This is a genomic window from Vreelandella venusta, assembly GCF_015689495.1.
Taxonomy (GTDB): domain Bacteria; phylum Pseudomonadota; class Gammaproteobacteria; order Pseudomonadales; family Halomonadaceae; genus Vreelandella; species Vreelandella venusta.
In genome coordinates this window covers 1613400-1668870 of sequence record NZ_CP065135.1, presented here as the reverse complement: position 1 = coordinate 1668870, position 55471 = coordinate 1613400, and the positions used below count along the sequence as shown (strand labels likewise).

Sequence of the window (55471 nt, the reverse complement as noted above, 5' to 3'; positions counted from 1 at the left end):
CAGACGGGCTGCCTCTTGGTCAAACAGTACGTTTTTCGTGCCGGTAAAAACCACCAGCGGCGTTAACCCAGCTTGCTGACCGTAGACCTTGGCACACAAGGTTGCCAAACACGCATCACGCGGGGCGCTCTGGCTAATATGAACTACCTTCATTACGCTCTCTCATGAGAATTTAAAATCACAACAACGGGGAAACCTTAAAAGTTGGCCAGCCTAGAGCAACGCTCTCGATAGCACCACCTCTGCTTCCAAAGGAACTACACGCTAGTGGTAGAGTCGCACCCATCACCACCCGCTTATTTGTCGCTAAGGAAAGCCAATGCCACAGTATATCGACGATCCCACGTTACCCAAACCAAGTTTCCCTGGTAGTCACATGGTTATCGATGACCATTATGTGTTTATTTCAGGGCTGACGGTTACGGACCTCTCTAACGGCAAAGCCACCCGTGGAGATGTCAAAGAAGAAACCAGACTTGTCATGCGCGAGCTTGAACGCATGCTAAAACAAGAGGGTGGCAGTCTAGCGGATATTGTTAGAGTTGACATTCATCTCGCTGACATAAAGCAGATCAATGCATTAGACAGTATCTACGCGGAGTTTTTTGAACCAGGCCGCTACCCAGCCCGCACCTGCACCGAGTCACCAAATATTTGCGGGGGCAGCACCGTCGAAATCACTTTGATGGCAAAGCGCCCGCCGCAAGAATAAACACTCTGCATTCTGGGCGCTTAATGCGCCCTTACCATCGCCAACACCGCATCAATATCCAAGTGCGCTTCCAGCGTATCAGCCAGTCGCTCCAGCGCTTGCTCGCGGTGGGCGCGATAATCGACGGGTGCCGCACTTTCTAGCCCTAACGCAGTCAGCAACGCTTGGCAGGCTTCAGGATGGTCAAACAAGCCATGCAAGTAAGTGCCCATCACTTGGCCATCGATACTGATAGCGCCATCCACGTGGCTACCTAGATCAAACAGCGGCCGATTGAGTGCAGCTCCGTTGCTCACACCATTGTGAATTTCGTAGCCCGTCACTGCCGCTTCTTGCCCGACCATAACGCCGCTAACATTGCGCAACTGCTTGCCCGCGACCATTTTCGTGGATACCTGCAGCAGCCCCAAGCCTGCTACCTTCCCAGGCGCGCCTTCCAAGCCGTCCGGGTCATCTATCCACTCACCTAACATTTGAAAACCACCACAAATCCCCAGCACTTTTCCGCCGTAGCGCAAATGGCGAGCAATCGCGTCTCTCCAGCCTTGGCGCGTTAACCAGGCTAAATCGCTGGCGGTGCTTTTGCTCCCCGGCAGTATCATTACATCAGCAGGTGGAATCGGTTGGTCTGGCCCTACAAAGGTAAGCGATACCTGGGGATGTAAACGCAGCGGATCAAAATCCGTATGATTGCTGATACGCGGCAGCGCGGGAACAATCACTTTAAGAGTGTGATTGGCTTTCTCAGCGTGAACCCGACCAATGCTATCTTCAGCATCCAGCAGTAGGCCCTGCAAGTAGGGCAAGGTGCCAAGAACTGGCTTGCCAGTATAGGTCTCTAACCACTCAAGCCCTGGTTCCAGCAGCGCAATATCGCCCCGAAAACGGTTAATAATAAAGCCTTTCGTACGTGCCTGCTCGCTGTCGCTTAATAGCGCCAGCGTTCCTACTAGCTGGGCAAACACACCGCCGCGGTCAATATCGCCTACTAACAAAACCGGACAGTCGGCAGCTTCAGCAAAGCCCATATTAGCGATATCGCCTTTACGCAGATTGATTTCCGCCGGACTGCCCGCGCCTTCGGCAATGATCACATCAAAGCGGCTTTCCAAGGCCTGCCACGCCGCCATAACGCTCTCTTTCGCTGTGCGCTTAAACGCGTGGTAATCCAGTGCATCCATATGACCATGCACTTTACCGCGTAAAATTACTTGGGCTCCGCGATCCGTCTCCGGCTTTAATAGCACCGGGTTCATATCGCTATGGGGAGCCACACCTGCCGCCTGGGCCTGTAACGCAGTGGAGCGGCCAATCTCACCGCCATCACTGGTCACGGCGCTATTCAGTGCCATGTTCTGAGGCTTAAATGGCGCGACTGAAATACCACGGCGCTTTAACACGCGACAAAGCCCAGCAACCACCGTGCTTTTGCCTGCATCCGAGGTAGTTCCCTGAATCATTAATGTGGTCATGCCCGTCGGCCCTTGCTGAAAGTAGCCAAACTTTAGCCGCCGAACAGATAGTTAGCAACGAACAAGACTTTTCAAAAACGTGCATAGGCCATGGCATTTCGGTATCGACCGTTAGCAGACAAGCCTGCTAATTTCCGCTAGGGTAGCGCCCCACGCTGCCAAACGAACTCGTATGACATGCAAGAGTTACTCAATAAGATTGCCGCCGAGCTGACCCTTGAAACCGAGCGAGGCAAAGTTGCTGACTATATTCCTCAGCTTGCCCATGTGGACCCCAGCCAATTTGCCATCAGTTTAGCTACGGTAGACGGCCAACGCTTCTCTGCAGGCTGCGCCACCACACCGTTCTCAATCCAGAGCATTTCTAAAGTTTTTACGCTAACCATTGCGCTAGGAAAATGGGGTGATGGGCTGTGGTCGCGGGTGGGGCGTGAGCCTTCTGGCGACCCGTTCAACTCTATCGTGCAGCTTGAGCATGAAAGCGGTAAACCGCGCAATCCGTTTATTAATGCGGGGGCGATTGCGATTGTTGATGCCATCATGATGGGGCACGAGCCTAAAGAGACACTGGCGGAAATTCTGAGCTTTGTGCGCTATATCGCCGACGATAACAGTATCTGCTTTGACCATCAGGTAGCAGCTTCGGAAATGCAGCACAAAGACCGCAATGCTTCTCTGGCGCATTTTATGAAAGCCTTTGGTCGCCTACGCCACGATGTCGACAAAGTGCTTGGCACCTACTTTCACCAGTGCGCGATTGCCATGAGCTGCGAACAGCTGGCTCACGCCGGACTGTTTTTGGCATCGGACGGTGTCAACCGGCCAAGTGATTTACGTGTGGTATCGCCCCAACGAGCGCGACGGATTAATTCATTGATGATGATGTGCGGCCACTACGATGCGTCGGGGGAGTTTGCGTTCCGCGTTGGCCTGCCCGGAAAAAGTGGCGTTGGCGGTGGAATTTTGGCTATTGCACCTGGGCGCGGTTCGCTTGCCGTCTGGTCACCGGGGTTGGATAAATACGGCAATAGCCTACTGGGCACTCGTGCCCTGGAAATGTTTGCCCAACAAACCGGTTGGTCGGTCTTTGGACACTAAATCAGGACTAATGCGGCTCAAGCTGAGGGGAATGCTGCGCCGCTTCCCAAGCCTGGACCTGTTGTTTGGTTTCAATCCCCCAGCGATAACCGCCTAGCGCACCACTTTGCTGAATCACTCGATGGCAAGGAATCAACAGTGCAATAGGGTTAGCACCCACCGCATTGCCGACGGCTCGAGATGATTTCGGCATGCCAAGTGCCTGGGCAATTTGCGAGTAGCTCGCCAACTGTCCTTCAGGAATAGTGAGCAGCGCGCGCCATACCGCAATCTGGAAATTAGTACCACTCACGTGGAGCGATAGCGTGGCAGGTGTCGCTTTTGTGGTCGTTTCTGCAGACGTTGTAAACAGTGCCTCTACCGCATAACGGGTGGCATCAGGGCGATGGCATAGCGTGCTGCGTGGCCACTGCTTTACGAGTTCTGCCAGTAACGCTTCCTGGCTGGTAGACGCCACAAAGGCCATCCGACAAATTCCTCTCGGCGTTATCGCCACTAATATTTCGCCAAAAGGTGTGGGGTGCACACCATAGCCAATCTCAACCCCCTCCCCTTGGCGTTTAAACTCACCCGGCGTGACCGCTTCTAGCTGCACAAAGTGGTCATAAAGCCGCGAGCCACCACTTAGTCCTAGCGCATGCACGGTGTTGGTAAGACTTTCCGATGATGCGATCAGTTGTTTGCCACGTTCCAAGGTCAACGCCTGCAAAAAGCGCTTAGGGCTAATACCCGCATAACGACAAAACAGCCGCTGAAAATGGTAAGCACTTAAATGCACCTGAGCCGCCACCGTTTCCAAACTTGGCTGGCTAGCGGCATTGGCCACCATGTAGGACATCGCTTTTTCGATACGGGCATAGTCATTCATAAAGACGTTCTCACCGGAGCTAAACGAGGAAAGCACAGCGCTCTCTGAACATAGAACAAGCTTAACCAGACAGTGTCATCCGGCCTACCCGAATCTTGCGCAATATCGTGGCATCTCAATTTTGTTCAATACTCTTTGCTCGCGCCCTTGCAAGCTCTTGATTCTGTTTAGGAGGACAACAATGAGCGTTTCACTACTGTTACCGATGTCAGCATTTGCCCTTGCCGCGTCTATTTCTCCAGGTCCCGTCAACCTTGTTTGCCTGAGTAGCGGCACCCACTATCCTATTGCCAAAGGGCTTATTTTTGTCACGGGGGCGACCCTGGGGTTTCTAGTGCTTTTCCTGGCGATTGGCGCGGGGCTTTACTCACTGCTAAACGTAGTGCCACTACTAGAGGAAATATTACGCTGGGCAGGGCTACTTTTCTTACTCTACTTAAGCTATCAGCTTTTCCAACATGATGGCGCTGTTCGTGGTCAGAGTACAGATAAGCCACCGGGCTTTATGACCGGCGCGATGATGCAGTGGCTAAACCCCAAGGCGTGGCTGGCGTCTGCCGCCGGCATTGGGGCTTACACCAGCAGTAATGATCCCTACCAGTTATGGCTGTTCGCTGCTCTCTACCTACCCATTTGTTGGTTGTCATTGGCCAGCTGGGTTTATGCAGGTGCCTTTCTTAGACGCTATATTCACCGCCCGCTCATTCTACTTACCATTAACCGCACGCTGGCTGCCGGCCTAGCTGCCAGCGCTATTTTCCTGCTGTTTGAGTAGCGGATAGCGATACTGATTGGGTGTTGCCGCCACTAACCGCTTAAATGTTCTCTGGAAGTGGGGTTGGTCGTTAAAACCGGCTAATAAAGCCGCATTAACGATTGACTCCCCCTGCCTAAGCGCCCGCTGACCAAGCTGAACACGGCGATTAATCAGATAAGCATGGGGAGTCAGCCCATAGTGCTGCTTAAACGCACGGATAAGATGGCCAGCGCTATAGCCGGTTAACTGACATAGCGTTTCCAATGACACATCGAAAGCCGCATTCACGTCACAATAGGCAGCCGCAGCCTGCAAACCATCCGGCGGCTGCGGTCTTGAGACGGTTGTCTCGTGTGCTAATGCCAGCATCAATGCAGTAAGAAACCCGGTAACCGACGCGTGCTTCATAGAGAGAGTGCATTGCTTATCCAATAAACAAGCCGCCATTTCGCAATAGTGAGCATACAGCGCTGGCTGTGAAACCACCGCCGTATCGATATCACTCCAGTCCGGGGAGCCAAGCGTGCCTATTTGATAGCGCAAATCCGCTAGCCATTGCGCATCCACATAGAGCATCAAATATGCCCAGGGTTCGTTCTCAATGGGGTTGCAGGCATGCACCCAGTCGGGGTTCATCATAACCAAGTCACCGGCATTAATGGGGTAAGTCGATTCCCGATAGAAAAACGTACTGCTGCCTGACGTAATAGCCCCGACCGACCAGTGAACATGGCTATGAGGAGCATAGCACACTTGCCTCGCATCACTGATTTTACGCAGTTCGACATAAGGCAGCCGCGAGTCGCGCCAAAAAACAGGCGGCGGCCCAGCCTGTAGAGACTTAGCGCTTCGAGACTTAGTATCTAAAGACTTAGCACTTGGAGACTTAGTACTTAAAGACTCAGCACTTAAAGACTCAGCACCTGGAGACTTATAACTCATCTTCTGCTCGCATCATCAAAAAATAGCGAATAGCCTGATAACCTAGCTTACGCTAGACAATAGCACAGCACGGGCACAGTATGGGCCGCCAGACAAGCTCTACATAAGCCAGATTGCGTAGGAATTCGCAATGCCATAAACGTCAGGAGGACACCATGGCCAATCGAATGAATAACCCAGATCATCGTGATGCGATCACCCTTTTCGCCCGAATGGGCTACGCTTCTCGCGGCATCGTTTATGTATTAGTGGGAGGCCTAGCCACCCTGGCAGCCTTTGGACAAGGTGGCCAAACGGAAGGCAGCCGCGGTGCTCTAGAAAGAGTGCTAACGGCCCCCTTTGGTAACATCATGCTAGGTCTTATTGCTGTTGGTTTGGTCGGCTACGCTCTGTGGCGCACGATCCAAGCTGTCAAAGACACCGATCATCATGGTAATAGTACTAAAGGCTTAACTATTCGCACGAGTTTATTAGCGAGTGCCATTACGCATATTCTTCTGGCATTTTTTGCTGCAACGCTCATCTTCCAATTTGCAGGCTCTTCTGGGGATTCCAGAGGCGGCTCGCAAGGCGTAGCAGATTGGCTGATGCAGCAGCCATTCGGGCGATGGTTAGTTGGCGGGGTTGGTTTAATTTTGATGGGTGTTGGTATTGCCCATGCAATCAAAGGCTACAAAGCAAAATTCGATAAACACTTTGCGATGCCACCAAAAACTCAACAATGGGCCTATCCCATCTGTCGATTCGGCTTAGTGATTCGCGGTCTCGTCTTCGTGATCGTGGGCAGTTTTTTTATCATCGCAGCCTACCAAATTAACCCTAATCAAGCAGGTGGTATGGGAGAAGTATTCAGTACGCTACGCAGCCAACCTTTCGGTCAGTGGTTGCTTGCCTTTGTCGCACTTGGGCTCTTTGCGTTTGGTCTCTACAGCCTTTTAGCGGCCGTCTATCGTCACATTAATACTGAAATGTAGAGACATAAGATGCCTTCAACAACACGGACTAAACAGTGGTTTGAGCGTATTAATAGCTCGAAAAACATGCTGTGGCTACTCGGCACTCTGTCTTTTTTAGAAACCATTATTTTGCCAATTCCCATAGAGCTGGTATTGATCCCGCTCATGGCGATTAACAAGCAGCGTATTTGGGCGATCGCCATCGCGACAACTCTCGGCTGCCTGATAGCTTCGATTGTCGGCTACGCCGTTGGCATGGTGCTTTATCAATCCATAGGTACGTGGTTTATCGAATTTATGGGTATTGAACAAAGCTATCAATCTTTCCAAACCTTCTTTGGCCAGTACGGTTTTGCCGCAATTTTAGCCATAGGCATACTGCCGATCCCGTTTCAGGTGGCGATGATTACCGCCGGGCTTTCCGGCTATCCGATTATGTTATTTGTGCTGGCTGCCCTGATAGCCCGTGGGCTTCGCTATTTCGGCCTTGCTTGGCTGGTACACCGCTTTGGCAACCGCGTAGAACTTATGTGGAAACGTCACGCGCTTAAAACCAGCCTAGCGTTAGGCATTGTGGTTCTGGCGGTGGTCGTCGGATTACAGTCGCTGGCTGGGTTAGTAATGTAGCGTTAAACGCTATTATCTAATGGCAATGTGCCATACTCTTTCACTGGCTGAATAGCAAAGTTGCTGCGAATATCGCTCACTCCTGGTAAGCGCAGCAACGTTCCCGTTAAAAACGCCTCGTAAGCTGCCAAGCTAGGCACTACCACCTGTAGCAGAAAATCCGATTCACCAGACACCAAATGCGCAGTGACTACTTCCGGCAGTTTAACCACGGCTTCTCGGAAAGCATTGGCTTGCTCTTCATGATGTCGTTCTACCTTAATGCCCACAAACACCGTTAGCTCCAGCCCGACACTTCGACGATCAAGCTCTGCGTGGTAGCCACGAATAATGCCGCTTGCTTCCAAGCGCCGCACTCGGCGTAAACAGGGAGACGGCGACAAGTTTACTTTCTCTGCGAGTTCCACATTGGTTAAGCGAGCATCCCCCTGTAACAACGCAAGAATGCGTCGGTCGGTAGCATCTAATTGATCATTTGGCATAAACAAGCATTTCCTTACTCTTAATTGGCACAAAATATCAATAACCAATGCTACATGAGCGTAAATGGCAAGAAATCACTCATCACTTTAACGGTACCATGCCCTTTGTGAAGTCACTACGTGCAATCTTGAGGGAGCGGCCATGGAAATCGGTCTTTTTATTAGCGCATTAGCCATTGTTTACCTGATTCCGGGCCCGGATATGCTATTGGTGCTGCATACCAGTAGTACGCTGGGCCGCGGGCATGGGCTAGCCACCGCGCTAGGGTTAGCCATCGCCCGAGGACTGCATGTGGCGTTAGCCGGCTTGGGCTTGGCCGCCCTATTTGTCGCCGCTCCGTGGCTTTTTGATGCTGTTCGTTATCTCGGTGCGGCCTACTTGATTTGGGTGGGCTTACAGCTGATTCGTAGCAAACGGAGCACTGATACTAACCAGCCGCAAGCATCGCTCACCGGTAGCTATTACTTAGCCTGGAGACGGGGTCTGTTAACGAACCTGCTGAACCCAAAATCGCTGCTGTTTTGTTCGGTGTTATTACCCCAGTTCGTCCACACCCAACAGGGTGACGTTGCGCTCCAGTTTACGCTATTGGGGGCTGTGCTAGTGGGCGTCGGACTTCTCTACGATGCGCTATATGCCTGCTTGGGAGCGCAGATGCAACGCTGGTTTGAAAGTCATCAAACAAGGCAAACACTACAACGTTGGGTATTTGGAACGCTAATTATTGGCTTTGCCCTGAAGTTAGCCTCTTAAATTTAAGCAGCAAAAAGCCTGCCTATGCTGCGTTGATAGTTTAAATACCATAATCTCGTTCGACTTTGGCAATGCGCGTCTTAAAATGCCGGTACCACTGCTGATGGCCTAGACGCTGGGCTTCCAGATGCTCAGCGTGGGCCTTCCACGCTTTGATTGAGGCCAAATCAGCCCAGTATGACACCGTCACACCCACTTCATTTCGGGCAGACTCTACCCCCAAGAATCCCGGCTGCTGTGCTGCAAGTTCAACCATTCTGGCCGCCATTGCGTCATAGCCGTTATCAATCTCGGTGCGTTGCGAGGTAAAAATAACCGCGTAGTAAGGCGGCTCGGGGGTGTTAGCAATAGTAGGTATAACATCGCTATTTTGATACGTGCTGGGTGGGGCATCGGTCATTTACACATACCTATTACAAAGAGCTATTATAAAGCGCTATTACAAAGAGCTATTACAAAGAGCTATTTTAAAGAACTATTGCACATAATAACCACTAACTCGCCACTCACCATTTTCAAGATGAGGCGTTACGGTCTCTACTCCTCTCGCTTTATTTTCAAATCGAGTATGGAAGATAAAAACCATATAGTCACCATCTGGCGCACCCGGCATAGATCGATAGTGAGAGGCTTGCACTTGCCGACGTGATTCTACCGGCCCAAATTCATTACGTGCTAACTCAATAATGCGTCTAAGCATGCTAGGCGATAGCGGCGTTTTTAGTAACGGCGATGAGCTCTCCCAGGCTTGTTCAACCTCACCATTATCAATTGACTCTAACCAAGCGAGCGCCGCAGATTCTGCCGTATTAGCAGACGCCTGGGTATACGTGACTAGGCCAAGCAGGATCGCAGCAAGAAAGAAAGTAGGTGATTTTGGCATGGCTAACTCGTATGGGGCTTGGTGACTGTGGCCTGTTAAGTAATTATCGGACAATGACTGAATTTCTTTAGCACCGAACCACATAACAGCAAAACGAAGGGGGAAAATCCTTCTGGATTCTCCCCCAGTCACTACTGCGTCGAGCGTCAGTTAGCCGCCTAACGACAGTACTTAATAACCCACGTAATAGCCTAATACCAGCGCTGCCCAGCACATAACGTAAACCAGCACTAACAAAGGAGTAATAACACGCAGCCACTGTGCGTAGGAGACCCTACCTAGCGCCAGCATGGCAAGGGTGCCGCCAGACGTTGGAACAATCAGGTTAGTTAAACCATCTCCCACCTGGAAGGACGTGATCATTAACTGACGGCTCATACCAATTAGGTCCGCCAAAGGAATCAAAATCGGCATGGTAACCAATGCTTGACCCGACCCGCCCGGAATAAACAGGTTGATCACGCCTTGAATCACACTTGAAGCAACAGCCGCCACGGCGGTAGGCATATCCCCCACCAGAGAGCTAAGCGAGTTAACAATCGTATCGATAATCTGGGCATCTTTAAGGATGACCTGAATAGAGGCTGCAACGCCAATCACTAAGGCACCAGCGGTTACCGATGAGGCGCCTTCCATCATCTGTCTTACCAGTGCATTAGCTCCCAGGCCGTTAGCGAGTCCAATAACAATCGCCATCAGCAAGAACATGGCGGCAATCTCATTGATGTACCAACCGCGGGTAAACACACCGATTAGCATGATAATCAGACCAGCAATAAAAATAGCTAATGTAATGATGTTCTGGCGGGTCAACGTATAGTCTTCGAGACGCTTGGTTAGTTCGGCCGGGTTGTCATCGTGGTAGTCCATTTTGACAACGTAACGACAAATAAAAAGCGTCAAGGTAGCCAGACACGCAACCACCATCAACGTGCGTAACCACCAGCCTGAAAACGTAGGTAATTCACCAATACCCTGCGCAACGCCAACGGTGTATGGATTGATCGGCGACAAAGCGAAGCCAATGCCGATGCCACCCACGGCCATCACAACACCGACTAAACGAGAGCAGCCAATGGCAGAAGCTATCAGTACACCAATGGGTACGAGCGCAATATTATTTTCGAAACCAACCGCAACGCCAAAGAAGCCATAGATAAAGGTACCAGCAGCAATAATTAGGTTGCGGCTTTTAATGCTATTTTCAGCGCCGACGCGATGAACGGCGACACCAATGGCGTTTTCCAGCGCACCTGTCTTCTGCAGAATATGAAATAGGCCGCCAGCAATAAACACGATAAACAGATATTGCGACGCATTAATCAGACCTTGCGGTATGGCGACGAAAATCTTGAAAAAATGCAGATTTGCAACATCTGACAAGTACATGAAAGATTCAGGAATAACTGTCGTACGACCATCGACAGTCTGACGCTCAAACTCTCCTGCGGGCACAATAAACGTCATTAGGTAGGCGGCAACCAAAATGAAGAAAATTAGCACCATCGGGTCCGGTATTTGTTTGTACCACTTACCTGATGCAGGGGCTTTTGTGTCTGAAATTTGCTGTTGTTGGCTCATAATCAACCCTTATGATTTTTGTGGCTTTATGTTGAGCTAGTTGGACAAACGTTGCGATACAAGGCTGCCAGCTATTGCTGTTGGGCGAGTCGCTGACAGGTGTTTAAGAGAACCTCAATGGCAACGCCGAGATCCTCGGGCTTAATAGCTTCGCTAGGGTGGTGGCTAATACCGCCGCGACAACGAACAAACAGCATGCCGATGTCGCACAGGTCGGCCATGGCCAACCCATCATGGCCGGCACCACTGAACAGTACCCGTGGCTCAATTCGCGCATCCTTAAGCGCACTGCGCATGGTGTCGATAAGGTGCGGAGCACATTGAACCGCAGGTTGTTCATAGGTATGACGATGCTCAACGCCAAGATTCAAGGCCTTAAGAGACGCGTCAATTTGGCTTAACAGCTGAGTTCTTGCTTGGCGGCGAAGTGCATCATCCGGCGAGCGCAATTCAATGCTCAAGGTGGTGGTCTGAGGGATAACATTGACGCCGTTAGGTGCGTTCTCAATCTTACCCACGACACCGACGAGTTCATCGGTGCTTTTGCATAGCGTATCGACCAGCTGGATAACATGGGCAGCCCCCACCAGTGCATCCTGGCGCATGTGCATAGGCACAGTTCCGGCGTGACCTGCCATGCCCTTGATCGTTATCTCGTGGCGTTCGATCCCAGTAATTGCACTTACTACTCCCAGCGGCACATCAGCCTGCTCAAGCTGAGGCCCCTGCTCGATATGTGCTTCGATAAAAGCAATCACGTCTTCCGGTAGATAGCGATCTGCATCGATTCGTTGAGTGTCACAACCGAAGTCAGCCAGCGCCTGCCCAAGGGTTATGTCCTGACTATCGCGGGCTTTAAGCATCTCTGGTTTAAAGGTGCCTGCCAGCACTTTAGAGCCAAGCAAAGTAGAACTGAAGCGTGTCCCCTCTTCGTCGCTAAACGCCACCACATCAATGTGAAAGGGCATTTCGATCGCGTTTTCATACAAGTAGCTAACCAAGGCAAGCGGCAAAATAACGCCCATCATGCCATCGTACTTGCCTCCATTAGGAACTGTGTCCTGATGCGAGCCGAGCAACAGCGTACGGGCACCGGCTTGTGGACTGGCATAACGACCAATCAGGTTCGCGGCGTTATCCATGCGCACAGACATACCCGCGCTTTTCATCCACGTTGCAAGTTCATCGAGCACAGCGCGGTGTTCAGGAGTGGCGCAGCGGCGGGTAACGCCATCGCGTTCAATATTGTCGGTTTCACTGAACTTAGCGGCATCTTCGAGCCACTTCCACGCCTGTTCTCCGGCCTGGGTTAAAGAAAGCGTCATGGTTGCCTCAAGGGGTTATTGTTTGGTTAGCTGCTCAGCACGGCTATTTATCATGATAAATAGCCTATGAGAGCGTCAAACATGCTGTCAAACCCTTAAGGAGGTGGACGAGAAAGCATTCCAACTGGGAAAATAAAAAACTCAGTTAGAATAAAAGGTTAAATTTTTAGAGATTCTCGGATTTTAGACTTATGTCTAAATCACGTGGTGATGATTAATAACGATGCGGATTGTCAGCGGTGGGCAGACGAGCAAGAAATGACTGAAAATCGCCATGCTGCTCGATACGTAAATGGAGTTCGCTCAGTGCCGTAATCGCGTTGGGGGCATAATCGATACGCAAGTCGTAGGGCAAGCCGCCTGGGGCGCGTACTTTTAGAGCCGCTGAGAGCGTGCCACGATGATCCCCGCCCTGCTGCTGAGCAGCACTCAGTGCGGCTATCAAAGCGCTGGCCATGTCTTTACGCCGACGAGTATCAAGATAGGCCGCCTCCATGGCGGGAATAACCTCTCGATTGGCCAACATATTGCCTGCAATCAACAACCCATCGCTGATGCGCATCTCAGCAACCGGGACGTTTTCATCGCCTGTCCAGCCTGCGGCAACACCGTGCCGATCCATTAATGCCACCTGTCGCCACGCAGCGCCTTTGTCCTGCTGTTGCAGGCTGCTGATAATATCCGCCACCTTTTCGCCGTTGGCTAAGCGATACAGCCCTTGCTCCGCACTGAATACATTGGTGCTAAAGCCCTGGGTAATAGCGGCACCAATACCCGGTAGCAAATGGGGAACAAAACCGCCCAGTGCGGGGCCGCCCGTGGCACATGCGATACCGAAAGTGTCAGATTGTTTATCCAGTGCGATCAAACTGTAGGTCATGGTGGGTTACTCAATTAGCAAATTTAAGAAGCCTAAAATTTATCATTATAAATTATTCTCGCTGCTCTTCTAGCGGCTTAACGCAGCTCTATACGAGGCGACATTTGCTAGACATCACGCCACTTCAAGGGGATGATTCTCACTAAAACAGCCTCTTTCAATGTTAGCTGAGACAACCATGAAGCAAGCACGCCAACCTGCTAAACCTAAGCGTACCGACGTAATCAGTGAGGCGATAAAGGAATACATTGCGCAACATCAATTAAAGCCCGGCGATCGACTTCCGCAGGAACAAGAACTGATCCAGGCGCTAGATGCATCCAAAGGCACGGTGCGTGAAGCTCTCAAGGGGCTTGAAGCCCAAGGGCTGGTTCAAACGCGTACAGGCCCAGGTGGCGGTGCCTTTATTAGCGAAGTCAGCGATGATCGAGCAATGACGTTGCTGGGTAACTATTTTTTCTTTCACTCACCCACTATTCACGACATCTATGAAGCGCGTAAAGCGCTCTGGCCAGCCCTGGTAAAGAGTCTTGAAGGTGTGCTCGATACGGATGCTTTTGACCGGCTGGCATCAGTAATGACCTTTTATGACCATCAGCCAACATCGCTAGAAGAAGAGCGCGAGCAGCGATTGAAGGAGTTGGAGTTCCATTTAGTTCTGATTGATTATTGCCCTAATCCTCTGTTGGCCTTGATGTGCCGCTTTCCAGTACGCCTGCTGATGAATATGACCGTCTGTCAGCGAATCTATGCCCAGCCCAACCCTGAGTTACGCCGCCAAGGCTATGATTATCAACGCCAGTTACTAGAAGCGTTGCGTAAGGGAGACATTGAGCTCGGCTGCAAGATTGTCAGCGAACACATGCAGATGGCGCAAACACTTATGGAAGCCAGAGAGGCAATGCTGGAAAAAACTTTCTTTAAAGCTGGTAATGACGGCGCTATCGATAGCAATCGTGACTATCTAGCGCTAACAGGGTACACGCAAGCTAAGCAGCTAGCTGAGCAAAATGGCGACAGTAAACCCTGTTAAATAAACCCAATTAACCCGTATTTTCTCCCGCTTTTTGAAAAAAAGCGGGTGTCGCCTTGTCCTCGCTTCTAAAACCTTGCACGCTCGTTTACTATGCGCCACCCCAATATTTTAGCGCCCACCATTAGGCTACTATGTCCGCCAATCTGTCCGCCAACGCACTCTATACCGACCTATCTGGTTACTACGATTTGATGTGCGTCGATATCGACTACCAAGCGCAAAGCAATGCCATTCGTCGACTCCATCAGATTTTCGGCAACGGCGGGCATACGCATCTTGATTTAGCCTGTGGCACGGGGCCCCATGTCCGCCATTTTATTGATTTTGGTTATCTCAGCAGTGGTCTTGATATTAACCAACCCATGCTGGATATCGCCGCCAAGCGTTGCCCAGAAGCGCTTTTTTCACGGCAAGATATGAGTGCGTTCGAAGCCGGCGACGCACTCGATTTGATCACCTGCTTTTTGTACTCGATCCACTACAACGATGGAATTGCAAAGCTAAAAGGGTGCATTTCCAGCGCCCATCGCGCACTAACACAGGGCGGTGTTTTCTATTTTAACGTGGTCGATAAAAACAAAATCAATAACGACTTAGGCGTTAAACACAGCGCCAGACAAGATGATAATGTCTTCACCTTCCGCTCGGGTTGGCACTACGGCGGGCACGGCGAAAAGCAATCGCTTAGGCTGAGTATTGAAAAAACCAGCGCAGGCGCCACGCAGGTCTGGAACGACGAACATCCGATGGTAGCGGTCAGCTTTGCGGAATTAACCGCCCTACTGGCGCCTTATTTCGAGGTGCATGTATTCGAGCACAACTACCAGACCATTACCCCTTGGGATAATCTTTCAGGCAATGCGATTTTCGTCTGCGTGAAGCGTTAGCACCGATAAGGCAGAGAGGCCTTTTGCTACCCCTCCTACCGTTACCGTGTGGCATAAAGCGTGGTGTAAAGCACTGTACTTAAGACTCAGAACCTGCGTCGTTCGAGTCAGGCCGTAGCTGGCGCTGAATACCGAGTAAGAAATTACGCAGCATTTGATCTTTACACTCACGGTAATTTTTATGGCTTGGCTTACGGAAAAAGGCGCTGAGTTCATGCTGGCTCAGCGGTAAGCCCACCTGCTCAAACACTGCCAAGATATCGTCTGCTTTTAAATTCAGTGCAATGCGCAGCTTCTGGAATACCATATTATTGTTTAGTTGTGCTTCAGGCACCGGCTGCGGGCCTTCACGCTTGCCACGTTTAAAGCTGATAAAGCCATTCAGAAACGCCGCCAACTCTCTATTTTTCATCGTGACAAAAGCATCATCTTCGTCTTTTTTCAGCCACGCCGTCACCTGCGCCTGACTCACACTGACGTCAGCCAGTGAGAAGATATTCACGATGGTGCCGTCTTTTAAATCAAAGGTGTAGCGGATGCGGCGAAAAATATCATTATTGGTCAAAATAGGCTTCCTAGTGGGTCGTTAGCGTTTCAAGCAGCTGATCAATTTCTGTTTTCAGTTCGTCATCTTCAATGCCATCGGCGCTGGCTTTGGCATGTTGCAATCTTTCGATAGCGTCATCCGTTTGACCTAACTGTACTTGCAACGTTGCCATGGAAAAACCGATAGAGGCCATATGGTCTTTCGAGTTCTTAGCCATGGCTTTCTCAAGCGCTTTTTGGTAAATCGGCAGTGCATCCTCTAACTCTTCGGTAAAGTCAGCCAAGGTTTCCCACTGCTCCGGGTGATCTTTATCGGTGTTTTCGTTGTCGGTACAAATCGCCTGCAACTCAGCATAGAGCGAATCAAATGCCGCTCTGTCATCTTTAGCCGCGGCTTTCATTAGCCGCTCAGCTAGCTCATAAACCGCTTTATATATTTTGGTGTTAATCATTACCAGCCACCTTTTTTTCATTAAAAAACATCAAAATCAACCAACAAGCCGACCTATCTAGGTATCTTCGATAAAAAACTATGGATGCCAGCTCGATAGTTAAAAGTCACGGTAGCGGTATTCCACCATAATCACGCTATTATAGCCTTTGATAGCGCATCATCGGGTGATCATTTTGCCGTTTTCGATATCAGCAAGGTGGCTTTTTACTGCCTTGTGACGTTTTCCAAGAGATACACACCACGCCAGCATTTTACGATACCCTGCGGCTGCATTCGGCTAGCTACCTTCGGATGTGGGCTGGGTGCCCGCCTTGGGGAACCTATTCAGCCAGTTGGCTAGGCTGTCGAGCACACCGTCGGCAAAAATAGCGTCGCCAAGAAACCAGATTTTGAATAGTTTCAGCCAAGCATCCATGCCTTGATGGTCAGGTTTCAGCTGATCTGACTTCATCAGGCTGTGGTCAGCGTCGTCGACGCGGTGAACTTCGAAGAACGGTGTGGCTGAACGCTCCAGCAGTTGGCGATAGGCAGTCGCGCTGGAAACCGGGTCGACATAGGCATCATGGGAACCAAAGAGTGCCAACATAGGTACCTTGATAGCCTCCAGGTCGCTACGCACATCGGCTTGCCAGTTGCGTTTCGCGAAGCCCCAGAAAGCTTCGCTCATTGGCTCAACGTCTACCTCACCTTCGATATGCTCCAGATAAGTTGTATAGGGTGCATTGCGCTGTATTAATGCGTTGACCTGTTCAGCGGCATACTCTTCCGCCTTGATCTCCTGCTCTGTCAGGCCTTCAGCGATCATACGTTGACGTCCAGAATAACGCGATTGATCCAGCCAATTGACCGCACCCGACACCGAGATCAGGAAGGTAATATCATCGCGCAAGTTAGCAACCTTGGGCAGCACCCAGCCTGCCTGACTAAACCCAATCAAGCCAGTTTGCCTCTCCCCCAGGCCAACGTTTGTATGCAGAAACTCAATAGCCTCTGCAACTTCATCGGCCCGATCTGCCATTGACTGCAGTCTCCAATCGCCTTCGGACTCACCCACCCCGGGTTTGTCCCAGGACAGCGAGCACCACCCTTGCTCCGCAAACAGACGCCACAGGGGTTCGTAGTAGCCATAAGCATCGCGCGGCATATCACCAGAGCCGTGAACAAAAACTACGCATGAATCAGGCATAGCCGTCGAGCTTGGCAGTACCAATACGCCTTTCAGAGTATGACCAGCGTGAACGAAGCTGATCTCCCTACGCACCAAGGGATCATCATCAGCGATAATAAAAATTGCCCCTAAGCCCAGGCATAGCAGTAGCAAGACAACAGCAACACGCCTAGTACGTGCTCGCCTGGCACTTGTGTTCTTAGCACTTGTGTTCTTAGTGCTTGTGTTGTTAGTGCTTACTGAGAAGAGTGGCATTGGGGGTCCTTGGGCGGTTTGTTTGACGGAGCGACCTGGCGGGTTCGTTTCAGATCCTGGGTAATAGCCATTAGCACAGGCACCAGAAACAGCATTAGAACGGTGGAAAATAGCTCGCCAAAGGCTAGCGAGGCCGCAGCAGGCTTCAGGTATTGGGCTTGTTCAGAGCTTTCTGAGAGCAGCGGCAGCAAACCAATCACCGTAGTGGTTGTGGTGAGAAAAATCGCCCGAAACCGGCTCGTGGCCGCAGCCTGAATAGCGTCATAGGGAGCCATGCCGTCGGCCACAAGCTCGTTGTGGCGGCTCAGCATCACCAGACTATCGTTCACGACCACGCCGGCCAGGGCTAACATGCCGAACATCGATAGCAACGACAGGGCTAGGTCGAGATACAGGTGGCCGAGAATGGCGCCAACAAAACCGAACGGGATAATTGCCAGGATAATAAAGGGTTGCCAGTAGGACTTTAGCGGCACCGCCATGAGCACGTAGATCAGTACCATAGCGATTAATAGCGCTTTCTTTAGACCACCCTGCAGTTCACCCATTTCTTCCAGCTCGCCGCCAGGACGAACCGCCAAGTCCGGGTACTGCTGCTGGAGCTGTGGCACAAGTTGGCTCAACACGGCCCGTGCCACCTCCTCAGGGGCAACCACGTTACGATCGATGGTTGCCGAAACCAGATTGACCCAGTTGTTGTTTTCTCTGTAGAGCGCCTTGGGCTTGAGAACCCGCTCAACGTCGGCAATGTCAGCGAGCAAAAACCACTGGCCCTGGTGGTTGCGGACGTGGGATTGCAATAGGTCATCCATTGTATTGCGTTGCTCGATAACATATTGCACCAGGACCGTTAACTCAGTGTTATCACGCTGAACTTTCTGCACCTCAGCGCCGCCGAAAGCAGACCCCACCTGCATCGCGAGGGTCTGTTGATCAAATCCCAGGCTCTCGGCGGTGGGTTTAAGCGTGACCATAAGCTCGCTCTGTGCCCCAGCCATCGAGTCACGAGGGTTATGCACCCCATCAATACTACCCAGGTAATCCTTGAGCACGCTGCCAGCCGCAACCAACGTCGCCTGGTCGCCACTGGTCAATTTAATCTGAAAACCGCCACCCACCTCTTCAGAGCCCGTAAAGTGTAATTCAAGGCTTCCTTCAAGCAGTCCAACCTGCTCGCGCCAGCGTTGAATAACATCTTGGATATCGATCCCTGGACGCTCAGCCACCGGCGTTAGCTCCGCATAAATACTGGCGGATTCAGCACTGCTAATCGCTTCAAAGATAGTTCGCACAGGGGCTTGATCCAGACCATATTGCTGTTGCAATAGCGCATTGACAGCGTCCCCCTCGCGGCGGACACGCTCAACATTGGCGCGAGTCAGCTCAAACGGCGCACCAGGGTCCATCTCCAGCGTTATGCTGACAACCTGGCCGGGCACCTCTGGAAAGAACACACTTTTCACCAACCCTTTCATGGTTAGTCCCAAGACGAATACCGCGACGCTGATAAAAAGGATGAGCACGGCATAGCGGTGGCGGACAGCCAACGTGAGCAGAGGCACGTAGCAGCGGTCGCGCAGGAAAAACAACACAGTTTGGGCGCCCAGTTGCACCGGCAGCCAGAGACGAGCCAGTATCCACCGTGGGGGCTTGCCCATATCAATGCCGGCAAGATGAACAGGTAAAATGAACTTACTTTCCAACAGTGAAAACAGCAGCGCGAGAATGACCACCCCCGAAAAACTCGCTAGCACTTTACCTAAAGGATTATCGAGGATAAGCAGCGGGAAAAAAGCGGCAATGGTGGTTAGCACGCCGAAAACGGTGGCCACCGACACCCTGGCCACTCCAGCCTCAGTAGCGGCGATGGGATTATTATTGAGACGGCGTTGCTCGAATACGCTTTCCCCGACGACCACGGCGTCATCAACCAGGATACCCAACGCCAGAATGAAACCGAACGTGGTGATATCATTCAGCGAGTAATCCATCCAACCAGTACCAGACACGGCGATAGCACCCAATACCGAGACAGGAATGCCCATGGCCACCCAAAAGGCGAGTTTCACATCAAGAAACAGCGCTAGGATTAGCACAACCAGCACTAAACCTTGCAGACCATTTTTGGTTAACAGGGCCAGACGGTCGGCGATGTAGTCAGCGCTATCCCCCCACGCAACCACCTCAACTCCCTGGGGCAATTGGCGGCGAAAGTCATGCAGCACATCATGAGTAACGTCGGAAATACGCAGCAGATTTTCACGCTGACCCACTAATATTTCCATGCCCGAAGTGGGCTGACCATTAAACCGAAACCGATAGTCACCCTCGACTGTTGTATCCTGGATAGCGGCGATGTCCCGTAGTAATACTTGATCGCCGTTATGCTCCTTGACGATGGGAATGGCCCCGAATTCGGGCGCATACTCAGCGTCACCATCGGTTCTGATATAGATTCGACCCGCGCTAGTTCTCAGGGAACCAGCCTGAAATTCGAGCGAACTGGCACGAATACGTTCCATCACGTCGGGCACGGTCAGGTTTAGCTGGCGTAACTTCCGGCTGTCGACTTCAATGCGCAGCTCCTGTTTATGCAGTCCCCAGACATTCAATCTGGATAGTTCAGGCTGGGCCAGGAGCGCCCACCTTAACCGCTTGGCAAGCTCATGTAGGGTAGCCTGCTCAGCATCACCGTAAACGTTGATATAGAGCGCCGGATAGTCAAAGGCGCTGGCGTCGATTTGCGGCCTTTCGGCCCTGGCGGGTAACTCGATCCCGCTATCCATTCGCAACCGCACCTTATCCAGCAGCCTATCAAGGCTTTGCCCGCTGGCTCGTCTAAGCGTAATTGTAGAAAGGCCATCGCTGGAGACCGCTGAAAGGCTGCGAACCCCTTCCAAGCCCTCTAAAGCCGTTTCAATTTTCTGGCTGACCAGGGCATCGACCTTGTTGGGAGGTGCGCCAGGAAACACGGTAGTAATAGTAATGCTATCCGGCTCGACGCGGGGAAAGCCCTCTATACGCATGTTGTTCAGTGTGACTAGGCCCACTATCAGGATAAAGGCCATCAGTAGATTAGCGGCAACCGGATTACGGATAAACCAAGCGGTCAGTACGTGCATCACCAAGCCTCACCGATGGTTGTCCGTACACGCTGCCCCGGTAGATAGGAGGACAGCGGGACAGCAACGATTTGCCATTGATCGTTATCGGACGGCGCTCTTACCAGCACGCGGTCATCGCGGTGGGACAACACATCGACCACGCTACGAGCCAGGGTACTGCTGCCCTCTTCAACCCACCAGATCGAGCCATCGACCGTCAGTGCCGATGCAGGGATGCTGAGGGTGTTTTCCTCTATGCGGCCTTGAAAGCTAGCTTTAACGAAGTCGCCTGCCAGAACAGCAATCTCGGCACTTTGGAGATCGAGATGCACGATATAGTGGCGTGTTGTAGCATCAAGATAGCCACCGCCCTCACGTATGTCTGCCTCGCCAATGGGCTGGCCCAGGTCGTTGTAGAGCACTACTTTTTGTCCCTGGATAGGATGATCAAGCCGTTGCCAGTCGCTCTTACTGATACTGGCAGCCAGCTCATAGTGAGCATCACCTATCAGCCGAGCGACCGGATCACCTGCCATTAGCATTTGCCCGGGGCTGACATAGCGCTCGACAATAAAGCCGCTATAGGGCGCTCGTACCACCGTTTGGTCGAGTTCCCGCTGCGCCATATCAACACGGGCTCTGGCAGCTTCAACCGCAGCATCGGCAATATGGCGTTGAGGAAGGTGCAGAGCCAAATCATTGGGCGGTTGTTCTCTGGCGCTTGCAAACTGCCGCCTAGCCACCTGGGTAGCGTATCCCGCCCGCTCCTGCTCCAGCTGCGCCTCACGGAGCAAGCGCTCGGCATCAGCCCGTTCAGCCTGATAGCGGGTATCGTCAATGACCACCAGTGGCTCTCCCTCACTAACGCGACTGCCAGCCAAGGCGCGGTCATGCACCCTAACAACAGCACCACTGACTTGCGCTTTCAGTTCGACTGTCCAACGTGACGTCACCTCGGCATAGGCTTCAATCTGCACAGGCTGCTCACCACGGCTGACTTGCTCTACGCTGACGAGAGGCGGAAGCGGTGCCTGGTTGCGTTGCTCAACCCCACTAGGGCTCTCAACTTCCGCAAGCAGCCCAGTGACAGCTAACAGGATGCCTATTGCCAGAAACAAGGCCAGAACGCGGCTGTTGAGCAGCCTTCTAAAACGCATAGAGATAGCCTGCGCTGATAGACCACAGATGGTCATTATCGACGATAGGACTATCGTGAACCTCGTCGGAAAAACGGCGCTGGCTAAAGTCAATCAACAGCCGGTGAGATTTGCCAAACGAACGGGATAGGCTAATACCGGCCTGATATTGATAGGCACCTTCAGGACGATATGCAGGACGCCCTACCTTCGCATCATCAGCATCAACCCCAACGTAGTAGCGTGCTACCTGACTGCCCGCGTAGGTCAGTGAAACATGCGGCTCAATACGCCATTGCTGAAACTCAAGGGGATAACCGTAGCCAACTACGGCCGAGCCTCCCTTATGGTTGCCGGAGATATCCTGCCGGTAGCCTAATGTCAGGTAACCCAGTGAACCAAACCAGTCGACACTCACTGCGGCAGTGTAGATGTCGTCGAGTTTCTTCATATCCTTGAGCTCAGGACTGTTACCCCGCTCAACATCGCCGAAGGCGTCATAACTAATCGCCGCGGACAAGGCCCAATTGTCTCCTCCCGCTAGATAGCTACCCAGTGAATAGTCACGAAAGAACCAGTTGTCCGACTCCCACTCGATATAGGGCAGCAGACCTGCATTGTCCTTACCGCCCATGTAAAGGGACGGTTCCGTGTAGGCAATAAGCCCGATAGCAAAGGTGTCGGCGCTTTCTTGTTCCTGGCTGAAGGACCAGGGTGAATAGGTGGCCAGAATAGCCGTCGCCAGGGGAATGAGAGAACGAATCTTCATTGGATTGACTCCGTTTTGAATCAGTAACTCAAGGTGAAGTGAGAGGCTGATGTTTGCGGAGTCGATTGTCAGACAGAGGGTATTAAGCGGGTCTTAAGATAGTTAGGTGGTAATGGCGATAATTACCAGCGTAGGGTTACGCAAGCCCTCGGGTAGTCAAGTACGAACTCAAACTGCCAATCAAGCCGGTTGGCTATACGCTCAACCAACTGCAGGCCTAATCCGAAGCTGACCGTTTCAGATTTGCCAGCAGCATCTACGGGGTTTGAAATAACCAACGAGTTATCTGTAATCACTAGGGTAATCGTCCCACTACTGGTGTGCTGGAAAGCATTACGGATCAAGTTGGCTAGTACAATGCGAAACAGATCATGTTCAATGTTGATACTGCTGGCCTGATCGTTAAGCGACACCTGAATATTTTTATTCTCAACTAAGTACTGCATATCCACCAACAGTTCGCTACACAATGCGCCTGGCCAGACGATGGACTTTCCAATAGGTCTGGAGGATGGGCGTGCCAGCCACAAAAGGGCTTCCGACAACAAAATCATATTGGCGCAGGCGCGACTAGCCCGCAACAGAGAAGGGAAATTAGGATCCTCAGGGGCCGTTCTCACTCCTAACGTATCCAGGGAGGCCTGAATAATCGCGAGGGGGGTTCTCAACTCGTGGCTAGCATGGCGCAAAAACTGCTGCTCACGTTCGTTGTATTCTCTTACCTGTTGTAGTGTCGACAGCAGTTGATTGGCAATTTGGTTGAGCTCACTGATTGAGAACTGAACATCAATTTCACTGCCTGGATGCTGCTTGACCCGACTTGACCACTCCACGAGTAGCGCTAGAGGCTTCACGGCGCTCTTAAATAGCCAGGAGATAACCAAAAATAGCACCAGGCTAAATACTCCAGTCACCAGGCTAGCCTCGATCAATGCCTGCTTGAAAATAGCTTCGGCCAAGGCATCAATTTTGTCGGCCTCTTCAAACTCCAACAGGTAAAGGCCACCGGCCTGCTGTTCTTGAGACTGTTCTTGGGAACGCTCTTGAGACTGCTCTTGAGAACGCTCTTGAGACGGCTCTTGAGACCGCCCTTGTGACTGAACCTGCGAATAGAGCAAATAACCGTATTCACGAATACCCTGGTCATTAACCCGCTCTATTTCCAGCGGCTCCAGGGGTTGAGTTTTACTGCTAGAAAATAGCTGCCGAATCTCTAGGGGAATATCATCCCACTCCCGGTAGGCACTCACGTCACCTCGCTGCGGCAGTACAAAGTCGGGGTTATTATTGGCCGCCTGCTGCAGCTTAATCGCATCAAGATGCATATAATACTTAGCCGCCTGACCCACCTGATAAAAGCTGAAAATAGTGACCAGCGCAATCTGCCCAATAAAGATGGCAATGGCCAAATACAGCAAGTGCTGTCGAGACTGGGCGGCTAAACTACGAACCGGATTGGAAGACATCAGCGCGTCTCCACAAACAGCGACAGCCCAACCCCGACATGGGTATGAATGAGGAGCTGTTCAAAAGGTTTATCAACCACTTTACGCAGTTGGTGTAAGTGCACGTTGACGGTTCCCTCCTCCACCTCCTCACCTGGCCAGACATGCTCCACAATTTCGTTTCTCGAAACCACAGCGGGCGATCGACGGGCAAGCAATAACAGAATTTTCCAGCTGGTCGGCGTCAGTTTCAGCTCCTGATCAGCACGAATGGCCCGGTGCTCTTTTGGATAGATCCTGAGATCAGCAATCCGTATACATTCACGCTCGGGGTGGCGACGGCGGTACAGCGCATTCAGTCGAGCCAAGAGTAGCGGCATCGTGCAAGGCTTGATGACATAGTCATCGACACCGGCATTAAACCCCTCCATTTGATCGCCTTCCATATCGCAAGCGGTCAGCATTAGTATCGGCGTATCAACACCATTAGCCCTCAATTGCCGACAAACATCGATGCCCTGCACCTTCGGCAGCATGTTATCCAGGACCAAACCGTCATAATGCTGCTGGGATGCCAGAGTAATACCGCTGGCCCCAGTATAGGCAAAGTCGCATTCGACACGGTGCAATTCCAGGTACTCGGAAATAGCCAGTGCCAAGTCCCGGTCATCTTCAATGATTAATATTTTCATGGCGGCCGACTACGCGGAAAAAGAATAATTAGCTTAAATGGAAATGCCTTAATATTACATTAAGACTGCCGTTTTTTAGCCGTGCGCATAATCGTCGCTTCACCGCCTTAGTTTGCCGTCGCCCATGAATGCTATGTGGCCGAAATTGACCGCTTTTAGACCGCGCAAGGTATCGTTAGCTGAGATGGGAATAGCTAATCTGTAGCCTCACTTCAACACGATGAGATTAGCTATGACTCAGCCTAAAACCGCACTGCTATTAATTGACGTTCAAGCGTCCTTTCCCGCCCGCGACTATTGGGTAGAATCACTAGCGCAAGCATGGCGCCCCAAGCAGCGGGCGATGCTAGATGCGGCACAGTCAAATAACATACCTGTTGTGCGCGTTTTTCATGAAGAGCCTGGTAGCCAAGGCGCTTTTGACCCCGCTAATGGCCTAATTCGCCCGCTTGATGGTTTTGACGATGAAGCGGCGGTGACCTTCCATAAACGTGTTCATAATGCATTCAGCGATACTGAGCTTGAAAATTGGTTACGCGAACGCGGCATTACGCAACTTGCGATTAGCGGTATTCGTACAGAACAGTGCTGCGAGACAACCACCCGAATAGCGTCAGATTTAGGTTTTAGCGTTGATTTTGTCAGCGATGCAACGCTGACGTTCCCTATGACGCGTAACGGCATTACATGGTCAGCCGATGATATTAAGGCACGTACCGAACTGGTACTTGAAGACCGTTTTGCGCGTATTATCAGTACACAAGACTTGATCAATGAGTGGCAAAACACGCGTGAGTAAAGAGCAACAAAACAGTCAACCGCTCTCCCAAAGAGCCAACACCCTGCGGATTGCGGTATTGATGATGCCTGGCCAAGTGCCGCTTGACTTGGTCGGGCCTCTTCAAGTCTTACAATGTGCCGACCGGCTATCAATCGATGTTGAGGTTTGCTATGTCGGCCCAAAAACCGCTATGCCGTGGTTAGGGCCGCTGACGCTTAGTGGCATTGACCCGTTACCCGAACAGCTGCTGCCTCAACAGCTACTGCTAATTCCAGGACAGTATCGCAATAGCGTTGAGCCATTGGCGCAGCAAGAGTGTGTTAGTTGGCTTAAGGCAAACGCATGCTATGCGGACACACTGATGACGGTTTGCTCCGGCACGCTATTACTGGCTGACGCAGGCTTGCTGGAGGGGCGACGCTGCACGACGCATCACACATTAATCGAGCAGTTACAGGCCAAAGCGCCTAAGGCCAAGGTGCAAAGCGATTGTATTTTTATTGAAGATGGCCGCTATTTAACCAGCGCTGGGATTTCAACCGGTATAGATACCATGCTGTACTGGCTTACCCGCGCTTGCGGTCATTCATTGGCGCTAGCGGTAGCGCGAGAGATGGTGCTATACCTTCGCCGCAGCGGCCAGGAGCCTCAGCTGGGAGCTTGGCTTGAGGGCCGCAATCATGTGGATGAACGGCTGCATCGCGTTCAAGACGCAATATGTGCCGCCCCCTCGCAAACCTGGCGTATTGAAACATTAGCGACTCAAGCAGCTATGAGTGAGCGCCATTTCCGGCGCCGATTCAAAAGTCTCACCGGCATGCTGGTGGGAGACTACATTATCGGGTTGCGCCTGCAACGCGCTAAAACGTTAATGACCGAGACGCCATGGACGCTGGCAAGGGTGGCCGAAGCATCCGGTTTCGGTGATGAACGGCAGCTAAGGCGTATCTGGGCTCGCCATGAGAAAGTACCACCGAGTGTATGGCGACGCGCCAGTTCTCAAAAGCTGCTGGATTAAGCCAATACGAGCTACCATTAGGAAAACATATTGCGGGTTGACCCCATGACCGATCTTATCCTGCCAAGCCACGCTAACTACCTCAATTTTCGGCATCGCCTACCTGATAAGCGTTTAGCCCCGTGGGTACAGTGTCTTTGGTCAATGGGTGGCTCAGGGGATGTTACTGACCCCAGAACCGAAAAATTTTATCCCGATGCTGGCGCTAGTCTCAGTATCAAGCTAGCTAGCTCTCACCCCATCATTACGCTCTGTTTTAACAGGCGAACGCTAGTAGAAACACTCGACGCCCAAACTCCCTGTCTGGGGATTCGCTTTAAAGCAACAGGCGTTCACTGCCTGTTAGGCTTGCTACCCGAAGCATTTGCAGATAAACCGCAGCGCTTAGATAACGAGCTTGAAACACCGGCGTTACAAGGGTTAATGCCCGTGGCGGAGCACCTCTACCACCTGGACGCACAGCAGGGTTTACGCCTGTTAGAAACATGGTTGTTACACCGGCTAAAGAGCCAGTCACTGGTTAATAGCCGCACCCTCAGGATTGTTCAAGCGATTGGGGAACTAAAGCATCCCCCTCAACAGTTAGGTGCCACACTCGGGGTGACTAGGCGAACCCTGGAACGCAAATTAAAGCGCGAGGTGGGCGTTACGCCAGGCCAATTAGTCGCCTATGCCCGACTAGACCGCGCCCGTCATAGGCTACTTGAAACCACGCTGCCCCTAGCGGAAATAGCGCTGCAATGCGGCTACTATGACCAAGCTCACTTCACTCATGCCTTTCAATCACTCGCCTATGAAACGCCCGCCGCCTATCGCAAGCGTAAACTGTCGCAAATTTACAAGGCGTAAAAAAGCCTCGACGTTAAGCTGAGCCCTCAACTTACGCATTGAGGTCATCCATATGTCGACTCGTCTCTCTCAGCAGTCTGTGTATCGCCTTGTCCCACGCCTAGCTAAAAACCTGATTGCATTAGGCAACGTTGCGGAAGATTCAACGCTTAATCGCACCATCGTTCACTTAGTCAACCTGCGTGTTTCGCAAATAAACCACTGCTGCTTTTGCCAGCACATGCATTCTCAAGAGGCCAGAGACGACGGCGAGCATCAAGTTCGCCTAGACGTGTTACCGGCCTGGTGGGAAGCCTCCTGCTTTAGCACACAAGAACGTGCCGCACTCGCCTGGGCTGAAGCACTCACACTCATCAGCCAACAGCCCTCCATCAGCGACGACACCTATCAAAACGCATTAACTGCCTTTGGTGAGCAGGGGCTAGTTGATCTAACTGCGATTATTGTGCAAATCAACAGCTGGAATCGGATATCGGTGGGCTTTCAGTTTGCCCCGGACATTCGTATCTAAGCCATCTTAGATACCTGACAATAAAACTTGAGATGGGTGAATGGAATGAACAGTGTGACGAAACAGCGTCAACGACTTCCCAACTTTCTGGGTCTCTTATCCAGTCTATGTTTTTTCTTTGGCAGTCTTTTATTCCTACCGTCAGGCGCTATTTATGCAACCGTAGGCGTATGGTGTTTTGTGATGGGCTCACTCATCATGTTTATTATTTACGCAATGAGTATTAGAAATATGGGTAAAAAGCACGTCTAGTTGAGCCAACAGCTAAGCTTGATGTAGCCGCTGGGTTGTCAACTACCTAGCGGCTCTAGAAGGCAACGCCCTCTACGCAATATCAATGTCGCTAGCGCATTCGCTTTCAGCATCCAGTAGAGCCATCAAGCACTTGGCGAGTTCGCAATAGTGCAGTGTAACGAGCACCACTGCTGCAGCGTTAGTCGGTACAACCTCACTGGGCGAGCGTAGAATTCGATCGTATCAAACTGACTAAACCCTGCCTTCTCTGCGACTTTGAGTGATGCACCATTATCAGGCTCAATAACAGCTACCACGGAAGCAAGTTGCTTTTGACTGAATGCCACACTGAGTACCGCTTGCACTGCTTCAGTCGCCAAGCCCATGCCCCAGTATTGTTTAGCCAGCCGATAACCTAGCCCAATTTCTTCTACACCATTAACCTCTTCGGGGCTAACACCGCAAAAGCCAATAAGCTTATCGGTTCCCTTCTCAATCACAGCCCACGGCCCAATACGGTGAGATAAATAACGCTCCAAACACCAATCGATAAATCGCCGCGTTGCGGCTTCATCACAAACGCCTCGGATCGAGTGCTTCATGACGTCAGGATCACTGAGGATCTTGGTCAATTCGGGAACATCGTTTAAGGACAGCGTTCGTATAACCAGACGCTGCGTTTCACAAATTTGCACCATTTTCTCCTTGTGCACGATGCCCAAAGCCGCTGTTGCTGCGGTACTGCTTAGGCAGCGTTGAAAATCAGCTTACCCTGTACTTCGTTTGAATAAAATTGTTTGGGAATGCGATCGCTTCGGCCTCTTCAAGCCTAATCTGTTGGTTAAGGCTTCCAAACAGAGCGATACCGCCACCTAAAAGAATAGGTGCTTTTGTGATGGTCATTTCATCAATTAGCCCAAGATTGAGAAACGAAGTTATGGTTGAACCGCCATCTATATAGGCATGTTTAAATCCTTTACTTGCCAGCTCAGCCATTAAGTCTTGAATCTCACCAGCGTACATTTCCACTTTGCCTTGCAAGTTCTCAGGAGGTTCGCTGACTGAATGACTAAGCACGACAATATGAAGGTCACCATAGGGCCATTGGTCAGGCGCTAAATTCATCCCAGAGATAACGTCCATGCACTTACGCCCCATCACCATACAATCAACGGAGTCAATAAAGCTCTGAAAGCCCATATCAGGGTTCTCACGCATATCTGCCTCTAAGTTGCCAGCGGTATGAAGCCAGTCAACGCCACCGTCTGCGGTCGCAATATATCCGTCAGCACTTGTTGCTATATAAACAGAACACTTCATCAACATCTCCGTAATTTACAAACCATGACCAAGTGCCAACTTAATGTGCGTCGAGAACTTTTCGGGACTTTCTTGGGGTAACATATGCCCCTCGCCAGCAACTTCGTTAATCACAGAGTTGGCTAACAAATGAGCGGTTTGTTGAGCAATAAGTCTAAACATATCACGCGTTTCCGCCCCATAACCTATAACGACTGAAGCACTGATTTTGGAGACCAACTCAGCGTTTATGGCTGGCTGCTCTTGTTGATTCAGTTGATGGGTTAACGTGTACGCTTTAGATATCTGCAGCGCTTGGATACTTTCGTCCTGAGTAGAAAAATACCCTTCTCTATTGCCTGAACCGTCAATTAAGCGCTCAACCGCTAATTGCATATTTCCAGCATGAAAATTTTCAAAAACCGGACTAAACATGGCGCTGGCATCCGACTGCCAAACCTCCATTTGCTCTCCTTGTAAACAGCCTGGATAACCAGGCTCGTACAGGAGCACGTTGGACAACGCTAAATCATGTGTCACCAACATATTAATGATGACATCCGCCCCGTAAGACCAACCAACAATATTAATGGGTTTATCTTTAGGCAAGTTCGACAGCAGTTCAGCTAAATCATAGGCATGCGTATTTAGACCAAAACCACCTGAACAAGGCTCGCCAAAGTGCCTCAAAGTAACAGAAATCACCTCATAGTCAGCTTTCAGGTATTCAATATGAGGAAGCCACATAGCGCCATCGGTGAGCGCCCCATGAACCAGTACTAAGTAGTCACCGGTTCCCTCTTGAAAAGAGTCCATTACAGTCATTCCTAAATCGGTTACAAGCTTTTTCCATGCTCTAACTAGCACGGGATTGAGCAAAAAATAGCACCACCACAAGTTGCAATAATATCCTGGTGGCAATCACTGTGACCTGGCTGCAGAAAGCATAATCCTAACGATTCCAGCGATATTCCATTTGTCGCGCTGTTTTCTCCGCAAGCTCGGTGCTGCGTAACTTGGCGACCAAGTGTAAGCACATATCGATTCCCGCAGAGATGCCACCTGAACTAATGACACCGCCATCGTCTACCCAGCGCACGTCCTCCACCACATCAAGCTGCGGAAACTGAGCTTTTAAATCACCTTGGTCATCCCAGTGAGTAGTTACTCTGCCTTTCAGGCTAGGCTGTGCATTAGCAACTAAGAAGATGCCGGTACACACTGTGGCTACCTGCTGCACTATGGCTGCTTGATGTGCAATCCAGGCCTTTACCTTTTCGTTTGCCATCTCCCCCGTGTGCACACCACCGACAACAATCAATACATCAATGGGCGGGTGATTATCGATGGTGGCATTTGGCAGCACCTGGTAGCCCGCCCGGGCAGTTACTGGGCCGTCTTTTTCAGCAATTAAAAATACTGAAAACGGCTCGTCTTCATCACTAACGCGACTGGCCGTAGTAAAAACTTCAAAGGGACCCGAGAAGTCGAGTACTTCTGCTTGGTCATAGATATAGATGCCAATGTTCATTTGAGGACGTCCTTAGAATCTAAGCCTGCTATTTGCCAGCAGTTAACAATAAAGCCACTACTCCTCGCCATGCGTTACACCGCGCACAGTTCAACACTCATTAAATTAGCTGGTGTTAAACACTTACTACCAACTTTGGCCACGTTTGAAGCCACCGCTTATTGTATACCCGAGCGTCAAAGTCTGTTCGCTTTGGCCGTTTTGGATTTAATGTAATGGTATAGTTAAACAGAGGCTTAACGCCAAAAGGAGCCATAATTATTAGCTCTCCGCGATCATCCAACGCAGCGCCTACAGCAGTTTCTACTTCTATCCAGAAACTCATGGCATCTTCGGTTGACGTATACGGATAATCGCCATTGCGCGCGTGCATTCTTGCTTGGTTCTTTACTGACCAGGGTAAGGTTGAAACGCCCATTAACCTTCGCTCAATCTCACGATCACGAGAATCACCCACATCGTCCGAGTCGAAGTAAATTAAATCAATGTCGTTCAATGGCGTACTCGTTACAAAGCCATGCAGCTTGTCCCACACCAAGTTTCTAACGAACCCAGCAGCGAGACACCAACCCGGCAGCTTCTGCGCAGCTGCGGTAGTCAGCGCCGCCATGCGATCAGGATCACTCATTATCCATTGCTTGATCAGCGCTTCATGATCCATCGCAACCCCTTATCATGGCGTTTTATTCTAATTACCGGAAATAAAACTGTGTATTCATCAGCTTATGCGCTGTAATGCTGCGTGAAGCGACTTTAAGCTATCAGGGCCCTCACCTAACCGAACACTGCTGCATGACGCTAATTCCCATGTCGCCGATGAGTTCACATGTAGATGCACTGCGACGCATGATCCCGTCTCGTCATCGAGCAGTCCAGCGGGAATCCAGACAAGCTCAGTGTCTCTTAGTTTATTGGGCACTGAGCTGCCACAGGCGGCGCAAAAGTCATTCCGATAACCCGTTGGCTTTTGAAAAGAGCGAATATTGGCTTGTCCAGAAATCCACTCGAAGCACTCCTCGCTGACAAACGTAGCGGCATTCGCTGAAGAACCAGTCGTTTTCCGACACAAAGAGCAGTGGCATTGATAAAAATTTGGTAGTTCTCCTTTAACGCTGAACTTAACCTCTCCGCAGAGACACTCACCTTTCATTCAACACTCCTATAATACTCTGCATCCAGCGGCCCAGACCGACGCCACCGCGCTAGCAATAATATTCCATGACTAACTCTGGGTGGCCAGTTTGTTCATCAACTTGCTCACCTAATGAAATAAATCCCTGCTTTTTATAAAAGTTGATACTGGGAGTATTTTCCCGGTAAACCGTTAGTTGCAAGCACTCCCTTCGGCTCTTGGCATCATCAAGCATAGCGGCTCCCACACCTCGCCCCTGCAAGCTTGGCGACACAAAAACGGCAGCCAGTGTATTTCCGTATAAACTGTAGAAGCCAGCTATCTGGTTCTCAGATTCAAACACAAAAGTTTCCGAGGCAGGGATATAAACATCGCGCATTTCGGTAACCTTTGACGCCCAAAAATCCGCTTCAACAAAAGCGTGCGCTTTAATCGATGCTGAAAGCCAGATCTCCAAAATCTGGTCAATATCCGTTTCTCGGTATTTGCGAATCATCTAAACGTTCCTTATTGATGGTCAGATGAGCATACAATAGCTTGTTTTTATTCGCTATTCTTGGGCTATTTATAACTCACTCCTCCTCCTGCGCTACCCCGCGCTTCGATTTAGCCATTGATTGAATTAGCCAGTGTTTTATTGCGTGGTAAGCGTAACTCATCCGCAAGGGCGTTCTGTCGCAATAACACCTGCTGCACCCCCAAGTTAACAATCTTTATGCCGCAAACTTCTTGCTGACTTGCGCCACCCGCTGTCCTAAATAACGTGCGGCTAGTAAGTCTGTTTCATCTAGCACGCCGTCTGTTGAATGAGCAATAAGCCCAGATTGTGCTCCCAGCCGGTTACGCATACCTGGATCGTAGTTGCCTGGGATATCCAGACCTACCCATAGCATGCCATGCTGGTGCGCAAACACTTGCATGTACTGAAGGGTATTCAACTGATCACCGCTTAAGTTAGCCCCAATAGTAAAACCAGCGGCAATCTTGTCTGCCCATAACTGTTTGGTCCAGAGTTCACTCGTGGCGTCACTAAAGGCTTTAAACTGGGCTGACACGCAGCCCATATAAGTCGGAGAGCCAAAGACTAAGGCATCGGCCTTTCCTAATTGCTGCAGCAGCTCGGTGTTACAAAAACGCCCTTCTACGATATCTGCGCCAACGATTTCTATTTGAATAGCATTAACTTCAGGCTGGGCTGCCGCTCCAGCAGCGACAGCCTGGGCTAGTTGCTTAGTACTGCCCAAAGCAGAATGAAATACAACGGCAACCTTCATCACACGCCCCCGTTCTGTTGCCGCTCCACTGATTGCTGAGCATCGCGGTTTAGATTACGCTCGGCAGGGATATCGCTTAGGTACTCGACAAACTCCACTTCAAAACCCGCCGGATCGACAAAATAGACATTTTTCCGAAACGGCTCTATAGCGCCAGGTTTGGCGATGGCGTAGCCCTCTTTATTGAGCCTAGCGACAACGGCATCAAGGTTATCGACCACATATGCAAAATGAGCCAGCCCAACGGAGTGACCTTTCAAATCGCGGTTCTCCCCTTCGCCGTGATCGCTTAACGCCAAGTAATTTTCATCGTCACCAAAGTGCACCCATTTACGCGGTTTGCCATACCACTCGCCATGACCTTCGTCCCGCACCCGCCAATGTGGAAAAACTGCCCGGTAAAAATCCAGCATGGCATCCATATCAGTAACTACCAGATTAACGTGCTCTAAGTACATGAGAGACTCCTTGCGCTATGTGAAATGCCAGGGTAAAACCTCAACTTAAGTTGAGGTAAAGTGGTTTGTGGAAAAAAAATGGCAAAAATATGAGGTGAGTAATGGCAGAAGCAGTTTGGAGTGTTGGTAAGGTTGCCAAGCGCTGCGGCATTAAAGTAAGCACCCTGCACTTTTACGAGCAGCAAGGGCTGATCCACAGCTGGCGTAATGCAGGCAATCAGCGGCGTTATAAACCAGAAGTGCTAAGGCGAATTTCGGTGATAAAAGCAGCGCAGAGAGTTGGCGTCAGCCTGGAGGAAATAAAGCAGGCCTTTGAATCATTACCGAATAACCGCACGCCAACGGTTGAAGACTGGCAGCAGCTTTCAAAAAACTGGCAGCAGATGCTGGATGGACGAATTGCTTACCTGCAAAAACTGCGCGATAACCTAGCGGGGTGTATCGGCTGTGGCTGCCTCAGCATGACTAGCTGCCCGCTCTATAACCCCGACGACAAACTGGCTAACTCAGGTAGCGGCCCTGTGCTGCTCGATCAGGCAGAGCAGAATGCCAGAACCCAGCAAGAGCCAAACGCTGGTTCATAGCCCTTAAAATAGTTCTTAAAATAGCCCTCAATAGCAGCCCTTACGTCTTAATCTACACCAATGAACCATTTGGGTTTGATACGCCCAAAGTCTCGACGGATATTGGTTTTCAAGGCTTTCTTGGAATCCAGAACGACAGTATCCCGTTCAGTTCTAACAAACACCACCCAGTGCCAGAAAGGCCGGCCCTGCTCCGTGCGCCACTTGATCGCCAACAACGCCTTATCTGGAAGCGTCGCCCAAGCCTCGAATGGCGTCTCTGTTGGCGCAGCCGTGATCCCCAAAGTACACAACAACTTACGGACATATTCGGTATCTGACCAAAGCGCGGTGTCTTCGGCATAAATACCCAAAGCATTGGCTGTCGCTTTGGCCTGCGCATAAGTAATGCCCGCAAGCGCGGCGCATGCAGCAATTCCACAGCCGGATATTTCTTCTTGAACAACAGGGTTCATGGAGTCTTCCAGTTAGTAAAGAACTATATGAAGTGGTACGGGGGAAAACTAGCGGATAGTCGCTACCCTCGAACTGCTGAGCATGCACGTCACAGCCATTAAGATTATAATCACTGGCTAAGCCAGACCCACCCTACTATCGAACTCTAAGCCTCGGGCGTATTACTGTGAGCATCTCCCATCGAAGTGAAAAAAGCCAAGCTAGACCTGTTCGCAAAGGTCTACACCCGAGAAACCAACATAACCAAGGCTATGACTTCCCGGCTCTCGTAACAAGCCACCCAGCGCTAGCCTCCCATGTAAAACCGAACGTGCATGGCGACCTTTCCATCGATTTCGCAGATCCATTGGCAGTCAAAACTCTCAACGCCGCGTTATTAAACCGGCACTACAATATTGTCGACTGGGATATTCCAGAGGGCGCGCTTTGTCCGCCAATCCCAGGCAGAGCTGACTATATCCATTACATGGCTGACTTGCTGGAAATTGGGCCTGGGCTAGAACAGCGCAGTATTAAGCTGCTCGATATCGGCACGGGAGCAAATGGAATCTACCCAATACTAGCCTGCCAAATTTACCGCTGGCAGTGTGTCGGTAGCGACATTAACCCTCAGTCGCTTGAGAACATAGCCACGATTATCGCCAACAACCCCACACTCAAAGAACGCTTCACGCTGCGCACGCAGCACGATAAAAACCACATTTTTGAGGGGATCATTCAAGCCGGGGAATTCTTTGACGTCAGCGTATGCAACCCACCTTTCCATGCTTCACTTGATGAAGCTCTTAAAGGTAGCCGGCTTAAACTCAATAACCTCGCTCGTAGTCGCGGTGAGCAAAAGGTAAAAACCAAATCCCCCACTTTGAATTTTGGCGGGTTGGAAGCTGAGCTTTGGTGTAAGGGGGGCGAACAGCTGTTTCTTAAAAAGCTCATAAGAGAAAGCAAGGTGTATTCAACGCAATGCCGCTGGTTTACTAGCCTGATTTCAAAAGCTGACCATGTTAAGCCTGCCAAGAAGTTGATTAGTAAGCTCGGTGCCGTTGATATACGAGAAATAGAGATGAAGCAGGGAAACAAGATTACGAGAGTATTAGCCTGGACATTCATCTAAGCCGCCATCGCCGTGCTTCCTCAGGCCTATGCTACTAATCAACGACAAACAATTTAGCTCCTTGCTTTGTCGATGAGCGATGAAGTTCAGTATTATCGGCAAGCTGATAGCTCGATCCAGGCGTGAGAACAAAGCAGCGTCCATCCGACGTCACCCCATTCTCAGTAGCGTCCGAGTTTAGTGTCTGAAGTTACTGTATCGTGTTTTAATCGTAGAGACACTCTACGCACTTATGATTGACCTATTCACCCGTTTGACGCTGCTTCAGGTAGATCACGCCAGCGCCGTAGCAACAGTGCCGATGTGCCACGGCGGCTGCGTTGCACAAATTTTGCGGCCGATCAGGCATTGACGAGGTCGCGGTGCGCTTCGCGCAGGTAAGCACAACGGGTTTGGACGGCTGAGATGCGACGGGAACCGCCAGCTATTCGTTTTTCATAGCATTACTCCGTGCTTACCAGCCGTAGAAGCGAGGCCAAGCCTCGATATTGCCATCGGGCAGCACAGCTTGGTACTCAGGATGTTGTGTACCGGTAGCACAAGCGTGATTGGGCAGAATGCGCAACCGCGTGCCGATAGGGAAACGTTCCGCAATACTTAGGTCCGGCTCTCCGGTACGGGACAGTACCCCATGCTCCTGATTGGCAGCGCTCAAGATATATCCCTCCACCACCTTTCCATCTTCGGTGCATACTTGACCGTAGCCGAAGTCTTGTGTCTGTTTTTGTGTTCCTCGGTCACGGCTCATCGCCATCCAACCGGCATCGACAATGGCCCACCCCTTCTCTTCTTGGTGGCCAATGACGGTCGTGAGGACACTTAGGGCGATGTCGTCTACTGTGCACACACCTACATTGTGCATCACTAAGTCGAAAAACACGTAGACGCCGGCACGCACCTCTGTCACACCATCGAGGTGTTCAGCCGACAAAGCGGTCGGAGTCGATCCGACGCTAACAACAGGGCACGACAAGCCAACATCATACAGTCTCTGCGCCGCACGCACGGCGCCTGCCCGTTCTTGTTCAGCGATGGCCAGCAAGGCTGCGGGGTTATCATAGTCGTAGCTGGATCCCGCATGGGTCATGATGCCACCCAGGCACATGCCAGCATCACGAAGCACACTCGCCACCTCCAGTAGGGCATCTTCTTCCGGCTTGATGCCCGAGCGGTGACCGTCGGTGTCAATCTCTATCCATACCTCAAACACTTCCCCATGCGCTTTACCGAAGCTGCCGATTTCCCGGCCCGCCGCGACATTGTCCACGAGGATCTTCAGATCGCAGCCACGTTGACGAAGTGCGAGCACTTTCGGGAGCTTGCTCGGTACCATGCCAACGGCATACAGGATGTCGGTAATCCCCGCGTCGAAAAACTGCTCGGCCTCCTTCAGTGTCGAGACGGTGATGCCCTGAGCCCCGGCTGCAATCTGCGACCTCGCGACGGACGGACATTTGCTCGTCTTGACGTGTGGGCGGAAGCGCACCCCGAGGGCGTTCATGCGCTCCTGCATGCGCTCGATATTGCGCTGCATGCGCTGAGTGTCGACGAGGGCGGTGGGCGTACCAAGTTCTTGCATGATAGTCATGGGTGGAGCTCGCTCAGTAAACATGGTGAAGCTGCATATTGACAGATTGTCTAGAATTATACAAACTGTCAAAACATCAACAACACCGGCCCTTGTCATGACACAACGTACTCAGGAGCAGCGATTGCTGCTCGAACAACTCAAACAGGTAGCAGAGGGGCTCGCCAAGACGTTCGCGCCCTTCTGCGAGGTCGTGGTGCACGACTTGCTGGACCCCTCACACGCCGTGCTCGCGATCCACAACAACCTTTCTGGCCGCGAAGTCGGCCATCCAGCCACCGAGCTCGGACTTGCCCGCATCATGGACGCCGAGTTCGAGCAGGTCATCGCTAACTATCCCAATAGCTTCTCTGATGGCCGCCAGATCAAGAGTACTTCGATCGGCATCAAGGATTCAGAAGGACGATACATTGCAGCACTCTGCATGAATATTGACCTCACCGTGTTTCAGGGCTTTCAGGGCATGTTGAATCAGTTCGTCGATATTCAGGTAGATGCCCCCGCCAAAGAGTCGCTGGACCCTACGGGCGCAGACGCCATTCGTGCCCGTATTGATGAGTTCGCGGCACGCCTAGCCACCACGCCACGAGCCCTCAAGGCGGAAGACCGTCGTATTTTGGTTAAGGAGTTGAAGGCGGAGGGCTTGCTGGAGTTACGTCGCGCGATGGAAATCATTGCCGCGCACTTGGGAGTCTCCCGCGCATCGGTGTACAGCTATGCGAAGTGACAGCCGCATCTTGAGCTTTTGGAGTACAGGCGCAGCCACACTGGTAATGCGTGAGGCTCTTGAGCCGCATTCGACATGACTGAGCTCGTGCTGCAGGAGCTGTTCGAGGAGGCCGGCACGCTGGTTGCCTTGGCTTCGCCACAGCTCGACAGATGAAAGCCGAACTGCAAGGCAAACGCATCGGTGTGCTCGTCAGCGGAGGCAACGTCGATATGGCGCGATTTACCAGTTTGCTGTCTTCGTAGCGTCGCGCCAACCAGACACTAGGGCTTCAATTTTCGTTCCACCCCCAGCCGCCGGTCTCTTCCGATCGAGGGTAAGGGACTCCTTTGTCCAACAATCAGAGAAATGCTCACCATGAATCAAGCCATCCAACGCTCCGATATTTATTGCACGAACAGTTTGGAGCTCTCTTCTCCTGCTGGCCACTATTCCCACGTCTGCATAACGGCAGGTCAGGTCTTCATTTCCGGCCAGCTCCCGATCCAACAAGATGGCACGCCTCTAAGCGATAGCTCATTCGAGGAACAGGCCCGTCAAGTGCTTGAAAATGTTGATGCCTGCCTTGCATGCGTAGGCCTTGATAAGACAAGGCTGACACAGGTACGTATCTACGTCACCGATATCAGCAACTGGCCGCTGTTCAACGAAATTTATGCAAGCTGGCTTGGTGATCATCGCCCTGCCCGATCTGTTGCAGGAGTCAAAGAACTTCACTTCGGTACTGCGGTGGAAATTGAAGCCATCGCATTGCTCCAGCCCGCTACCGGCTCCCACGAGGAGATCTTTTAAGCCACAGCGGGCAAGCCCGTCTACTAGAGCATTCTTCAAGTGCTGTCCGGCCGTGCGCCATGCTTGCACCGGGCATGGTGTATTGAGGCCTTACCCCAAAAAGCACCAAAAAATTCGGACTCTCGCGTTCCTGTGCTCGCCAGACACGCAGAGGTGATGGCGTCAAACTTGAAACAAAGAAATGTCGGAGAACTAGGAGAAAAACAATGACAAAGCATGTCTCTCATCCGCCCATTCGTCGTGGCCCCTTCGCATTATGGAGGGGTATGCCACTTTGGAAGAAAATATTCATCGCGCTAACGCTGGGGCTGGTTTTGGGTATAGCGCTCAATCAAACAGGTAATGCAGATATTGCTACCAGCATCAAGCCGATCGGCGATCTCTTTATCCGCGCGATCAAGATGTTGATCGTTCCGCTGATTTTCGTTTCGCTGGTCGCTGGCATCGCCTCACTTCAGGATCTCGCAACCATGGGGCGGCTCGGAGCAAAAACATTTGCTCTGTACCTGGCTTTAACAGCAGTGGCGATTTCGATCGGTCTCGCCTTATCGATCATCTTCAAACCCGGTGTCGGCGTCGATATAGGCACGTCCAAGACCAGCAACGTAAACGCTGATGCCAGCGAAGCACCGACCATTATCGACACCGTTCTGGGCCTTGTTCCGACCAACCCTATTGAAGCGTTCGCGACCGGTAACGTATTGCAGATTATCGTTTTTGCCGTCTTGTTAGGTATCGCGATTGTTCTCGCTGGCGACGTCGCCAAGCCAGTGAAAAACTTCTTCGATTCAGCCGCTGAAGTGATGTATCGGCTGACATCGATCATCATCTCCTTTGCCCCCTATGGTGTGTTTGCGCTGATGGCCTGGGTGGCTGGAACCTATGGTCTCGATATGCTGGCCCCGCTGGCCAAGGTCATCGGCATGGTCTATCTCGGTTGTGCCATCCATGCACTTGTGGTTTACGGGGGGTTGATCAAGTTCGTCGCTCGGCTTAACCCCGTACGCTTCTTCCAGGGCAGCATCGAACCGATGATGGTCGCCTTTACCAACACATCCAGTTCAGGAACGCTACCTGTCACGATGATGGCGACCGAGCGTAATTTAGGCGTGTCACGCCGCATCTCGAGCTTCGTCCTGCCGTTAGGCGCCACCATCAACATGGATGGCACAGCAATTTACCAAGGCGTATGTGCTGTATTCATAGCGCAGGCCTATGGCGTCGAGCTTAGCACCAGTCAATATCTGACCATTGTGCTGACCGCGACGCTGGCCTCCATCGGTACAGCCGGAGTGCCCGGCGCCGGGTTGATAATGCTATCACTGGTACTGACTTCAGTCGGCCTTCCGCTCGAGGGCATCGCAATCATCGCGGACATCGATCGAATCCTTGATATGGCGCGCACGTCAATGAACGTAGTAGGCGACTGCGCGGTAACCTGCTTGGTCGCGCGCAGCGAAGGTGAACTCGATCAAGCCGCCTACGATACCCCACATGTACTTAAATCCGAGGAAATAAGCGGTCGAGCAAAACCGGGCACAACTCTCGCTTGAGCCCTCCTCGGCCTAGCCTTTTGCGGGACGGACTCCGGCCCGCATACCACACTTCCGCTGGCTCCTGGGCACCGGCAAAGATAGTAAGTTGACGACATAGCAAGGGATGGTCGATAGGTTCTATATTATGCGTACGGCCAACCAGCGACGGGGCTCCTCAAGGATGACCGGAAGATCCTATTGAGGCGGGCTCACGACGCTTCAAGCCGTGAGCAGCTCTTCATGAAAATCTGGACAGGGGGCTCCCCGGAGCCTGGAAGCCTACACACTAAGGAGCGGTTCTACCCCACATTCGGGACTGCTCCACTCGGCGTGACGCCGAGAAGGCCCTGACTGCCTGAATTGAAGACATCCCGCAGAGACAGAAGAAAGTATGGAAGAATCTTGTCAGCGGCTGGCGTGAAAGCTTCTGTACTTAATGGATTTAGCAAAGTCGGTAGTACTCTACCCAATGAAGTAACCATCGCCGTGCTTCCTCAGGCCTATGCTACTAGTCAACGACAAACAATTTAGCTCCTTGCTTTGTCGATGAGCGATGAAGTTCGGCATTATCGGCAACCTGGTAGCTCGATCCAGGCGTGAGAACAAAGCAGCGTCCATCGTCGAGCTCAGTATGAAGTTCACCTTCAAGGCAGAGCAATATGTGGCCTTTAGCACACCAATGATCCGCCAGATAGCCAGGGCTATATTCAACCATACGCACCCGAATATCCCCAAAATTTTGGGTCTTCCAATAAGCAACGCCACTTTCTCCGGAATGCTCCGTCGGCTTAACTTCAGACCAATCTGTGACCCCAAAAGGTAAATCTGTAATGTTCAAACGGCATCTCCATTAAGTAGATAACAGCAATTATTCCAGCGTGGGCCTAGTTTGGTATCGAACTAAAGCAAAGCGGCTCTCTGCGATTAACTCAGATCACCGCTCTATCAGCCAAGGAATTTTTCTTAGCCAATCCTTCGGTGCCTCACTATTGATGAACTTTGTCAGCTCCGGCTATAGATACACATTTGTGATTTCCAATTTTATGCATTGCCTACGAATCATCAGTCGCGCCAGCGGTCAGATGTATTGATCAGCCATCCACGTATGGACTCAGCGACGTCTTGGGTCATGGGTCGGCCATCTTGGTCAGATAAACCATGATCCATCTCGGGGTAGGCCATCAGCTCGATATTGAATTTACCTAAGTCGTGAAGATTTTCGACTAACTCAGCGACTGCCTCAGGTGAAACAGACTCATCGCTCCCGCCCTGCACAATTAAGGCGGGTATCTCTACACGGCTCAAAACAGATTCTTGATCAATCGAAAGCATGCTTCGCCACCATGCGTATCCATGGTTACTGACGTCTATATCCAACCTTTCGTTGCTGCTTAGGATATGCTCTGCAAACCCGTTGAACCCCTCTATTGCGGATGCCACCGCGCTTTCTGGCTCGGTCAACTTAATGTTATGGTTCACATCATCAATAAACCATCGACCGCCCCCATTAATCATAATGACCGCGTCTGCCGTGTCGTACTCGGCTGCATACAAAGCGGCAACCACGGCTCCTTCGCTTCCTCCCAGAGCAATGACATTCTTGTAGCTGCCATCGCTTACCATGTCAGATACTACCGTATTGGCATCCTGAACTCGTTGCTCTGGCCTATCGTTCTCTAGGTAATAAGCGGGACAATCGGGTCTCTCTACATTTGTATCGCGAGGCAAATCAGCTGTGATTCCCGGCTTTTCAATCAGCAATAAATCCGCCGATGGCCAAGCAGCGTGAGATAGCTCTCTGATAAGATTGTTATGCTTGACACTATTACAGTCAGACCCTTGGAAAGATACTAGAAGCGTATCTGATGAAAGGTTATCGGATGCAACTTCTAGGTAATAGTCAATGACGCTGCCATCCGCTCTTTTGAGTGATGAGACAGCATCGTTTTCATTTGCCACAGCACTTGTAAGCCCGAAGAAGAAACAACCTACGACACATGTAGCCGTAAAATACTTCTTTCTTTTTGCTAATACCCGATGCATCCGCTGGTTATGTATTTTTACAAGATTGACCATTTTAAAACCACGCCAACTAAGTGAATTGAACCAAAAACTAAGCAAATAACCGAGCTCCATAGCCAAAAAGCGGTGCTATTTTGCTTTATCTGAGGGTGATTAGTGATAAATGGAGCAATTAAGCCGCCTAAGCCTCGAAGTAAATAAATAGTTGTTATTGCGCACAAGGTTAATTTTAAAAAAGGCATGCTAGGTAACAGTCCCGCGCCAGACCATGCATAACAGCCCCAAATAATTAAAACTGAGGCAATCCCAAGTGTTATCACTGTTGGCCGCAAAGAGCGCTTCTCAGCCATTAGTGCCATTGCTTCCCCTGCACCAAAAAAACGATACCAGTCTGGGCCACCAATGACGACACCGACATGCAGCGCCGCTGCTAAAAAGCTCAATGAGCCAGCAACGATTAATAGTTCAAAACTCACAAAATATGTCTCCATTGTTCATGACTACTGCCTTTACACCCTAGCCCCATGTTCCGTTAGACTCTGCACTGCACATACTTTCTCTAAGCTGAACAACGCGCGACACTGCCTCCCAAGCCAGTTCTTATCGACCATTGGCAATACAGTTTATGGTAAATTTTGCGCACATTTCCAGAATAATTAGTTTTTAATTCTATTTCCTCGCTGCGCACTCGATCTTGTCTATACACTCGATATGAGTTGACTCATAACACTGCACTGCTAACCCTCATCGGCTTTTCTAGCTTAGCCAGAGAACAGCGCAAGAACTCCCTACAGTTGTCTCTAGCCAAGCTAACCCCTTCATAGTACGAATTAAAACCTAAACTGATAAGTGCCACTACGAGTCGACGTCGCGGTTGACCCAAACAACTATTAGTAAGTTAAGAGTCTTACTTAATAATTGTTAGACAATCGAATTAAAAAATTACAATACGCAAAGAAAAAAAACATCAAATTTTAAGGTTGTTGCTATGTTAAATAAAGTGAACCTTCAGGTGTCCATGCGTAGGGAGTAGATAAATGTCACAACAATTTGACGAGCTTGCCGCCTTATATGAAAAAATGGCCGAGTGGCCATTTCGAAAGTACTGCGAGATACCCTCCACTATTGAAGCTCTAGGAGATATTAGCGGGCTCTCTATTCTTGATTTCGGCTGTGGTAGTGGCTTCTATACTCGGCTGTTAAAAAAGCATGGCGCCAAGGAAGTCGTCGGCTACGATATATCTTCAGGGATGATAAGTTACGCGCGTCGTCGCGAAGAGAAAGAGCAACATGGCATCTCATATCTTGATAATAAAGACAGTATCCCAGAGAATCATTTTGATATTGTTCTTTCTGTATATACTTTACCCTACGCGAAAAACCTAGCGGGCCTTATGGAATTGTGCGGTGATATGGTGCGCCCCATAATACCAGGCGGTCGTCTCGTAACACTTCCTCTTCACCCTGACTACGCGCTACAAACATCTTACTACCGCCCCTACGGTTTCGACCTCATTAGCAGCACTACTACTCCTAGAACTAACGAAACACCGCTGAAACTTCACTTGTGCCAGCCCCCCTATGATGACTTTGTAACGGCTTACTACTGGTCGAGTGAGGCATTAACTAACGCCTTGGAACACGCCGGGGTGAAAAATATTGAATGGCAAAACTTTCATGTAACCGATGAGGGCAACGAAGTTCACAAGAGTAGTTTTTGGGAGGCTTATCAAACATGCCCACACTCAATCATTCTCTCAGGACGCAAAGGAGTGTGAACGTGTTGACACCTCCCGTGTCCACCACCACCTCCCTGCCTCCCTTCGGAGCCGTCTGGGCTCGCTGGTTCAATTCGATCAGTTCTCTTGACCATCACGAGTGGGACTCACTGGTCGAAGACAGCAATTTTTTTAATAGCTACAGATGGTTACAGTCTCTTGAATACTTCAGTCGACCACGCTCTGTACTGGCGGCTTTCGGCCCTGGAGGGCTTTTGGCAGGCTGCCCAATATGGGAAGGACAGCCTGATGACCCTCTGTTTGCCCCCTCACACTGGTTTACAGAGTTGCCAGGGCCATGGAAGGAAAAATTTCTGTGGGTGGGAGCATACCGCTCTACGCATAATGAGCTGATCTGCGGGCATGGGGCTCGTCATCAAGAAGCGCTGGCACTGCTGCTTCATGAGCTCCAAAACAAAGCCAATCATGATGGGTTGGCTGGCGTTCTACTGCCCTATATGCCGTTGAAAAGAGCTTTGTATGTCGCCTCACACCACCCTGATGCACAAGTGCTGCTTCATGATGCCGAAGCTTCCCAGCACATCTCACCAGGAGGTTTAGACGACACTATCTCGTCCTGGAAGAAACACTATCGAACACGCACACGAGCCGAAATAAATGCCTTCCACGATCAAGGAAACCAAATAGAGTGGTCACCTATTACGCCAGTACTAGAGGAAATACTGGTCAACCTTGTTGCCATGAACCGATCCAAACACGGCGCGACCACTGGAGCAGCATGGATGCGCAAGGTTTTCATGAGTCAGCACCAGTCCAACGTCATTGATCACTCGATCGTCGCCCTTTCCCGAAACAAGGGGAAGATAAATGCTGCCACCATCTTTTATCGTTTCGGAAATTCGCTTCACGCACGATATTTCGGTTTCGACTACACAGAGGAGAAGGACGACTTCCGTTACTTCGTTCTCAGTTACTACGCACCTTTAAGATACGCACCCAAGCATGGCCTAAAGACATCCCACCTCTCAGTTTCAGCCTTGGATGCGAAAGCAAAACGTGGAGGATGCATCGAGCCACTCGCCACCGTCGCAATTTTTAGAAAAGAAAAATTAGCGGATGACCTTGTGAAGAAGCACAACTTCGCAGTCGTTGACAGTCACCAGAACAGGTTCCGCAAACATCTGGCCTCGGAATGGTTCAACGATGGAATCATCTGATAATAGGAGAGATTCATGCTTCATCTAGTCTATATTCTTCAGCCTACCGAGCATGCACGAACCCACACAAAAGAGTTCTGGGAGTGGATACGCTCACGTCAATCATGGTTCTACGATGGCTTGGACATGGTTCATGAGCCACGTTGGTTCAACTACGTTATCGGTAATAATGTGCACTGCCTGGAGCACTCGGTAGCTTTCGAAGACGAAGCGGCCTGGGGTGCCTACCGCAAGGCAGTTTCACAGCGCTGCAAAGATCCAGAGTGGGAGGCAAGGCGGATCGAACAGGAAAAATGGTGGGAAATCATTGACTCCCGACTCATGAACGATATTCAACTGGAGAGTTAAGCATGACGGAGCATACGACAACAACAACAACAACAACAACAACAACACTACACACACGTGCGAACCGACTTCTGGATACAGCTTCTTTCATCACATTGGCCACCTGCAACGATACTGGAACGCCCTGGGCATCCACCGTCAACTATGTAGTGCTTCGCTCTCCACTGCGCCTTATCTGGTACTCCATGACCCAGGCTCAACATTCGATTAACATCGACCGACAACCCATGCTGTCGGGTTCAATCTTTCGCACCGATCTCGGCGAGTTATCACCTCCCGCTGGCTTAGATGGTTTGCAGCTCTTTGGAGATGGCCGCGCCGTGCCCGATGAAGAAGCAGCCGCTATCCATACCTTGTACTATCGCTTGAACTTTCCCGATCCAGAGTTAAGGAAATCCTGGGAACTGCCACTCACAGATTTCCTCACAGGAGGACGAAGACGATTCTATGAAATGCGTCCACATAGTCTGTGGTTGCTCGATCTGGATCAATGGCGAGAGGACAAAGTGGACCAACGAATTGCGGTCGATATTTCGCAGTTAGCTTGACCTGCAAAATGCGCTTCGTGGTGGCTAAGAGCGTTGCTCAACAAGATAGCCAAGCCACTCAGCGTATTCATGAAGAATCGTATTCATTAAGAGCTAGCCAGCGGACGGCAAAAGCCCCTCAAACCTGTAGCCTACGGCTAACGCCCATATTTAGCTGCCGACACGAGCCAAATACGTTTTTGCGCATTCACCTACAAAGCATCGGCCGGGATTATCACCCGCGATCCAGTCCTCAATAGGAAAAAGGTCAAACAGACCAACCTTCACAAGCGTTGGAACGGCAAGTTCAAGCTCTTTTTCTACTTGGCCTCGCTCGCCAGCGTTATAAAGATTAATGTTATAGAGCATCGTGGCAACCGTTCCCGTCTGAACCTTACTGCCATCTTTGAGATGAACCGAAGGAAGAACTTCCCCACCGCTAACGACTTTCTGATTTACAGCGGCCAACTGCTCCGTATGTTCAACGCTTTTTTTCATTAGCACTCTCCTTTTTTCAAGCGGCTCTACTTTTAAACAGCTAGAGCCACGTTACGGTGTGAACAACGCCACTATTTCGCTAGATCATTGTGCCGTAACCACTTAAGCCAACTCAAACCTTAAATGCCAAGCGTTGCGAATCTACCTCGAACACGCTGTTCTGAGGTTTTCTTACCCATACGGAAACGCCCAAGGTTATTAGCCTCGGGCGTTTCTTCTAGCAAATTTGGTTACCACAAACCGAACCTTAAAGTGTCATATGCAGAATTGGAAAGGGTTTTCCCATATCATCAATGGGTGAGCGTGAAACTACCTTGAACCCCATATGCTCGTAAAATCCAACAGCCTGTGGGTTTTGTTCATTGACGTCCACGTTGGTTGCACCTAACTGCTCAATCGCATATTGCAGTAGTGCCTTACCTATGCCTTGCCCTCGCGCTTCATTCAGGATGAATAGCATTTCAATCTTTGAGTTTTGGGCACCCAAAAAACCTAGGATTGAACCACGTTCATCTTTAACGCACCTCAATGTAACAGCGGGAAACGCCTGCTCAATGATAATTGGTTTAAAAAACTCAATATCTTCTTCCGTTATAAAGTCATGAGTTGCTCGGACTGACTCTTCCCAAACATTAAGCATCTCTGCATAATTTTCAGGGAGCACATTTTCTACGATCATCGTACTTCTCTACAGTTGACTGAAACTCATGCGCAGACGCACTTCTCTAGTGACTATTTTCATCACTCTTTCTCCTCGAACCTCCTCACCTGTCACTGGGTGAATTACCTGGCTCCTCGTTCTCACGGATAGCGCAGACATCTTCGATATCCACCGGCCGTGCGAGTATAGATTTATACCGCACCAGATCATCCTTAAGCATAAGAGGAAGCTCAAGACCCAATAAATGCACCGTCAAATAACGAGAAAAATCTATGTTGAGCGGCACCCAGGTTTCGCTACTTGCATCGAAAATTTGTGAGTCGTCAGCGTTACCCACCTCCACTTTAATACCTTCATACTTGAACTGGACGTAGGTTAGATCCCAGCCTTCCTCCTGGCGGTGAGCGGCAGCTTTGGATACAAACCGCTGACCGGCCTGAACCACTGACGCAAAGTACTCGCCGGGGACAAACAAGTCGATGTCATTAAGCTCACGCTCTGAACCATACCCCTTTGCTGCGAGTCCCCCGCAGATCAAAAAAGGAATACTCCTTTCTCTCAGTAACTCCACAATCCATTGAGCTGCTAAATGATGCACGTCTCCTCCTTTTTCATATACGCTCCTTCAACCTTCACAGTGAATAGACCACACGGCCAGATATTAATTGAATGCGCTGCGCCGCCATCGTGGGCGCCTTATGGCTCGTTTCTCGCTAAGCGTTACGCCGCACACAAACGTGCCATCGTTTGATTTTGTAGTGCGTGGTAAGCGCAGCGCACCCGCAATTGTGGCTCGAAAATACGCGTGGCTTAAAGCGACTCCACTGCCATGGTCGGCTGCTTAGTAAAAGCTAATCTACTTAATAAGCACTAATAATAATTCAAACGCACCGTGTTCGGAATTTTAAAAGATCATAAAAATCAAAACGCACCATAAAAAATCACTTACTATTCATTCAGTTAATCTCTTCCCTTTGGTCATAAACTGCGCCATTCCACACAATTACGCTAATTATTCTATTCGAGTAATGAATGGCTGCTTTTACGCTATACTGCGTCATCTTTTATTTTCGACACACCTGACGACCATCTGTCTGAGCACCTCATGCCATTTTCAAAACTAGGCTTATCCCGTCCTCTTGTTCAAGCGATTACCGAGCTCGGTTACAAAACGCCAACGCCCATCCAGGAACAAGCGATTCCAGCCATTCTTTCGGGCAAAGACTTAATCGCCACCGCACAAACAGGCACAGGCAAAACCGCGGCCTTTGTTCTGCCACTGCTAGAACGATTCAGCCAAGCGGAAGCATTACGCGGCAAACGCATACGCGCGCTGATTCTAGTGCCGACCCGTGAGTTAGCGGTTCAGGTCGAAGCCAATGTGGCTCAATACGCTAAACACACGCAGTTAACCTCTATGGCCGTGTATGGTGGTGTGGATACCGCGCCACAAAAAGAGCGGCTAATCGAAGGAGTGGATATTCTGGTCGCCACGCCAGGCAGGTTGCTTGATTTGGCGCATCAGCGTGCGCTGCACTTTGATGAACTTGAAGTTATGGTGCTGGACGAAGCGGACAGAATGGTCGACATGGGTTTTGTCGATGACATCCACAAAATCTTAGTACGCCTGCCTGAAAACCGTCAGAACCTACTGTTTTCAGCCACCATGACCGGCGACGTTCGCGCCCTGGCCTACGGTTTTTCAGATAGTAAGATGACCGACCTAGCGGCTGATATCTCCATCTCTCCCAGCATTCGCGCCGCTGCGACTATCAAACAGTGGCTAATCACGGTAGACAAAGACACCAAGTCTGCCCTGTTGAGCCACTTGATCAACGAGCAAGCGTGGGATCAGGCGCTGATTTTTGTCGAGAAAAAACACAGTGCAGCCAAGCTGGTTGCTCAACTGGAAAAGCGCGGTATTCAAGCGGATTCCATTCATGGTGGCAGAAGCCAGGCCATGCGCGAAAAGATTCTGGCGCAGTTCAAAACAGGCGAACTGAAGTACCTAGTGGCCACGGGCGTCGCCGCTCGGGGGTTGGATATTGGTGAGCTGAGCCGCGTGGTGAATTACGATTTACCTTTCCAGCCAGAAGAGTACATCCACCGCATTGGCCGCACCGGCCGCGCGGGTGCCTCAGGTGAAGCCATCTCTCTTGTCGACATCAGTGACTTTAAGAACCTTTGTGCGATTGAAAAGCGCTTAAACAACATTATTGAGCGCAAAGAAGTTGGGGGCTTCCCGGTTAAAAAAGCCGTCCCCGTTTCTAACTTGAACCATGCCAAAAGAAGTAATCGCTAAGAACTAGCAAAGAAGCTCACCTCTTACAAAAGTGAGCTTCTTGATCGCCTACATTTACGAGGCGGGTAAAAACGCATCTAATAGCTCGGCATTGGTTGGATATTTATCCAATAACGCCAGCAGTTTCTGCGCGCCTTCTACTGGCTTAAGATGTGTCAACGCTCGACGCAATGCGCGTACTTTTTCAATATCTTTCGCATCAATCAATAGCTCTTCTCGGCGGGTACTGCTTTTGGCAATATCTATCGCCGGGAAAATCCGTTGATTCGCCACTTCCCGTGATAGCACAATTTCCATATTGCCCGTGCCCTTAAACTCCTCGAAAATCACCTGATCCATACGGCTTCCGGTATCCACCAGTACGGTGGCCAGAATGGTGAGCGACCCACCGTTTTCGATCTTTCTCGCAGCGCCAAACAGTTTGCGTGGTATTTCCATCGCACGGCTATCCAGCCCACCCGACATAGTACGACCATTGCCGCGCTGCTCGGCATTATGCACCCGCGAGAGCCTGGTAAGCGAATCGATCACAATCATCACATCATGCCCCTCGCCTGCCTGCTTACGCGCCGTCTCAAGAAGCTTATCGGCCAAACGCATATGGTGTGAGTAGCTTTCGTCTGAAGATGAGGCATGGACTTCTGCCGATACACTGCGCCTAAAATCGGTCACTTCTTCAGGGCGTTCATCAATCAGCAAGGCATACAACTTTATGTCAGGATGGGCTGCTGCCACTGCCTGACAGATATGTTTTAACAGCGTCGTTTTGCCAGAGCCCGGCGGCGCAACAATCAACCCGCGCTGCCCCATCCCAATGGGCGTAATCAAATCCATCGCCCGCACACTACGCTGCGAAGAGCCAAGCTCTAAAACAATGCGAGGGCTAGGATGAATCGCCACGCCATTTAAAAAACGCTTTTCGGGATCATCAGGAAATGGACTTTCAACTTCATCAGCGGGCTTGGCATCTAGCTGCCTTTTCGTTTTCAGACTGAGTGTTTTTCTCGCCATAATATTGATGGATCGCCTTGAATAGCCTGGATTAATAGAATAATTGCATCTGAGCGCTTCTTCACTGAATGGCGCATTGGGTGGTGGGTTACGATAAGGCTCTTAGACGGCTTGTAGCTCTTTGGCGACGACATCATCACCGCGTGTCCAATGCGCGCCGCTAATACAAAATTTAGCTGCAAACCCCATATGGGTCATGCCCAATTTCTTACGCAAAGCAGCGACATCAACCGGCTCCGGCCGATGCGCTTTAGCCGCATTAAGGTCGATGGCTTCTTGCAAAACCTGAGCAATACTTCCTAGGAACGAGCCATGATGCTTCTCCAATGCGGCATTAACAAGCAGATTGACCAACTTGGAAATCGCATTTCAATCTACTTTTGAGAGATTTTCGCGCTCGAACGCTCGTTCCGAGAAGTATGAACCGGTTCCCCTCATCCCTATTATTTCCGCCCCACCTCAGCCCCGCAATTCCAGAACCTCTCAGCCCCGTCATTCCAGAGCCACCTCAATCCCATCATTCCCTAATCGCCTTAGCCCCGTCATTCCCGAGTGGGGTTATCGGGAATCCAAGTTGACCTTTTCAGCCGAAGCCAAGGTACTTAAATCAAAATAGATTCCCGCTAAAAGCATGCGGGAATGACAGCTGGGGAGAAGCAGTCATTTCCTTCGCCTTATTAGGCACCGTGCCTAATCAGGCAACGTTGAATGCCCGGTGTTAGCAGCGGGCTGTTACTGATCCTATCTGCTCGTTGCCTATTAAATCTTCCATGATTCCTCTCAGCAGCTAAGTATGTGCGGTAGGCGCGATACTTACATCAGGATGTAGGTTGTAGCCGCCGATTAATGACTATTTTCTGTCTGTTTTCCGACTATGCCAAAACTAGGCATCAGCGGCTTTTAGTACAGCTACAACGCCGCATTAAGGTGTGAGCGACGCTTGGCTATACTTGAGCGAAGCGAAAACGCCAAGCGTTGCGAATCACTCTTAAATGCTTTGTTATGTGTTTCAGTCTATTTCAAACTCCAACTCTGCTTTTTGCAGTGTCTTTTCACCAACACCAGGTATAGTCCTTAGAGAGACTTTATTGATGTAACCTTCTTTGATTCGGTATTTGAATATCTCTTTTGCGGTGTTTCGCCCAACGCCTAAAAGAGCTTCCAGCTGATCAATCGATGCTTCATTAATGTTTATTTTGGATGATTGACCAGTAGGCTTCTTGGCTAAATAGCCCAACAGATCAGCGATAACCATGTATGTATGGAATACAGCTTTAACAGCTTCTATTTGCTCAAGCTCAGCATGAACTCCCTTATTAGTTAGTTTATTTACTTTCTCTAACCAAGAACCAAGAAAATCAACATGAGTTTTTGCAAGCTCTCTATTGCTAGCAGACTCTATAGATTTATCCATAAATGCCCAAAGTCTATTAACATATTGACCTTGCTTCAAAGCCCTACCGTTTACTGACTCTGTTGTTACAGGGAAAAGTTCATCTGCTAAGCCTTCGAGAAGGCGTCTACAAGTAGTTAATGCATGAGACCATTCTTCAGGGTTGTTTGACGACACACTCTTGAACGCAAGCATCAATTGCTCCGCGAGTTCAGGATTTAAATCCAATATCTGATCATCAACTTCTGATTTGAGTACATCGAAACAGCTAGAGACCGTCCCTGAGAACTTGATCTTTGAATATAGGTCTGATGCAAGATCGTGCGCTTTTCTTTTTACATAAGCGATATGTTTTTGTAGATGATTTTTATAGTAAGTTTTGTCATTTCCCTTTTTTAGTTTCACTAAATCAAGATATTTCTCTTGTATAAAACCAATATTTGAATAACCACCACCGCTATCATCATTTTTTACGTTTAATTCTTCGATACTGCAATGAAGATCAGCTTTTAACCCTATAGATTCTAGGTCTGCATAACATTCATTTACTTGTTGTCTAAGTTCATCTGTGGGTGACGTATTAACTTCAATCAACAACTCGATAAGCCCCTTTAGCTTATCTGTATAACAGGGGTCACCTTGTTGGACTTTACACCAGATGACAATCTCTTCATCGTCAACTAAGCTAGCTGCCCGCTGCAGCTTCTGCACCGCCGCAATTAACGTGCCTTTTGAAGACTCAAGCTCATTTAGGCTTTGTTCAACAAGAGTAAGCGCTTCATTTTTCTTTTTATCCACTTAATTTTCCTAGACTTAATAATAAGAACAGAGCGTATTATACTGATTTCAATACCTATTAATTTGATGAAACTAACGGTAGATTGAAGAAACACATAACGCTGATCGAAGCGGCGGCTGAAAGCTGTCCGCCTTACGCGCCTTGTTAACCGTTTACTCGAAAAGCTTCCGATTTATCCATTCACTAAGATCTTTCTTATCCACTTTTCCAAGTATGAAATTATCACGATATACCCTTTCTAGAGCACCACGTGTAAGAAAGCTAGTTGTAACTAAAATACCTTTGCTAGCTCCAAACTCGTTTCGAACATCAGCTAACTCTCGAATAGCCGGAATACCTACTTTATTAGATTTCTTATACTTTTTTGCCTGCCATAAAGTTTTATATAGGCCAGCCTCCTTCATATTCTTTACGGCAACAATATCTACGCCACCATCCTTCATTCCATCCATCAATTCAATTTCATATCCATCTGACTCCAGCAACCTAGAAATGAAAACTTCAAACTGTCGCCAAGACATACTTTCAAGAGAAAAATCCGGGGATTTTAACTGTTCAACAAGTCTGATACTGGGTGAATATTGCGCAATTTCTATTTTTGTTTCAGGGAGCCCTATAATTTCCGGTTGATAGATGAACTCACGTCCCATTTCGTGAGTCCAATCAAACTGCCCCCCCTGAACCGGAGTTGAACTTAAGTACAGAAGCTTACTATTTGGGCTTTTTAACAGAATGTTCTCGCCTAAATCCTCGGTTTTTCTTCCAAGGTTAGCTACGCCATCAAAGATAAAAATGGCGTTCTCGGCGCTTACCATTTCATCAAATTCTTTCTTATTCCTGCCTATCGCCTGATAGGTCACTGACAAATTACTGGGCGCAGATATTGAGTCAAGATAGATTTCAAGACCTATTTGCTTGGCAACCTCCGCCCATTGATATTGCAGTATTTTCCCGTCGGATACGATAACAACACGTGAAGCATCACCACGTTCAATCTTGCTCCGAGCCGCCGTTAGAGCAGTAATTGTTTTCCCAGTCCCTGGCATAGAAACCAGCAGGGATTTCTTTGCATCAGATGATAGATACTGATCAACAAAGTTTTGTTGCCAACTTGCTAGTTGCATAGTCCTATTTTCTTGTCCGATCAATGGTTAACGCCGCATTCAGCGGCTTGTCCGCTGCAATGCATTGTTAAAAACCGTCTGCTTTGAATCGTTCTCTAGCTTCATCTTCGCATTTATAACAAGCGAAATACTGAATTGTTTCCATGCCGCCAGTTACGAATTCGTCGCAATGGGGACAAGATATTGCCTGCCATCCTCTATCAAAACAAGATACGCAACTCCACAGTCCGTCAATAAAAAATACAGAGGGTCTTTCGTGTTGGCACCTATGGCATCCTGCTATATGTGGTTGTCCCTTTTCCCACCAGTCATCTCCCTCAGTGTACTTGGCTTCACATAAATCAATGAGCTGCTCCGTCGTAATAGCTGTTTCACAGTGTGGGCAGGCATCTAAGTTTTTATTAAAAAACTCGAAATCTTTATGGCAGTTTGGACACTCGATACTTTCTCTTGTTGATACTACTGCGGTGTCTGAAACCCCACAAACAATACAGCTACAATCAGAACCCCACTTATGTTCCTCTTTGACAACGGCCGCCAACATTCCGCAATGCTGACAATCAATAACCTTTTTTCCTGATTTTACTTCTATTTCTATTTTTGGTTTTAGTTCGTTGTATCTAGCTAAGATAAAGTCTTTTTGCCCCATCATTCGTCTGTGGATGCGATTAAACTCTTTTTGATACAACTGAAAAACATCTTTCCATTTTTCTGTTAACAAGGTGTGCAGGTGATGCCAAGATGCCCACTGCTCCACTACCACACCGGCCTTCGTTGCGGACAAATCAGCGTAATCAGAATGAGCAAAATGAACTATTTGATTACGGTGCTCACCTAACGCTTTGAAGTTATCAATTGTGGTCTGATCAAGATGTTCACTGACGATGGACTTAAGTCTTTTGATTGCGTCCCCTAGGAAAACGGAATGAAAGTCCCCAACTCTAAAACTGTCAATACTTGCAGTTTCGGGTTTACTAAGAATAAGAGTCCAATGCTCATCCATCAAACGAGCCTTAAGAAACAACTCAATTGAGGTATAAAAATCAACAATAGAGTTCTTAGGCCTCTTTTCCAAATCATCAAGCGATGAATCCAAAAAGTCTATTGCATTCTTGACTAGG

At 50.0% G+C, this 55471-nt stretch carries 64 protein-coding genes (2 of these 64 only partly in view); 23 read left to right on the top strand and 41 right to left on the bottom strand.

Going from position 1 to position 55471, the window contains the following annotated elements; translation table 11 throughout:
• Positions 1 to 153, bottom strand: the start of a protein-coding gene (locus IR195_RS07880; protein ID WP_125747261.1) for a hypothetical protein. The gene continues 420 nt to the left of window position 1, outside the view; only the first 153 of its 573 coding nucleotides appear in the window; it begins with the start codon at positions 151 to 153; its stop codon lies beyond the left edge, outside the window.
• A 166-nt stretch (positions 154 to 319) separates the two neighbouring features.
• Between IR195_RS07880 and IR195_RS07875 the strand changes: the two genes are divergently transcribed.
• A complete protein-coding gene (locus IR195_RS07875; RefSeq protein WP_146943820.1) occupies positions 320 to 712 on the top strand; it encodes a RidA family protein in 393 nt (130 codons plus the stop codon).
• A gap of 20 nt (positions 713 to 732) precedes the next feature.
• Here IR195_RS07875 and IR195_RS07870 read toward each other — a convergent pair whose 3' ends face one another.
• Positions 733 to 2184 carry a cobyric acid synthase gene (locus IR195_RS07870; protein ID WP_206049212.1) on the bottom strand — a complete coding sequence of 484 codons (1452 nt, stop codon included), beginning with the start codon at positions 2182 to 2184 and terminating at the stop codon, positions 733 to 735.
• A gap of 177 nt (positions 2185 to 2361) precedes the next feature.
• Here IR195_RS07870 and IR195_RS07865 point away from each other — a divergent pair, with 177 nt between their 5' ends.
• Entirely contained in the window at positions 2362 to 3282 is a 921-nt protein-coding gene (locus IR195_RS07865; RefSeq protein ID WP_206049211.1) for a glutaminase, read from the top strand.
• Positions 3283 to 3289: 7 nt separating this feature from the next.
• Here the strand turns inward: IR195_RS07865 and IR195_RS07860 are convergent, their stop codons facing one another.
• A complete protein-coding gene (locus IR195_RS07860; protein ID WP_172420582.1) occupies positions 3290 to 4150 on the bottom strand; it encodes a bifunctional transcriptional activator/DNA repair enzyme AdaA in 861 nt (286 codons plus the stop codon).
• Between the two features lie 181 nt (positions 4151 to 4331).
• Here IR195_RS07860 and IR195_RS07855 point away from each other — a divergent pair, with 181 nt between their 5' ends.
• Positions 4332 to 4925, top strand: a complete 594-nt coding sequence (locus IR195_RS07855) for a LysE family translocator (RefSeq protein ID WP_125747251.1) — start codon at positions 4332 to 4334, stop codon at positions 4923 to 4925.
• On the opposite strand, the gene IR195_RS07850 is transcribed toward IR195_RS07855, so the two are convergent.
• Positions 4890 to 5849: an AraC family transcriptional regulator gene (locus IR195_RS07850; RefSeq protein ID WP_241006816.1), complete on the bottom strand. Its 960-nt coding sequence runs from the start codon at positions 5847 to 5849 to the stop codon at positions 4890 to 4892. The two genes, IR195_RS07855 and IR195_RS07850, sit on opposite strands and share 36 nt — an antisense overlap.
• Before the next feature lie 155 nt (positions 5850 to 6004).
• Here IR195_RS07850 and IR195_RS07845 point away from each other — a divergent pair, with 155 nt between their 5' ends.
• Both IR195_RS07845 and IR195_RS07840 read left to right on the top strand, forming a co-directional pair.
• Positions 6005 to 6823, top strand: a complete 819-nt coding sequence (locus IR195_RS07845) for a DUF1206 domain-containing protein (RefSeq protein ID WP_206049210.1) — start codon at positions 6005 to 6007, stop codon at positions 6821 to 6823.
• A gap of 9 nt (positions 6824 to 6832) precedes the next feature.
• Positions 6833 to 7432 (top strand): YqaA family protein, encoded by a 600-nt coding sequence (locus IR195_RS07840; protein WP_206049209.1) that lies wholly within the window; start codon positions 6833 to 6835, stop codon positions 7430 to 7432.
• Positions 7433 to 7434: 2 nt separating this feature from the next.
• On the opposite strand, the gene IR195_RS07835 is transcribed toward IR195_RS07840, so the two are convergent.
• Entirely contained in the window at positions 7435 to 7914 is a 480-nt protein-coding gene (locus tag IR195_RS07835; protein WP_206049208.1) for an Lrp/AsnC family transcriptional regulator, read from the bottom strand.
• Between the two features lie 142 nt (positions 7915 to 8056).
• Here IR195_RS07835 and IR195_RS07830 point away from each other — a divergent pair, with 142 nt between their 5' ends.
• The gene (locus IR195_RS07830; RefSeq protein WP_146943830.1) at positions 8057 to 8668 is read left to right on the top strand and encodes a LysE family translocator; all 612 of its coding nucleotides are present in this window, start codon (positions 8057 to 8059) and stop codon (positions 8666 to 8668) included.
• 40 nt (positions 8669 to 8708) lie between these two features.
• On the opposite strand, the gene IR195_RS07825 is transcribed toward IR195_RS07830, so the two are convergent.
• From IR195_RS07825 to IR195_RS07805, 5 genes are all read right to left on the bottom strand, one after another.
• Complete coding sequence (locus tag IR195_RS07825; RefSeq protein WP_125753538.1) at positions 8709 to 9026, bottom strand: antibiotic biosynthesis monooxygenase family protein; 318 nt, start codon at positions 9024 to 9026, stop codon at positions 8709 to 8711.
• Positions 9027 to 9143: 117 nt separating this feature from the next.
• Complete coding sequence (locus IR195_RS07820; RefSeq protein ID WP_125747241.1) at positions 9144 to 9551, bottom strand: DUF4019 domain-containing protein; 408 nt, start codon at positions 9549 to 9551, stop codon at positions 9144 to 9146.
• A 171-nt stretch (positions 9552 to 9722) separates the two neighbouring features.
• Positions 9723 to 11132 (bottom strand): YfcC family protein, encoded by a 1410-nt coding sequence (locus IR195_RS07815; protein ID WP_241006815.1) that lies wholly within the window; start codon positions 11130 to 11132, stop codon positions 9723 to 9725.
• A 71-nt stretch (positions 11133 to 11203) separates the two neighbouring features.
• Positions 11204 to 12457: an allantoate amidohydrolase gene (locus IR195_RS07810; RefSeq protein WP_206049207.1), complete on the bottom strand. Its 1254-nt coding sequence runs from the start codon at positions 12455 to 12457 to the stop codon at positions 11204 to 11206.
• A gap of 214 nt (positions 12458 to 12671) precedes the next feature.
• Complete coding sequence (locus IR195_RS07805; protein ID WP_206049206.1) at positions 12672 to 13337, bottom strand: DUF1028 domain-containing protein; 666 nt, start codon at positions 13335 to 13337, stop codon at positions 12672 to 12674.
• A 178-nt stretch (positions 13338 to 13515) separates the two neighbouring features.
• On the opposite strand from IR195_RS07805, the gene IR195_RS07800 reads away from it, so the two are divergent.
• Positions 13516 to 14370, top strand: a complete 855-nt coding sequence (locus tag IR195_RS07800) for a FadR/GntR family transcriptional regulator (RefSeq protein WP_206049205.1) — start codon at positions 13516 to 13518, stop codon at positions 14368 to 14370.
• A gap of 146 nt (positions 14371 to 14516) precedes the next feature.
• Entirely contained in the window at positions 14517 to 15260 is a 744-nt protein-coding gene (locus IR195_RS07795) for a class I SAM-dependent DNA methyltransferase (RefSeq protein ID WP_206049762.1), read from the top strand.
• A gap of 79 nt (positions 15261 to 15339) precedes the next feature.
• Here IR195_RS07795 and IR195_RS07790 read toward each other — a convergent pair whose 3' ends face one another.
• From IR195_RS07790 to IR195_RS07755, 8 genes are all read right to left on the bottom strand, one after another.
• Positions 15340 to 15825, bottom strand: coding sequence for a YehS family protein (locus IR195_RS07790; protein ID WP_125747231.1), 486 nt, complete (start codon positions 15823 to 15825; stop codon positions 15340 to 15342).
• Positions 15826 to 15835: 10 nt separating this feature from the next.
• Positions 15836 to 16258 (bottom strand): tetratricopeptide repeat protein, encoded by a 423-nt coding sequence (locus IR195_RS07785; RefSeq protein ID WP_125747229.1) that lies wholly within the window; start codon positions 16256 to 16258, stop codon positions 15836 to 15838.
• 279 nt (positions 16259 to 16537) lie between these two features.
• Entirely contained in the window at positions 16538 to 17683 is a 1146-nt protein-coding gene (locus IR195_RS07780) for an alpha/beta hydrolase family protein (protein WP_206049204.1), read from the bottom strand.
• Positions 17665 to 20805 (bottom strand): efflux RND transporter permease subunit, encoded by a 3141-nt coding sequence (locus tag IR195_RS07775; protein WP_206049203.1) that lies wholly within the window; start codon positions 20803 to 20805, stop codon positions 17665 to 17667. Before IR195_RS07775 ends, IR195_RS07780 begins: the two co-directional genes overlap by 19 nt.
• Positions 20805 to 21944, bottom strand: coding sequence for an efflux RND transporter periplasmic adaptor subunit (locus IR195_RS07770; RefSeq protein ID WP_206049202.1), 1140 nt, complete (start codon positions 21942 to 21944; stop codon positions 20805 to 20807). Before IR195_RS07770 ends, IR195_RS07775 begins: the two co-directional genes overlap by 1 nt.
• Positions 21934 to 22692: a MipA/OmpV family protein gene (locus IR195_RS07765; RefSeq protein WP_206049201.1), complete on the bottom strand. Its 759-nt coding sequence runs from the start codon at positions 22690 to 22692 to the stop codon at positions 21934 to 21936. Before IR195_RS07765 ends, IR195_RS07770 begins: the two co-directional genes overlap by 11 nt.
• Positions 22693 to 22814: 122 nt before the next feature.
• Complete coding sequence (locus IR195_RS07760; protein WP_206049200.1) at positions 22815 to 24158, bottom strand: sensor histidine kinase; 1344 nt, start codon at positions 24156 to 24158, stop codon at positions 22815 to 22817.
• Complete coding sequence (locus tag IR195_RS07755; RefSeq protein ID WP_125747218.1) at positions 24158 to 24829, bottom strand: response regulator transcription factor; 672 nt, start codon at positions 24827 to 24829, stop codon at positions 24158 to 24160. The genes IR195_RS07760 and IR195_RS07755 overlap by 1 nt, the downstream gene beginning before the upstream one ends.
• Positions 24830 to 25061: 232 nt before the next feature.
• Between IR195_RS07755 and IR195_RS07750 the strand changes: the two genes are divergently transcribed.
• From IR195_RS07750 to IR195_RS07730, 5 genes are read left to right on the top strand one after another with little or no spacing between them, the layout of a single operon-like run.
• Positions 25062 to 25628, top strand: coding sequence for an isochorismatase family protein (locus tag IR195_RS07750; RefSeq protein WP_125747216.1), 567 nt, complete (start codon positions 25062 to 25064; stop codon positions 25626 to 25628).
• Entirely contained in the window at positions 25603 to 26628 is a 1026-nt protein-coding gene (locus IR195_RS07745; protein WP_241006814.1) for a GlxA family transcriptional regulator, read from the top strand. Before IR195_RS07750 ends, IR195_RS07745 begins: the two co-directional genes overlap by 26 nt.
• A gap of 45 nt (positions 26629 to 26673) precedes the next feature.
• Positions 26674 to 27477: a helix-turn-helix domain-containing protein gene (locus tag IR195_RS07740; RefSeq protein ID WP_206049199.1), complete on the top strand. Its 804-nt coding sequence runs from the start codon at positions 26674 to 26676 to the stop codon at positions 27475 to 27477.
• A gap of 52 nt (positions 27478 to 27529) precedes the next feature.
• Positions 27530 to 27988: a carboxymuconolactone decarboxylase family protein gene (locus IR195_RS07735; RefSeq protein ID WP_125747212.1), complete on the top strand. Its 459-nt coding sequence runs from the start codon at positions 27530 to 27532 to the stop codon at positions 27986 to 27988.
• A 45-nt stretch (positions 27989 to 28033) separates the two neighbouring features.
• Entirely contained in the window at positions 28034 to 28240 is a 207-nt protein-coding gene (locus IR195_RS07730; protein WP_125747210.1) for a YrhK family protein, read from the top strand.
• Positions 28241 to 28365: 125 nt separating this feature from the next.
• On the opposite strand, the gene IR195_RS07725 is transcribed toward IR195_RS07730, so the two are convergent.
• From IR195_RS07725 to IR195_RS07685, 9 genes are all read right to left on the bottom strand, one after another.
• Entirely contained in the window at positions 28366 to 28920 is a 555-nt protein-coding gene (locus tag IR195_RS07725) for a GNAT family N-acetyltransferase (RefSeq protein WP_206049198.1), read from the bottom strand.
• A gap of 64 nt (positions 28921 to 28984) precedes the next feature.
• On the bottom strand, positions 28985 to 29542 hold the full coding sequence (locus tag IR195_RS07720) for a dihydrofolate reductase family protein (RefSeq protein WP_206049197.1): 558 nt from the start codon (positions 29540 to 29542) through the stop codon (positions 28985 to 28987).
• Positions 29543 to 29557: 15 nt separating this feature from the next.
• Entirely contained in the window at positions 29558 to 30337 is a 780-nt protein-coding gene (locus IR195_RS07715; RefSeq protein ID WP_206049196.1) for an alpha/beta fold hydrolase, read from the bottom strand.
• Positions 30338 to 30473: 136 nt separating this feature from the next.
• Positions 30474 to 31052, bottom strand: a complete 579-nt coding sequence (locus tag IR195_RS07710) for a DJ-1/PfpI family protein (protein ID WP_206049195.1) — start codon at positions 31050 to 31052, stop codon at positions 30474 to 30476.
• Positions 31053 to 31167: 115 nt separating this feature from the next.
• Positions 31168 to 31713, bottom strand: a complete 546-nt coding sequence (locus tag IR195_RS07705) for a nucleotidyltransferase family protein (protein ID WP_206049194.1) — start codon at positions 31711 to 31713, stop codon at positions 31168 to 31170.
• A 57-nt stretch (positions 31714 to 31770) separates the two neighbouring features.
• Entirely contained in the window at positions 31771 to 32202 is a 432-nt protein-coding gene (locus IR195_RS07700) for a GFA family protein (protein ID WP_125747199.1), read from the bottom strand.
• 52 nt (positions 32203 to 32254) lie between these two features.
• Complete coding sequence (locus tag IR195_RS07695; RefSeq protein ID WP_125747197.1) at positions 32255 to 32680, bottom strand: N-acetyltransferase; 426 nt, start codon at positions 32678 to 32680, stop codon at positions 32255 to 32257.
• A 217-nt stretch (positions 32681 to 32897) separates the two neighbouring features.
• Positions 32898 to 33458, bottom strand: a complete 561-nt coding sequence (locus IR195_RS07690; protein ID WP_206049193.1) for a flavodoxin family protein — start codon at positions 33456 to 33458, stop codon at positions 32898 to 32900.
• Positions 33458 to 33916 (bottom strand): VOC family protein, encoded by a 459-nt coding sequence (locus tag IR195_RS07685; protein ID WP_206049192.1) that lies wholly within the window; start codon positions 33914 to 33916, stop codon positions 33458 to 33460. Before IR195_RS07685 ends, IR195_RS07690 begins: the two co-directional genes overlap by 1 nt.
• Before the next feature lie 101 nt (positions 33917 to 34017).
• Here IR195_RS07685 and soxR point away from each other — a divergent pair, with 101 nt between their 5' ends.
• Positions 34018 to 34500, top strand: a complete 483-nt coding sequence (soxR, locus tag IR195_RS07680; protein ID WP_125747191.1) for a redox-sensitive transcriptional activator SoxR — start codon at positions 34018 to 34020, stop codon at positions 34498 to 34500.
• Between the two features lie 47 nt (positions 34501 to 34547).
• Here soxR and IR195_RS07675 read toward each other — a convergent pair whose 3' ends face one another.
• Positions 34548 to 34955: a hypothetical protein gene (locus IR195_RS07675; RefSeq protein WP_206049191.1), complete on the bottom strand. Its 408-nt coding sequence runs from the start codon at positions 34953 to 34955 to the stop codon at positions 34548 to 34550.
• Between the two features lie 167 nt (positions 34956 to 35122).
• Here IR195_RS07675 and rlmF point away from each other — a divergent pair, with 167 nt between their 5' ends.
• Positions 35123 to 36067, top strand: coding sequence for a 23S rRNA (adenine(1618)-N(6))-methyltransferase RlmF (gene rlmF / locus IR195_RS07670; protein ID WP_206049190.1), 945 nt, complete (start codon positions 35123 to 35125; stop codon positions 36065 to 36067).
• Positions 36068 to 36308: 241 nt separating this feature from the next.
• Here the strand turns inward: rlmF and IR195_RS20615 are convergent, their stop codons facing one another.
• Both IR195_RS20615 and IR195_RS07660 read right to left on the bottom strand, forming a co-directional pair.
• Entirely contained in the window at positions 36309 to 36416 is a 108-nt protein-coding gene (locus IR195_RS20615; RefSeq protein ID WP_423250117.1) for a hypothetical protein, read from the bottom strand.
• Positions 36417 to 36521: 105 nt separating this feature from the next.
• Positions 36522 to 37655 (bottom strand): DSD1 family PLP-dependent enzyme, encoded by a 1134-nt coding sequence (locus IR195_RS07660; protein ID WP_206049188.1) that lies wholly within the window; start codon positions 37653 to 37655, stop codon positions 36522 to 36524.
• A gap of 97 nt (positions 37656 to 37752) precedes the next feature.
• Here IR195_RS07660 and IR195_RS07655 point away from each other — a divergent pair, with 97 nt between their 5' ends.
• From IR195_RS07655 to IR195_RS07645, 3 genes are all read left to right on the top strand, one after another.
• On the top strand, positions 37753 to 38382 hold the full coding sequence (locus tag IR195_RS07655) for a helix-turn-helix transcriptional regulator (protein WP_206049187.1): 630 nt from the start codon (positions 37753 to 37755) through the stop codon (positions 38380 to 38382).
• 357 nt (positions 38383 to 38739) lie between these two features.
• Positions 38740 to 39174 (top strand): RidA family protein, encoded by a 435-nt coding sequence (locus IR195_RS07650; RefSeq protein WP_089038033.1) that lies wholly within the window; start codon positions 38740 to 38742, stop codon positions 39172 to 39174.
• Between the two features lie 206 nt (positions 39175 to 39380).
• Entirely contained in the window at positions 39381 to 40727 is a 1347-nt protein-coding gene (locus IR195_RS07645; protein WP_241006813.1) for a dicarboxylate/amino acid:cation symporter, read from the top strand.
• A 490-nt stretch (positions 40728 to 41217) separates the two neighbouring features.
• Here IR195_RS07645 and IR195_RS07640 read toward each other — a convergent pair whose 3' ends face one another.
• The 3 genes from IR195_RS07640 to IR195_RS07630 form a co-directional block, all read right to left on the bottom strand.
• Entirely contained in the window at positions 41218 to 41547 is a 330-nt protein-coding gene (locus IR195_RS07640) for a DHCW motif cupin fold protein (RefSeq protein WP_125747185.1), read from the bottom strand.
• Positions 41548 to 41771: 224 nt separating this feature from the next.
• Positions 41772 to 42785, bottom strand: coding sequence for a prolyl oligopeptidase family serine peptidase (locus IR195_RS07635; protein WP_206049186.1), 1014 nt, complete (start codon positions 42783 to 42785; stop codon positions 41772 to 41774).
• Complete coding sequence (locus tag IR195_RS07630; protein ID WP_240645167.1) at positions 42770 to 43207, bottom strand: hypothetical protein; 438 nt, start codon at positions 43205 to 43207, stop codon at positions 42770 to 42772. The genes IR195_RS07635 and IR195_RS07630 overlap by 16 nt, the downstream gene beginning before the upstream one ends.
• A gap of 561 nt (positions 43208 to 43768) precedes the next feature.
• On the opposite strand from IR195_RS07630, the gene IR195_RS07625 reads away from it, so the two are divergent.
• Genes IR195_RS07625 through IR195_RS07610 form a run of 4 tightly spaced genes read left to right on the top strand, consistent with a single transcriptional unit; the run spans position 43769 to position 46583 of the window.
• On the top strand, positions 43769 to 44509 hold the full coding sequence (locus tag IR195_RS07625; RefSeq protein WP_125747179.1) for a class I SAM-dependent methyltransferase: 741 nt from the start codon (positions 43769 to 43771) through the stop codon (positions 44507 to 44509).
• Positions 44510 to 44511: 2 nt separating this feature from the next.
• On the top strand, positions 44512 to 45687 hold the full coding sequence (locus tag IR195_RS07620; protein ID WP_206049185.1) for a peptidogalycan biosysnthesis protein: 1176 nt from the start codon (positions 44512 to 44514) through the stop codon (positions 45685 to 45687).
• A 15-nt stretch (positions 45688 to 45702) separates the two neighbouring features.
• Positions 45703 to 46035, top strand: coding sequence for a hypothetical protein (locus IR195_RS07615; RefSeq protein ID WP_125747175.1), 333 nt, complete (start codon positions 45703 to 45705; stop codon positions 46033 to 46035).
• 2 nt (positions 46036 to 46037) lie between these two features.
• Positions 46038 to 46583 carry a pyridoxamine 5'-phosphate oxidase family protein gene (locus IR195_RS07610; protein WP_206049184.1) on the top strand — a complete coding sequence of 182 codons (546 nt, stop codon included), beginning with the start codon at positions 46038 to 46040 and terminating at the stop codon, positions 46581 to 46583.
• A 150-nt stretch (positions 46584 to 46733) separates the two neighbouring features.
• On the opposite strand, the gene IR195_RS07605 is transcribed toward IR195_RS07610, so the two are convergent.
• The 3 genes from IR195_RS07605 to IR195_RS07595 all read right to left on the bottom strand — a co-directional run bounded on the left by IR195_RS07605 (position 46734) and on the right by IR195_RS07595 (position 48319).
• Positions 46734 to 47060 (bottom strand): DUF7709 family protein, encoded by a 327-nt coding sequence (locus IR195_RS07605; RefSeq protein WP_206049183.1) that lies wholly within the window; start codon positions 47058 to 47060, stop codon positions 46734 to 46736.
• 247 nt (positions 47061 to 47307) lie between these two features.
• Positions 47308 to 47739, bottom strand: a complete 432-nt coding sequence (locus IR195_RS07600) for a GNAT family N-acetyltransferase (protein ID WP_125747167.1) — start codon at positions 47737 to 47739, stop codon at positions 47308 to 47310.
• Between the two features lie 85 nt (positions 47740 to 47824).
• Positions 47825 to 48319 (bottom strand): hypothetical protein, encoded by a 495-nt coding sequence (locus tag IR195_RS07595; protein ID WP_206049182.1) that lies wholly within the window; start codon positions 48317 to 48319, stop codon positions 47825 to 47827.
• A 507-nt stretch (positions 48320 to 48826) separates the two neighbouring features.
• Between IR195_RS07595 and IR195_RS07590 the strand changes: the two genes are divergently transcribed.
• Positions 48827 to 50023 (top strand): DEAD/DEAH box helicase, encoded by a 1197-nt coding sequence (locus IR195_RS07590; protein WP_206049181.1) that lies wholly within the window; start codon positions 48827 to 48829, stop codon positions 50021 to 50023.
• Positions 50024 to 50077: 54 nt separating this feature from the next.
• On the opposite strand, the gene rho is transcribed toward IR195_RS07590, so the two are convergent.
• The 5 genes from rho to IR195_RS07565 all read right to left on the bottom strand — a co-directional run.
• The gene (gene rho / locus IR195_RS07585; RefSeq protein ID WP_206049180.1) at positions 50078 to 51034 is read right to left on the bottom strand and encodes a transcription termination factor Rho; all 957 of its coding nucleotides are present in this window, start codon (positions 51032 to 51034) and stop codon (positions 50078 to 50080) included.
• A gap of 102 nt (positions 51035 to 51136) precedes the next feature.
• Positions 51137 to 51388, bottom strand: a complete 252-nt coding sequence (locus tag IR195_RS07580; RefSeq protein ID WP_206049179.1) for a helix-turn-helix domain-containing protein — start codon at positions 51386 to 51388, stop codon at positions 51137 to 51139.
• Positions 51389 to 52043: 655 nt separating this feature from the next.
• Positions 52044 to 53225: a ComEA family DNA-binding protein gene (locus tag IR195_RS07575; protein ID WP_206049178.1), complete on the bottom strand. Its 1182-nt coding sequence runs from the start codon at positions 53223 to 53225 to the stop codon at positions 52044 to 52046.
• Positions 53226 to 53378: 153 nt separating this feature from the next.
• Positions 53379 to 54350, bottom strand: a complete 972-nt coding sequence (locus IR195_RS07570) for a restriction endonuclease (RefSeq protein WP_206049177.1) — start codon at positions 54348 to 54350, stop codon at positions 53379 to 53381.
• Positions 54351 to 54417: 67 nt separating this feature from the next.
• Positions 54418 to 55471, bottom strand: the 3' portion of a protein-coding gene (locus IR195_RS07565) for a hypothetical protein (RefSeq protein WP_206049176.1). Its footprint extends 56 nt past the window's final position; 1054 of the gene's 1110 nt are visible here — the last part of the coding sequence; the start codon falls outside the window, past its right edge; it ends in the stop codon at positions 54418 to 54420.

Excerpts from the sequence above, each read along its gene's own strand:
- IR195_RS07805 (WP_206049206.1), bottom strand. The coding sequence starts at position 13,337 with ATGACCTACAGTTTGATCGCACTGGATAAACAATCTGACACTTTCGGT.
- IR195_RS07635 (WP_206049186.1), bottom strand. The coding sequence starts at position 42,785 with ATGGTCAATCTTGTAAAAATACATAACCAGCGGATGCATCGGGTATTA.
- IR195_RS07850 (WP_241006816.1), bottom strand. The coding sequence starts at position 5,849 with ATGAGTTATAAGTCTCCAGGTGCTGAGTCTTTAAGTGCTGAGTCTTTA.
- IR195_RS07755 (WP_125747218.1), bottom strand. The coding sequence starts at position 24,829 with ATGAAAATATTAATCATTGAAGATGACCGGGACTTGGCACTGGCTATT.
- IR195_RS07610 (WP_206049184.1), top strand. The coding sequence starts at position 46,038 with ATGACGGAGCATACGACAACAACAACAACAACAACAACAACAACACTA.
- IR195_RS07855 (WP_125747251.1), top strand. The coding sequence starts at position 4,332 with ATGAGCGTTTCACTACTGTTACCGATGTCAGCATTTGCCCTTGCCGCG.
- IR195_RS07865 (WP_206049211.1), top strand. The coding sequence starts at position 2,362 with ATGCAAGAGTTACTCAATAAGATTGCCGCCGAGCTGACCCTTGAAACC.
- IR195_RS07870 (WP_206049212.1), bottom strand. The coding sequence starts at position 2,184 with ATGACCACATTAATGATTCAGGGAACTACCTCGGATGCAGGCAAAAGC.
- IR195_RS07725 (WP_206049198.1), bottom strand. The coding sequence starts at position 28,920 with ATGGTGCAAATTTGTGAAACGCAGCGTCTGGTTATACGAACGCTGTCC.
- IR195_RS07715 (WP_206049196.1), bottom strand. The coding sequence starts at position 30,337 with ATGGACTCTTTTCAAGAGGGAACCGGTGACTACTTAGTACTGGTTCAT.
- IR195_RS07770 (WP_206049202.1), bottom strand. The coding sequence starts at position 21,944 with ATGCGTTTTAGAAGGCTGCTCAACAGCCGCGTTCTGGCCTTGTTTCTG.
- IR195_RS07875 (WP_146943820.1), top strand. The coding sequence starts at position 320 with ATGCCACAGTATATCGACGATCCCACGTTACCCAAACCAAGTTTCCCT.
- IR195_RS07820 (WP_125747241.1), bottom strand. The coding sequence starts at position 9,551 with ATGCCAAAATCACCTACTTTCTTTCTTGCTGCGATCCTGCTTGGCCTA.
- IR195_RS07645 (WP_241006813.1), top strand. The coding sequence starts at position 39,381 with ATGACAAAGCATGTCTCTCATCCGCCCATTCGTCGTGGCCCCTTCGCA.
- IR195_RS07845 (WP_206049210.1), top strand. The coding sequence starts at position 6,005 with ATGGCCAATCGAATGAATAACCCAGATCATCGTGATGCGATCACCCTT.
- IR195_RS07740 (WP_206049199.1), top strand. The coding sequence starts at position 26,674 with ATGACCGATCTTATCCTGCCAAGCCACGCTAACTACCTCAATTTTCGG.
- IR195_RS07605 (WP_206049183.1), bottom strand. The coding sequence starts at position 47,060 with ATGAAAAAAAGCGTTGAACATACGGAGCAGTTGGCCGCTGTAAATCAG.
- IR195_RS07775 (WP_206049203.1), bottom strand. The coding sequence starts at position 20,805 with ATGCACGTACTGACCGCTTGGTTTATCCGTAATCCGGTTGCCGCTAAT.
- IR195_RS07650 (WP_089038033.1), top strand. The coding sequence starts at position 38,740 with ATGAATCAAGCCATCCAACGCTCCGATATTTATTGCACGAACAGTTTG.
- IR195_RS07710 (WP_206049195.1), bottom strand. The coding sequence starts at position 31,052 with ATGAACATTGGCATCTATATCTATGACCAAGCAGAAGTACTCGACTTC.
- IR195_RS07615 (WP_125747175.1), top strand. The coding sequence starts at position 45,703 with ATGCTTCATCTAGTCTATATTCTTCAGCCTACCGAGCATGCACGAACC.
- IR195_RS07730 (WP_125747210.1), top strand. The coding sequence starts at position 28,034 with ATGAACAGTGTGACGAAACAGCGTCAACGACTTCCCAACTTTCTGGGT.
- IR195_RS07745 (WP_241006814.1), top strand. The coding sequence starts at position 25,603 with ATGAGTGGCAAAACACGCGTGAGTAAAGAGCAACAAAACAGTCAACCG.
- IR195_RS07810 (WP_206049207.1), bottom strand. The coding sequence starts at position 12,457 with ATGACGCTTTCTTTAACCCAGGCCGGAGAACAGGCGTGGAAGTGGCTC.
- IR195_RS07600 (WP_125747167.1), bottom strand. The coding sequence starts at position 47,739 with ATGATCGTAGAAAATGTGCTCCCTGAAAATTATGCAGAGATGCTTAAT.
- IR195_RS20615 (WP_423250117.1), bottom strand. The coding sequence starts at position 36,416 with ATGCCTGATCGGCCGCAAAATTTGTGCAACGCAGCCGCCGTGGCACAT.
- IR195_RS07690 (WP_206049193.1), bottom strand. The coding sequence starts at position 33,458 with ATGAAGGTTGCCGTTGTATTTCATTCTGCTTTGGGCAGTACTAAGCAA.
- IR195_RS07835 (WP_206049208.1), bottom strand. The coding sequence starts at position 7,914 with ATGCCAAATGATCAATTAGATGCTACCGACCGACGCATTCTTGCGTTG.
- IR195_RS07700 (WP_125747199.1), bottom strand. The coding sequence starts at position 32,202 with ATGAAAGGTGAGTGTCTCTGCGGAGAGGTTAAGTTCAGCGTTAAAGGA.
- IR195_RS07800 (WP_206049205.1), top strand. The coding sequence starts at position 13,516 with ATGAAGCAAGCACGCCAACCTGCTAAACCTAAGCGTACCGACGTAATC.
- IR195_RS07675 (WP_206049191.1), bottom strand. The coding sequence starts at position 34,955 with ATGAACCCTGTTGTTCAAGAAGAAATATCCGGCTGTGGAATTGCTGCA.
- IR195_RS07750 (WP_125747216.1), top strand. The coding sequence starts at position 25,062 with ATGACTCAGCCTAAAACCGCACTGCTATTAATTGACGTTCAAGCGTCC.
- IR195_RS07815 (WP_241006815.1), bottom strand. The coding sequence starts at position 11,132 with ATGAGCCAACAACAGCAAATTTCAGACACAAAAGCCCCTGCATCAGGT.
- IR195_RS07625 (WP_125747179.1), top strand. The coding sequence starts at position 43,769 with ATGTCACAACAATTTGACGAGCTTGCCGCCTTATATGAAAAAATGGCC.
- IR195_RS07720 (WP_206049197.1), bottom strand. The coding sequence starts at position 29,542 with ATGAAGTGTTCTGTTTATATAGCAACAAGTGCTGACGGATATATTGCG.
- IR195_RS07760 (WP_206049200.1), bottom strand. The coding sequence starts at position 24,158 with ATGTCTTCCAATCCGGTTCGTAGTTTAGCCGCCCAGTCTCGACAGCAC.
- IR195_RS07735 (WP_125747212.1), top strand. The coding sequence starts at position 27,530 with ATGTCGACTCGTCTCTCTCAGCAGTCTGTGTATCGCCTTGTCCCACGC.
- IR195_RS07655 (WP_206049187.1), top strand. The coding sequence starts at position 37,753 with ATGACACAACGTACTCAGGAGCAGCGATTGCTGCTCGAACAACTCAAA.
- rho (WP_206049180.1), bottom strand. The coding sequence starts at position 51,034 with ATGGCGAGAAAAACACTCAGTCTGAAAACGAAAAGGCAGCTAGATGCC.
- IR195_RS07570 (WP_206049177.1), bottom strand. The coding sequence starts at position 54,350 with ATGCAACTAGCAAGTTGGCAACAAAACTTTGTTGATCAGTATCTATCA.
- IR195_RS07840 (WP_206049209.1), top strand. The coding sequence starts at position 6,833 with ATGCCTTCAACAACACGGACTAAACAGTGGTTTGAGCGTATTAATAGC.
- IR195_RS07695 (WP_125747197.1), bottom strand. The coding sequence starts at position 32,680 with ATGATTCGCAAATACCGAGAAACGGATATTGACCAGATTTTGGAGATC.
- IR195_RS07830 (WP_146943830.1), top strand. The coding sequence starts at position 8,057 with ATGGAAATCGGTCTTTTTATTAGCGCATTAGCCATTGTTTACCTGATT.
- IR195_RS07785 (WP_125747229.1), bottom strand. The coding sequence starts at position 16,258 with ATGATTAACACCAAAATATATAAAGCGGTTTATGAGCTAGCTGAGCGG.
- IR195_RS07765 (WP_206049201.1), bottom strand. The coding sequence starts at position 22,692 with ATGAAGATTCGTTCTCTCATTCCCCTGGCGACGGCTATTCTGGCCACC.
- IR195_RS07780 (WP_206049204.1), bottom strand. The coding sequence starts at position 17,683 with ATGCCACTCTTCTCAGTAAGCACTAACAACACAAGCACTAAGAACACA.
- IR195_RS07660 (WP_206049188.1), bottom strand. The coding sequence starts at position 37,655 with ATGACTATCATGCAAGAACTTGGTACGCCCACCGCCCTCGTCGACACT.
- IR195_RS07860 (WP_172420582.1), bottom strand. The coding sequence starts at position 4,150 with ATGAATGACTATGCCCGTATCGAAAAAGCGATGTCCTACATGGTGGCC.
- soxR (WP_125747191.1), top strand. The coding sequence starts at position 34,018 with ATGGCAGAAGCAGTTTGGAGTGTTGGTAAGGTTGCCAAGCGCTGCGGC.
- IR195_RS07705 (WP_206049194.1), bottom strand. The coding sequence starts at position 31,713 with ATGGATCATGAAGCGCTGATCAAGCAATGGATAATGAGTGATCCTGAT.
- IR195_RS07685 (WP_206049192.1), bottom strand. The coding sequence starts at position 33,916 with ATGTACTTAGAGCACGTTAATCTGGTAGTTACTGATATGGATGCCATG.
- IR195_RS07590 (WP_206049181.1), top strand. The coding sequence starts at position 48,827 with ATGCCATTTTCAAAACTAGGCTTATCCCGTCCTCTTGTTCAAGCGATT.